Source organism: Nocardioides sp. LML1-1-1.1, assembly GCF_040676175.1.
Taxonomy (GTDB): Bacteria; Actinomycetota; Actinomycetes; order Propionibacteriales; family Nocardioidaceae; genus Nocardioides.
On record NZ_JBEGHK010000004.1, the window covers coordinates 55332 to 109864 of the forward strand.

General features: G+C 72.7%; 58 protein-coding genes and 2 tRNA genes (2 of these 60 cut by a window edge). 18 read left to right on the plus strand and 42 right to left on the minus strand.

Annotated elements, in window-relative coordinates; translation table 11 throughout:
* From rpmF to MRBLML1_RS15385, 6 genes are all read right to left on the minus strand, one after another.
* Positions 1 to 45: the start of a 50S ribosomal protein L32 gene (gene rpmF, locus MRBLML1_RS15360; RefSeq protein ID WP_038680298.1), read on the minus strand. Its footprint begins 141 nt before the window's first position; the window shows 45 of its 186 coding nt (coding positions 1–45); it begins with the start codon at positions 43 to 45; its stop codon lies off the left edge, out of view.
* A gap of 42 nt (positions 46 to 87) precedes the next feature.
* Complete coding sequence (locus tag MRBLML1_RS15365) at positions 88 to 642, minus strand: YceD family protein (RefSeq protein ID WP_364518174.1); 555 nt, start codon at positions 640 to 642, stop codon at positions 88 to 90.
* Between the two features lie 73 nt (positions 643 to 715).
* Positions 716 to 1195 (minus strand): pantetheine-phosphate adenylyltransferase, encoded by a 480-nt coding sequence (gene coaD / locus MRBLML1_RS15370; protein ID WP_364517442.1) that lies wholly within the window; start codon positions 1193 to 1195, stop codon positions 716 to 718.
* Positions 1192 to 1779, minus strand: a complete 588-nt coding sequence (gene rsmD / locus MRBLML1_RS15375; protein ID WP_364517444.1) for a 16S rRNA (guanine(966)-N(2))-methyltransferase RsmD — start codon at positions 1777 to 1779, stop codon at positions 1192 to 1194. Before rsmD ends, coaD begins: the two co-directional genes overlap by 4 nt.
* On the minus strand, positions 1776 to 4019 hold the full coding sequence (locus MRBLML1_RS15380; RefSeq protein WP_364517446.1) for an ATP-dependent DNA helicase RecG: 2244 nt from the start codon (positions 4017 to 4019) through the stop codon (positions 1776 to 1778). The genes rsmD and MRBLML1_RS15380 overlap by 4 nt, the downstream gene beginning before the upstream one ends.
* A 10-nt stretch (positions 4020 to 4029) precedes the next feature.
* Positions 4030 to 5718 (minus strand): DAK2 domain-containing protein, encoded by a 1689-nt coding sequence (locus MRBLML1_RS15385; protein WP_364517448.1) that lies wholly within the window; start codon positions 5716 to 5718, stop codon positions 4030 to 4032.
* Between the two features lie 133 nt (positions 5719 to 5851).
* Between MRBLML1_RS15385 and rpmB the strand changes: the two genes are divergently transcribed.
* On the plus strand, positions 5852 to 6037 hold the full coding sequence (rpmB, locus tag MRBLML1_RS15390; RefSeq protein ID WP_036546818.1) for a 50S ribosomal protein L28: 186 nt from the start codon (positions 5852 to 5854) through the stop codon (positions 6035 to 6037).
* A gap of 53 nt (positions 6038 to 6090) precedes the next feature.
* On the opposite strand, the gene MRBLML1_RS15395 is transcribed toward rpmB, so the two are convergent.
* The 4 genes from MRBLML1_RS15395 to MRBLML1_RS15410 are packed head-to-tail and all read right to left on the minus strand — an operon-like array spanning position 6091 to position 8282.
* Complete coding sequence (locus MRBLML1_RS15395; RefSeq protein WP_364517451.1) at positions 6091 to 6423, minus strand: DUF3140 domain-containing protein; 333 nt, start codon at positions 6421 to 6423, stop codon at positions 6091 to 6093.
* Positions 6423 to 6632 (minus strand): DUF2945 domain-containing protein, encoded by a 210-nt coding sequence (locus MRBLML1_RS15400; RefSeq protein ID WP_364517453.1) that lies wholly within the window; start codon positions 6630 to 6632, stop codon positions 6423 to 6425. Before MRBLML1_RS15400 ends, MRBLML1_RS15395 begins: the two co-directional genes overlap by 1 nt.
* The gene (locus MRBLML1_RS15405) at positions 6629 to 7273 is read right to left on the minus strand and encodes a methyltransferase (protein WP_364517455.1); all 645 of its coding nucleotides are present in this window, start codon (positions 7271 to 7273) and stop codon (positions 6629 to 6631) included. Before MRBLML1_RS15405 ends, MRBLML1_RS15400 begins: the two co-directional genes overlap by 4 nt.
* Positions 7274 to 7310: 37 nt before the next feature.
* Positions 7311 to 8282 carry a thiamine-phosphate kinase gene (locus MRBLML1_RS15410; protein ID WP_364517457.1) on the minus strand — a complete coding sequence of 324 codons (972 nt, stop codon included), beginning with the start codon at positions 8280 to 8282 and terminating at the stop codon, positions 7311 to 7313.
* Between the two features lie 118 nt (positions 8283 to 8400).
* Between MRBLML1_RS15410 and MRBLML1_RS15415 the strand changes: the two genes are divergently transcribed.
* Positions 8401 to 8637, plus strand: a complete 237-nt coding sequence (locus tag MRBLML1_RS15415; RefSeq protein ID WP_364517459.1) for an Lrp/AsnC family transcriptional regulator — start codon at positions 8401 to 8403, stop codon at positions 8635 to 8637.
* A gap of 2 nt (positions 8638 to 8639) precedes the next feature.
* Positions 8640 to 9116 carry a DUF3515 domain-containing protein gene (locus MRBLML1_RS15420; RefSeq protein WP_364517461.1) on the plus strand — a complete coding sequence of 159 codons (477 nt, stop codon included), beginning with the start codon at positions 8640 to 8642 and terminating at the stop codon, positions 9114 to 9116.
* 18 nt (positions 9117 to 9134) lie between these two features.
* Here MRBLML1_RS15420 and MRBLML1_RS15425 read toward each other — a convergent pair whose 3' ends face one another.
* Complete coding sequence (locus MRBLML1_RS15425) at positions 9135 to 10259, minus strand: D-alanine--D-alanine ligase family protein (protein ID WP_364517462.1); 1125 nt, start codon at positions 10257 to 10259, stop codon at positions 9135 to 9137.
* 24 nt (positions 10260 to 10283) lie between these two features.
* Here MRBLML1_RS15425 and MRBLML1_RS15430 point away from each other — a divergent pair, with 24 nt between their 5' ends.
* Positions 10284 to 11363 carry a trans-sulfuration enzyme family protein gene (locus MRBLML1_RS15430; RefSeq protein WP_364517464.1) on the plus strand — a complete coding sequence of 360 codons (1080 nt, stop codon included), beginning with the start codon at positions 10284 to 10286 and terminating at the stop codon, positions 11361 to 11363.
* 12 nt (positions 11364 to 11375) lie between these two features.
* On the opposite strand, the gene MRBLML1_RS15435 is transcribed toward MRBLML1_RS15430, so the two are convergent.
* The 7 genes from MRBLML1_RS15435 to MRBLML1_RS15465 all read right to left on the minus strand — a co-directional run bounded on the left by MRBLML1_RS15435 (position 11376) and on the right by MRBLML1_RS15465 (position 18183).
* Positions 11376 to 12038, minus strand: coding sequence for a response regulator transcription factor (locus MRBLML1_RS15435; protein WP_364517466.1), 663 nt, complete (start codon positions 12036 to 12038; stop codon positions 11376 to 11378).
* Positions 12035 to 13219, minus strand: coding sequence for a sensor histidine kinase (locus MRBLML1_RS15440; protein ID WP_364517468.1), 1185 nt, complete (start codon positions 13217 to 13219; stop codon positions 12035 to 12037). The genes MRBLML1_RS15435 and MRBLML1_RS15440 overlap by 4 nt, the downstream gene beginning before the upstream one ends.
* Positions 13220 to 13274: 55 nt before the next feature.
* Complete coding sequence (locus MRBLML1_RS15445; protein ID WP_364517470.1) at positions 13275 to 14213, minus strand: D-alanine--D-alanine ligase family protein; 939 nt, start codon at positions 14211 to 14213, stop codon at positions 13275 to 13277.
* Positions 14210 to 15358, minus strand: a complete 1149-nt coding sequence (gene alr / locus MRBLML1_RS15450) for an alanine racemase (protein ID WP_364517472.1) — start codon at positions 15356 to 15358, stop codon at positions 14210 to 14212. Before alr ends, MRBLML1_RS15445 begins: the two co-directional genes overlap by 4 nt.
* Positions 15355 to 15978 carry a M15 family metallopeptidase gene (locus MRBLML1_RS15455; RefSeq protein ID WP_364517474.1) on the minus strand — a complete coding sequence of 208 codons (624 nt, stop codon included), beginning with the start codon at positions 15976 to 15978 and terminating at the stop codon, positions 15355 to 15357. Before MRBLML1_RS15455 ends, alr begins: the two co-directional genes overlap by 4 nt.
* A 454-nt stretch (positions 15979 to 16432) precedes the next feature.
* Positions 16433 to 17437: an NAD(P)H-dependent glycerol-3-phosphate dehydrogenase gene (locus tag MRBLML1_RS15460; protein WP_364517476.1), complete on the minus strand. Its 1005-nt coding sequence runs from the start codon at positions 17435 to 17437 to the stop codon at positions 16433 to 16435.
* Positions 17437 to 18183 (minus strand): lysophospholipid acyltransferase family protein, encoded by a 747-nt coding sequence (locus tag MRBLML1_RS15465; protein ID WP_364517478.1) that lies wholly within the window; start codon positions 18181 to 18183, stop codon positions 17437 to 17439. Before MRBLML1_RS15465 ends, MRBLML1_RS15460 begins: the two co-directional genes overlap by 1 nt.
* A 73-nt stretch (positions 18184 to 18256) precedes the next feature.
* Here MRBLML1_RS15465 and cofC point away from each other — a divergent pair, with 73 nt between their 5' ends.
* Positions 18257 to 18880 (plus strand): 2-phospho-L-lactate guanylyltransferase, encoded by a 624-nt coding sequence (gene cofC, locus MRBLML1_RS15470; protein WP_364517480.1) that lies wholly within the window; start codon positions 18257 to 18259, stop codon positions 18878 to 18880.
* 66 nt (positions 18881 to 18946) lie between these two features.
* On the opposite strand, the gene MRBLML1_RS15475 is transcribed toward cofC, so the two are convergent.
* From MRBLML1_RS15475 to leuC, 4 genes are all read right to left on the minus strand, one after another.
* Positions 18947 to 19594: an HU family DNA-binding protein gene (locus MRBLML1_RS15475; protein ID WP_364517482.1), complete on the minus strand. Its 648-nt coding sequence runs from the start codon at positions 19592 to 19594 to the stop codon at positions 18947 to 18949.
* A 171-nt stretch (positions 19595 to 19765) separates the two neighbouring features.
* Positions 19766 to 21709 carry an LTA synthase family protein gene (locus MRBLML1_RS15480; RefSeq protein ID WP_364517484.1) on the minus strand — a complete coding sequence of 648 codons (1944 nt, stop codon included), beginning with the start codon at positions 21707 to 21709 and terminating at the stop codon, positions 19766 to 19768.
* A 54-nt stretch (positions 21710 to 21763) separates the two neighbouring features.
* Positions 21764 to 22369, minus strand: coding sequence for a 3-isopropylmalate dehydratase small subunit (gene leuD, locus MRBLML1_RS15485; RefSeq protein ID WP_364517486.1), 606 nt, complete (start codon positions 22367 to 22369; stop codon positions 21764 to 21766).
* 30 nt (positions 22370 to 22399) lie between these two features.
* Positions 22400 to 23812 (minus strand): 3-isopropylmalate dehydratase large subunit, encoded by a 1413-nt coding sequence (gene leuC / locus MRBLML1_RS15490; protein WP_364517488.1) that lies wholly within the window; start codon positions 23810 to 23812, stop codon positions 22400 to 22402.
* 87 nt (positions 23813 to 23899) lie between these two features.
* Here leuC and MRBLML1_RS15495 point away from each other — a divergent pair, with 87 nt between their 5' ends.
* Positions 23900 to 24622: an IclR family transcriptional regulator gene (locus MRBLML1_RS15495; protein ID WP_028655929.1), complete on the plus strand. Its 723-nt coding sequence runs from the start codon at positions 23900 to 23902 to the stop codon at positions 24620 to 24622.
* An 84-nt stretch (positions 24623 to 24706) separates the two neighbouring features.
* On the opposite strand, the gene MRBLML1_RS15500 is transcribed toward MRBLML1_RS15495, so the two are convergent.
* A complete protein-coding gene (locus MRBLML1_RS15500) occupies positions 24707 to 25186 on the minus strand; it encodes a methylated-DNA--[protein]-cysteine S-methyltransferase (RefSeq protein WP_364517491.1) in 480 nt (159 codons plus the stop codon).
* Positions 25187 to 25193: 7 nt separating this feature from the next.
* Positions 25194 to 26666 (minus strand): AlkA N-terminal domain-containing protein, encoded by a 1473-nt coding sequence (locus tag MRBLML1_RS15505; RefSeq protein ID WP_364517493.1) that lies wholly within the window; start codon positions 26664 to 26666, stop codon positions 25194 to 25196.
* A gap of 96 nt (positions 26667 to 26762) precedes the next feature.
* On the opposite strand from MRBLML1_RS15505, the gene MRBLML1_RS15510 reads away from it, so the two are divergent.
* Positions 26763 to 27224 carry a hypothetical protein gene (locus MRBLML1_RS15510; RefSeq protein WP_364517495.1) on the plus strand — a complete coding sequence of 154 codons (462 nt, stop codon included), beginning with the start codon at positions 26763 to 26765 and terminating at the stop codon, positions 27222 to 27224.
* 28 nt (positions 27225 to 27252) lie between these two features.
* Here MRBLML1_RS15510 and MRBLML1_RS15515 read toward each other — a convergent pair whose 3' ends face one another.
* From MRBLML1_RS15515 to MRBLML1_RS15560, 10 genes are all read right to left on the minus strand, one after another.
* Entirely contained in the window at positions 27253 to 29628 is a 2376-nt protein-coding gene (locus MRBLML1_RS15515) for a M4 family metallopeptidase (RefSeq protein WP_364517497.1), read from the minus strand.
* A gap of 215 nt (positions 29629 to 29843) precedes the next feature.
* On the minus strand, positions 29844 to 30278 hold the full coding sequence (locus MRBLML1_RS15520; RefSeq protein ID WP_364517499.1) for an SRPBCC family protein: 435 nt from the start codon (positions 30276 to 30278) through the stop codon (positions 29844 to 29846).
* Positions 30279 to 30288: 10 nt separating this feature from the next.
* Positions 30289 to 30762 (minus strand): DUF2231 domain-containing protein, encoded by a 474-nt coding sequence (locus MRBLML1_RS15525; RefSeq protein WP_364517501.1) that lies wholly within the window; start codon positions 30760 to 30762, stop codon positions 30289 to 30291.
* 98 nt (positions 30763 to 30860) lie between these two features.
* A tRNA-Glu gene (locus MRBLML1_RS15530) sits at positions 30861 to 30933 on the minus strand.
* 154 nt (positions 30934 to 31087) lie between these two features.
* Positions 31088 to 31162, minus strand: a tRNA-Gln gene (locus tag MRBLML1_RS15535).
* Positions 31163 to 31194: 32 nt separating this feature from the next.
* The gene (locus MRBLML1_RS15540; protein WP_364517503.1) at positions 31195 to 32163 is read right to left on the minus strand and encodes a CPBP family intramembrane glutamic endopeptidase; all 969 of its coding nucleotides are present in this window, start codon (positions 32161 to 32163) and stop codon (positions 31195 to 31197) included.
* The gene (gene gltX, locus MRBLML1_RS15545) at positions 32150 to 33619 is read right to left on the minus strand and encodes a glutamate--tRNA ligase (RefSeq protein WP_364517505.1); all 1470 of its coding nucleotides are present in this window, start codon (positions 33617 to 33619) and stop codon (positions 32150 to 32152) included. Before gltX ends, MRBLML1_RS15540 begins: the two co-directional genes overlap by 14 nt.
* Positions 33616 to 34428, minus strand: coding sequence for a fumarylacetoacetate hydrolase family protein (locus MRBLML1_RS15550; protein WP_364517507.1), 813 nt, complete (start codon positions 34426 to 34428; stop codon positions 33616 to 33618). Before MRBLML1_RS15550 ends, gltX begins: the two co-directional genes overlap by 4 nt.
* Before the next feature lie 45 nt (positions 34429 to 34473).
* Positions 34474 to 36129, minus strand: coding sequence for an RCC1 domain-containing protein (locus MRBLML1_RS15555; protein WP_364517509.1), 1656 nt, complete (start codon positions 36127 to 36129; stop codon positions 34474 to 34476).
* Positions 36075 to 36500 carry a hypothetical protein gene (locus tag MRBLML1_RS15560; protein WP_364517512.1) on the minus strand — a complete coding sequence of 142 codons (426 nt, stop codon included), beginning with the start codon at positions 36498 to 36500 and terminating at the stop codon, positions 36075 to 36077. The genes MRBLML1_RS15555 and MRBLML1_RS15560 overlap by 55 nt, the downstream gene beginning before the upstream one ends.
* Positions 36501 to 36588: 88 nt before the next feature.
* Here MRBLML1_RS15560 and MRBLML1_RS15565 point away from each other — a divergent pair, with 88 nt between their 5' ends.
* Positions 36589 to 37434 (plus strand): 3-methyladenine DNA glycosylase, encoded by an 846-nt coding sequence (locus MRBLML1_RS15565; RefSeq protein WP_364517514.1) that lies wholly within the window; start codon positions 36589 to 36591, stop codon positions 37432 to 37434.
* Between the two features lie 9 nt (positions 37435 to 37443).
* Here the strand turns inward: MRBLML1_RS15565 and MRBLML1_RS15570 are convergent, their stop codons facing one another.
* The 5 genes from MRBLML1_RS15570 to MRBLML1_RS15590 all read right to left on the minus strand — a co-directional run bounded on the left by MRBLML1_RS15570 (position 37444) and on the right by MRBLML1_RS15590 (position 41646).
* Positions 37444 to 38148 (minus strand): M15 family metallopeptidase, encoded by a 705-nt coding sequence (locus tag MRBLML1_RS15570; protein WP_364517516.1) that lies wholly within the window; start codon positions 38146 to 38148, stop codon positions 37444 to 37446.
* A 61-nt stretch (positions 38149 to 38209) separates the two neighbouring features.
* A complete protein-coding gene (locus MRBLML1_RS15575) occupies positions 38210 to 39142 on the minus strand; it encodes a MetQ/NlpA family ABC transporter substrate-binding protein (RefSeq protein WP_364517518.1) in 933 nt (310 codons plus the stop codon).
* 47 nt (positions 39143 to 39189) lie between these two features.
* Entirely contained in the window at positions 39190 to 39861 is a 672-nt protein-coding gene (locus tag MRBLML1_RS15580; RefSeq protein ID WP_364517520.1) for a methionine ABC transporter permease, read from the minus strand.
* A complete protein-coding gene (locus tag MRBLML1_RS15585; protein WP_364517522.1) occupies positions 39858 to 40877 on the minus strand; it encodes a methionine ABC transporter ATP-binding protein in 1020 nt (339 codons plus the stop codon). The genes MRBLML1_RS15580 and MRBLML1_RS15585 overlap by 4 nt, the downstream gene beginning before the upstream one ends.
* Before the next feature lie 139 nt (positions 40878 to 41016).
* Complete coding sequence (locus MRBLML1_RS15590; protein ID WP_364517524.1) at positions 41017 to 41646, minus strand: TetR/AcrR family transcriptional regulator; 630 nt, start codon at positions 41644 to 41646, stop codon at positions 41017 to 41019.
* A gap of 84 nt (positions 41647 to 41730) precedes the next feature.
* Here MRBLML1_RS15590 and MRBLML1_RS15595 point away from each other — a divergent pair, with 84 nt between their 5' ends.
* The 3 genes from MRBLML1_RS15595 to MRBLML1_RS15605 are packed head-to-tail and all read left to right on the plus strand — an operon-like array spanning position 41731 to position 44998.
* Complete coding sequence (locus MRBLML1_RS15595) at positions 41731 to 42669, plus strand: patatin-like phospholipase family protein (RefSeq protein ID WP_364517526.1); 939 nt, start codon at positions 41731 to 41733, stop codon at positions 42667 to 42669.
* Positions 42666 to 43511 carry an SDR family oxidoreductase gene (locus MRBLML1_RS15600; RefSeq protein ID WP_364517528.1) on the plus strand — a complete coding sequence of 282 codons (846 nt, stop codon included), beginning with the start codon at positions 42666 to 42668 and terminating at the stop codon, positions 43509 to 43511. The genes MRBLML1_RS15595 and MRBLML1_RS15600 overlap by 4 nt, the downstream gene beginning before the upstream one ends.
* Positions 43508 to 44998: a flavin-containing monooxygenase gene (locus tag MRBLML1_RS15605; RefSeq protein ID WP_364517530.1), complete on the plus strand. Its 1491-nt coding sequence runs from the start codon at positions 43508 to 43510 to the stop codon at positions 44996 to 44998. The genes MRBLML1_RS15600 and MRBLML1_RS15605 overlap by 4 nt, the downstream gene beginning before the upstream one ends.
* Here MRBLML1_RS15605 and MRBLML1_RS15610 read toward each other — a convergent pair.
* A complete protein-coding gene (locus MRBLML1_RS15610; RefSeq protein WP_364517532.1) occupies positions 44977 to 46299 on the minus strand; it encodes an MFS transporter in 1323 nt (440 codons plus the stop codon). The two genes, MRBLML1_RS15605 and MRBLML1_RS15610, sit on opposite strands and share 22 nt — an antisense overlap.
* A 136-nt stretch (positions 46300 to 46435) precedes the next feature.
* Between MRBLML1_RS15610 and MRBLML1_RS15615 the strand changes: the two genes are divergently transcribed.
* Positions 46436 to 47287 (plus strand): helix-turn-helix transcriptional regulator, encoded by an 852-nt coding sequence (locus MRBLML1_RS15615; protein WP_364517534.1) that lies wholly within the window; start codon positions 46436 to 46438, stop codon positions 47285 to 47287.
* A gap of 4 nt (positions 47288 to 47291) precedes the next feature.
* Here the strand turns inward: MRBLML1_RS15615 and zwf are convergent, their stop codons facing one another.
* Together zwf and MRBLML1_RS15625 are read right to left on the minus strand one after the other, a co-directional pair.
* Positions 47292 to 48740: a glucose-6-phosphate dehydrogenase gene (gene zwf, locus MRBLML1_RS15620; RefSeq protein WP_364517536.1), complete on the minus strand. Its 1449-nt coding sequence runs from the start codon at positions 48738 to 48740 to the stop codon at positions 47292 to 47294.
* 83 nt (positions 48741 to 48823) lie between these two features.
* Entirely contained in the window at positions 48824 to 49315 is a 492-nt protein-coding gene (locus tag MRBLML1_RS15625) for a TetR family transcriptional regulator (protein WP_364517538.1), read from the minus strand.
* A gap of 92 nt (positions 49316 to 49407) precedes the next feature.
* Between MRBLML1_RS15625 and MRBLML1_RS15630 the strand changes: the two genes are divergently transcribed.
* The 6 genes in view from MRBLML1_RS15630 to MRBLML1_RS15655 are tightly spaced (at most 46 nt apart) and all read left to right on the plus strand, a layout consistent with a single transcriptional unit that may run on beyond the window.
* Positions 49408 to 50010: a biotin transporter BioY gene (locus tag MRBLML1_RS15630; RefSeq protein ID WP_364517540.1), complete on the plus strand. Its 603-nt coding sequence runs from the start codon at positions 49408 to 49410 to the stop codon at positions 50008 to 50010.
* Positions 50007 to 50708: an energy-coupling factor ABC transporter ATP-binding protein gene (locus tag MRBLML1_RS15635; RefSeq protein ID WP_364517542.1), complete on the plus strand. Its 702-nt coding sequence runs from the start codon at positions 50007 to 50009 to the stop codon at positions 50706 to 50708. Before MRBLML1_RS15630 ends, MRBLML1_RS15635 begins: the two co-directional genes overlap by 4 nt.
* Positions 50709 to 50717: 9 nt before the next feature.
* Positions 50718 to 51323, plus strand: a complete 606-nt coding sequence (locus MRBLML1_RS15640; RefSeq protein ID WP_364517544.1) for an energy-coupling factor transporter transmembrane component T family protein — start codon at positions 50718 to 50720, stop codon at positions 51321 to 51323.
* 46 nt (positions 51324 to 51369) lie between these two features.
* Complete coding sequence (bioB, locus tag MRBLML1_RS15645) at positions 51370 to 52548, plus strand: biotin synthase BioB (protein WP_364517546.1); 1179 nt, start codon at positions 51370 to 51372, stop codon at positions 52546 to 52548.
* 10 nt (positions 52549 to 52558) lie between these two features.
* Positions 52559 to 53860 (plus strand): adenosylmethionine--8-amino-7-oxononanoate transaminase, encoded by a 1302-nt coding sequence (bioA, locus tag MRBLML1_RS15650; protein ID WP_364517548.1) that lies wholly within the window; start codon positions 52559 to 52561, stop codon positions 53858 to 53860.
* On the plus strand, positions 53857 to 54533 hold the 5' portion of the coding sequence (locus tag MRBLML1_RS15655; RefSeq protein WP_364517550.1) for an 8-amino-7-oxononanoate synthase. 451 nt of this gene lie beyond the right edge of the window; 677 of the gene's 1128 nt are visible here — the first part of the coding sequence; it begins with the start codon at positions 53857 to 53859; its stop codon lies beyond the right edge, outside the window. The genes bioA and MRBLML1_RS15655 overlap by 4 nt, the downstream gene beginning before the upstream one ends.

Sequence of the window (54533 nt, forward strand, 5' to 3'; positions counted from 1 at the left end):
GTGACGCGTGTTGCTGCGCGACATCTTCCGCTTCGGAACAGCCACTGTCTTCTCCTTGGTTCGGGTGCGCTCGGGGCGAGCGCCTCTTCAGTCCGTGGGGTCTTGCGTGAGCTCGGTCAGGGCGGCCCAGCGCGGGTCGATCGGCGCCTCGTGCGTGTGGTCCGGCTCGTCCGCCAGTCGTGCACCGCACTCGGTGCACAACCCGGGACAGTCGTCCTGGCACAAGGGCTGGAACGGCAGTGCGAGCACCACCGCGTCCCGCAGCAGGGGCTCCAGGTCGACCAGGTCGTCCTGCAGCATGCTGACCTCGTCGTCCTCCTCCGCTTCCGCGGAGTCCCGGATGTCGTCGTAGACGAACAGCTCCTGGAAGGTCACGGCGATGTCCTCGCTGATCTCCTCCAGGCACCGTGCGCACTCACCCTCCAGCACGGCCTTCGCCGTACCGGTGACGAGCACGCCTTCCATGACCGCCTCCAGGCGCAGGTCGAGCTCGACCGGCGCGCCCTCGGGGACGGAGAGGACTTCGATGCCCAGATCTGCTGGGGCCGGCACTGTCCGCGTCACCTCACGCTGGGACCCCGGGCGGCGGCCGAGCTCGCGAGTATCGAGCACGAGCGGCGCTCTCGGGTCCAGGCCGTTCAGATGATCACTTCCAGGTCCGGGCACAACACATCGGAGCAACTGTAGTGGGACGGGTGGGACGTGACCAAATCACTCATCGCTCCGCCAGGCGCGCGGTGAGCCTCGCCTGCACCGCGGGCGGGACCAGCGCGGAGACGTCGCCGCCGAGCGAGGCGACCTCCTTGACGAGGCTGGAGGAGACGTAGCCCAGGCTCGCCGTGGTCGGCACGAAGACCGTCTCCACGCCGGTGAGGTGGGCGTTCATCTGGGCCATCGGGAGCTCGTACTCGTAGTCGTTGCCGCCGCGCAGGCCCTTGACGATCGCCTGGGCGTCGATCTCGCGGCAGAAGTCCACGATCAGGCCGGTGAAGCCCATCACGGTGACGTTCGGCAGGTCGGCGGTCGCCTCGCGCAGCATGTCCAGGCGCTCCTCGGGGTCGAACAGGCGCGACTTGGAGATGTTCGTGCCGGTCGCGACCACGAGCTCGTCGAAGAGCGACGCCGCACGCCGGATGATGTCGACGTGGCCCAGGGTGGGCGGGTCGAAGGAGCCGGGACACACCGCTCGGGTCATGGGTCGAGGCTATCGGGCGCCTCGGCGAGCCACAGGTGGGTCTCGCCGTACTTCTTGAGGCGGCGCTTGCCCGGCAGCGGGTCCAGGCCCGCCGGCCAGGTGGGCTCCGGGCTGCGGCGCGAGCGCTCGACGACCACCAGCGCGCCGCCGGCCAGCCAGCCGTGCTCGACCAGGATCGCGAGGTCGGCGGCGAGGTCCTCCTCCGAGAGCGGGTACGGCGGGTCGCTGAACACCACGTCGAAGGGCGCCGTCGGCGGCCCGGCCAACGCGGTCGCCACCGAGCGGGCGAGCACCTCGGCGACGTCGCAGCCGACGCTGCGGGCGTTCGCACGGACCAGGTCGGCCGTGCGACGGTCGGACTCCACCAGGGTCACGGCGCCCGCACCGCGGGACCACGCCTCGAGCCCGATCGCCCCGGACCCGGCGTACAGGTCGAGGAAGCGGAGGTCGTGCAACGAGCCGGCCCACGCCTCCAGCGCGGAGAAGAGCGCCTCGCGGACCCGGTCGCTGGTGGGCCGGGTCCGGTCGCCGGCGGGTGTCTGCAGGCGCAGGCCGCCGGCCCGGCCGCCGATGATCCGGGTCACGACTTGTCCACGAAGTCGGCCTGGGTGGTGCGCTCCAGGTCCAGCACGGCGGCGGCGAGCCCGGGCGCCTGGGCGAGGTCCTCGTCCACGTCCAGCAGGCCCTCGGCCGCCCCGCGGGCGGCCACGATGGTGTCCTCGTCGCGCAGCACGCGGAGGTTCTCCAGGCTGGAGCGGCGCCCGGCCTGGGAGGCGCCGAGCACGTCGCCCTCGCGGCGCTGCTCCAGGTCGATCCGGCTGAGCAGGAAGCCGTCGGTGGTGGAGGCCACCGCGTCCAGCCGCTCACGCGCCGGGGTGAGCGCCGGGGCATGGCTGACGAGCAGGCAGAGCCCGGGCAGGCCGCCCCGGCCGACCCGGCCGCGCAGCTGGTGGAGCTGGGAGATGCCGAAGCGGTCGGCGTCGAGGATGACCATCGCGGTGGCGTTGTGGACGTCGACACCGACCTCGATCACGGTGGTGGAGACCAGCACGTCGATCTCGCCGGCGGCGAAGGCACGCATGGTGGCGTCCTTCTCGTCCGCGGGCAGGCGGCCGTGCAGGCGTTCGACGCGCAGCCCGGGCAGCTGCTCGCGAAGCACGGGCAGCAGCTCCTCGACGGCCGCGGCGGGCGGGCGGGGCGCCTCCTGCGGCGCGTCCTCGTCCGGGACGTCGACCACGTCGACCTGGCCCGCCTCGGGCTCGTCGCCGTCGATGCGGGGGCACACGACGTAGGCCTGGTGGCCCTGGGCGACCTCCTCGCGCACCCGCTCCCAGACCCGGCCGATCCAGGCGGGCTGCTCGGCGAGCGGGACGACGTTGCTCTGGATCGGCGCGCGGCCGGCGGGCAGCTCGGTGAGCGTGGAGGTCTCCAGGTCGCCGAAGACGGTCATCGCGACGGTGCGCGGGATCGGGGTCGCGGTCATCACGAGCAGGTGCGGCGGGCTGGCCGACTTGCCGGTGAGCGCGGCGCGCTGCTCCACGCCGAAGCGGTGCTGCTCGTCGACGACGACGAGGCCGAGGTCGGCGAAGAACACCTTGTCCTGCAGCAGCGCGTGGGTGCCGATCACGATGCCGGCCTCGCCGCTGGCGATCCGCGAGAGCGGCTCGGTGCGCTGGGTCTTGGTCATCGAGCCGGTGAGCAGCTCGACCCGGGTGCCGACGCCGGAGCCGAAGATGGTGCCGCCCTCGGCCAGCTCGCCGAGCATCGCCACGATCGAGCGGTAGTGCTGCTGGGCCAGCACCTCGGTCGGCGCGAGCAGCGCGGCCTGGCCACCGGAGTCGACGACGCGCAGCATCGCCCGCAGCGCGACGAGGGTCTTCCCGGAGCCGACCTCGCCCTGGAGCAGCCGGTTCATCGGGTGCGGCTGCGCGAGGTCGTGGTCGACCTCCTTGCCGACCGCGGCCTGGCCGGCGGTGAGCTCGAAGGGCAGCCGCTCGTCGAAGGCCGCGACCAGGGCGCCGTCACCGCCGTCGCGCGCGGTGGCACCGGTCGCCCGGACGACCCGCCGGCGACGGCCGAGCACGAGCTGGGTGACCAGCGCCTCCTCGAAGCGGAAGCGGCGGTGCGCCTTGTGGACCTGCTCCTGGTCCTCGGGCCGGTGCACGAACTCGTAGGCGTCCTCGATCCCCACCACGTCGTACGACGTGCGGACCTCCTCGGGCAGCACCTCCTCGATGCCCTCGACCACCGAGCGCGCGAACTTCACCGCGCGGGCGACGTCCCACGACTCCACGCCCTTGGTGAGCGGGTAGATCGGGTAGAGGTTGCCGATCTCGACGACGTCCTCGGCCAGCTCCTCGCCCTCGGCGCCGTCGCCCATCCCGAAGATCGTCAGCTGCGGGTTGGCCAGCTGCCACTGGTCACGGAAGCGGTCGGCCTTGCCGAGGAAGACCCCGCGGTTGCCGACCGCGACCCGGCGCGCGTGCCAGCCGGCGGTGCCCTGGTTCTTGGCGAAGAAGGTCAGCTTGAGCGCGGGCCCGCCGGTGCGCAGCATCGCCTCGACCCGGTACGCCGGCCGGCCGGTGCGCCGGTCGCGGTAGCTGTGGGTGTTGCAGGCCGAGATCTCCCCCACCACGCACAGCATCTGGCCCGGCTTCAGGTCGTCGACCCGGGTGAGCGAGCCGGTCTCCAGGTAGCGGCGCGGGAAGTGGTGCAGCAGGTCGCCGACCGTGCGCAGGCCCAGGCCGTCCTCGAACTTCTTGCGCTTCGCCGGCGTGGTCGCGCCGAGGACCGCGGTCAGCGGGGAGTCGAGGGTGATCGCCACGGGTGTTCTCTCATTCGACGGACATCAGGAGCGGGTAGCGCTCCTGACCACCGTCGTACACCACGACGTCGACATGGGGGTGGAACTCCTCGACCCACGCCGTGGCGCGGGCAGCCAGGTCACCGGCCTCCACGCCGCTGACGAGGGTCACCAGCTCGCCGCCGGCCGCAAGCAGCCGGTCGAGCACGACGAGGGCGACCGCGCCCAGCTCGTCGCCGACGACGGCGAAGTCGCCCGCGATGACGCCCAGCGCGTCGCCCGGCTCGCAGGGCCCGGCCATCGTCATGGCCTGCTTGGCGGCGATCGTGACGGCGCCGTGGCGCACGTGGCGCGCGGTCGCGGTCATCTCGGTGACGTCCTGGTCGAAGGCCCGCCCCGGCTCGTGCACGGCCAGCGCCGCGAGGCCCTGCACCTGCGCGTGGGTCGGGATGACCGCCACCCGCAGCCCGCGTCCGCCGTGGTCGGCCTCGGCGGTGCTCGCCGCGGCCAGCGAGGCGCGCACCGTCGGCTCGTCGTTCGGCAGCACCACGACCTCGCGCGCACCGCACCCGGTGATGGCCTCCAGCAGCTCGCCGGTCGAGGGGCGCCGGCCCGGTCCCCCACGTACGACGACCGCCCCGGCCTCCTCGAAGAGGTCGGCCAGGCCCGCGCCCGCCGCCACCGCCACCACCCGGCGCCCGTCCAGGGTCGGCAGCACGGGCGTCTCCGCCTGTGCGGCCTGGCGGGCGATCTGCTCGGCGAAGTGGGTCACCCGGATCCGGTGCGGGCGCCCGTCCTCCAGCCCCGCCTCGATCGCGGCGCCGACGTCGTCGGTGTGCACGTGCACGTTCCACAGGCCCTCGCCGCCGACGACCACGACGGAGTCGCCGATCTCCCCGAGCCGCTCGCGCAGCGCGGGGGCGACGTCGTCGGGGGCGTCGAGGAGGTACATCACCTCGTAGGCCGGCCCGTCCTCGTCGAGGTCCTCGCCCGCTCCCCCGGGGGCCAGCACCGGCACCGGGATCACGTGGCGGCCCAGCGGCGCGGTGACCGGGATCGGCCGCCGGCCGGTCAGCACGGTCTCGGCCGCGTCGAGGATCACCGAGACGCCGCGCCCCCCGGCGTCGACGACGCCGGCCTGGGCCAGCACCTCGAGCTGCTCGGGGGTGTGGCCCAGCGCCTCACGAGCGGCCGCGGCCGCCTCGGCGAGCACGTCGCTGCTGCGGGCCCGTTCCTTGCCGGCCCGCTCGGCGGCGGCGTCGGCCGCCGCCCGGAGCACGGTGAGCATGGTGCCCTCGACCGGCTCCCCCACGGCGGCGTACGCCGCCAGGGAGGCCTGCCGCAGCGCGTCGGCGACCACCGCGGCGTTGGTCTCCTCGCGCGACGCGGTGGCGAAGCGTCGTACCGTCGCGCCGAGCATCTCGCTGAGGATCACGCCGGAGTTGCCGCGCGCGCCGAGCAGGGCGCCGCGCGCCAGCGCGGTGAGGATCGCGGCCCGGTCGGCACCGTCGGCCTGTGCGGCACGGATCGCGTCGCGGGCGGCGACGACGGTGAGGTACATGTTCGTGCCGGTGTCGCCGTCGGGCACGGGGTAGACGTTGAGCGCGTCGATCTCCTCGCGCGCCTCGGCGAGCGCGTCGACGGCGATGTCGACGAAGCGGGCCACCGTGTCGAGCGCGATGCCGCCCGCGGCGCCGTCAGCCGTCGTCCCCTCGTCCATCGGGGTCACCCTAGTGGGCCGTCCTCGATTTCAGCCGCACGCCGTTCCTCGGCTATTCTCTTCCGGTTGCCCGAAGCGCCGTCCGCGCGCGGGCCGACCGACTTCAGTCTGACCGCAATCTCAGGAGTTACCCATGGCCGCCGTGTGCGACATCTGCGACAAGAAGCCGATCTTCGGCAACAACCGGCCGTGGTCGCGCAAGATCACCAAGCGCCGCTTCGACCCCAACATCCAGCGCGTGCGCGCCGTCGTCAACGGCACGCCGAAGCGCCTCAACGTCTGCACCGGCTGCATCAAGGCCGGCAAGGTCACCCGCTGACCTGACGTCTTCTCCACCGACCCGCCGCGTCCGCGCGGCGGGTCGGTGCGTTTTCAGCCCTTCGCGGGGTCGTGGCCCCAGTTCATGAGCGAGTAGCGCCAGGCGGTGTCGGTCACGTCGCCCCGGGGACGCTGGGCGAGGTGGCGGTGCACGTAGCCGACCACCTTGCGCATGTGCGCGGCGTCGTCGGCGTCCAGGTCGGCCTTCTTGGTGCGCAGGATCGTCACGATCCGGCGTCCCGAGCGGTGGCCCGTGGACTCCCCGCCGGACTCGTCGCCCACCGAGCGCGACTCCTCGGTCTCCAGGAAGTCCTCGATCTCGCCGGGAGCCATGTTGACCGCCTCGCGCCAGTCCTCCCAGACCTCGTCGACCTCCTCGGCCACCATCAGGACAGCCTCCGCAGCGCCGAGGGCCTGTGCACGGCCTCGCCACCGGACTTCTCGCTGCGGACCAGGTACTGCGGCTCCTCCTCGCTCGCGCGCACGTCGCGGCCCGCGAGGTGGGTGTCCTCGGTGATCTTGCGCAGCACCTCACCGTGCGCGGTGCTGCCGTGGCTGTGCCAGCTCACCCGGTCGCCCTTGCGGAAGTCGCTCACGACAGACCCTCCGGCCGCTGGAGCAGGAGCACCAGGCCGCACCCGGCCTCGGCGCGGATGTCGCTCATCCGCAACGAGTCCGGCAGCTCACCGCGCAGGCTCCGGGCCTGGTCGAGCGAGCCGAGCTGGAGCAGGGCCGCACCGCGCGGGTCCAGGTGCCGGTCGATCGTGGCCACGCACTCGCGGGCCAGGGCCAGGCCGTCGGCGCCGCCGTCGATCGCGCGGACCGGGTCGGCCGGGAAGCAGCCCACCTGGTCGCTGAGCACCCACGGCGGGTCCGCCACGACCACCGGGAACAGCTCGCCGGCGGCCAGCTCGCCCATGGCCACGTTGCGGACGTCGACCAGGCCGGCCCGGCCCGCAGCGCGGGCGTTCGCCTCGGCGTACCCGCAGGCGATCGGGTCCACGTCCACGCAGACCAGGGCGCGGTCGGTGTCGTGCACCGCCAGCAGCCCGATGTGGCCGGCGCCGCTGCACAGCTCGAGCACGGGCCCCGGCGGGGCGGTCTCGAGCAGCTCGCGCGCCCACTCCGACTGCAGCACGGTCCAGGGGCGTGGGGTGAGCACGCGGTCGTCGTAGGCGATGGAGAGGGGGCCGAAGGTCATGGACCGCGGGGCGAGGTCCAAGGAGGTGTGGTCCATGGCTCGGCGATACCCACCGTGGGGCCGCCGATGCGGGTCAGAAGTGCGACCACCCGGTCGGGCCGTCGTACGACGCCCCGTCGACGGTGACCGCCTCCCCGCCGCGCTCCCCCACGGTCCCGATCCGGGTCCAGCCCTCGGGCAGTGCGGTGCCCGACGGGAAGGTCGCCAGCAGGGCGTGGTCCTCGCCGCCGCTCAGGATGAACTCCAGCGGGTCGGCGCCGGTCGCCTGGCTCACGGCGAGCAGCGGCTCGGGCACCTCGAAGGCGTCGGTGGCGACGTCGATGCTCACCCCGGAGTCGTCCGCGAGGTGCCGGGCCTCGGCCAGCAGGCCGTCGGAGATGTCGATCATCGCCGTGGCGCCGGCCTCGGCGGCGACCTGCCCGGCGTCGTACGGCGGGGCGGGGCGGCGGTAGGCCTCGACCAGCACACGCGGGGACCGGAAGCCCCGGCCCAGCACGGCGAGCCCGCCCGCGGACCAGCCCTGGCGCCCGCACAGCGCGAGCACGTCCCCCGGGGCGGCCCCGGAGCGGAGGACCGGGGACACCGTGCAGGCGCCGATCGCGGTGACCGCGACGACCACCTGGTCGGCGCGGCTGACGTCGCCGCCGACGAGCCCGGCGCCGACCTTGGCGCACTCCTCGGCGAAGCCCCGGGTGAAGTCCAGCGCCCACTGCGCCGGCAGGTCCGCGGGCGCGGCCAGGCCCACCGTGAGCCACTGGGCACGCCCGCCCATGGCGTTGATGTCGGAGAGGTTCTGCGCGGCCGCCCGGGCGCCCACGTCGACCGCCTCGGCCCAGTCCCGGCGGAAGTGCCGGCCCTCGACGAGCAGGTCGGTGGAGACCACGACGTGGCCCTTGCGCACCCGCATCACCGCGGCGTCGTCCCCGGGACCGACGAGCACCTCCTCGCCCGGCGCGGTGCGCGCCACGAGCTCGCTGATCTGCCCGATCAGGCCGAACTCCCCCACGTCGGCGAGGGTCGCGTCACGGTCGGTCCCGGAAGTCATGGGGTCCATCCCACCAGACCGGCACCGGGACCGCTTCCGCCGGTTATCGGCTGCGCGCGGATCGCGGTAGGTTGAGGCCGTTCCACGACCGACCATCTCACCGAAGGGGGCGTGACCCATGACGGTTCAGGCCTACATCCTCATCCAGACCGACGTCGGCAAGGCCGCGGAGGTCGCTCGCGAGGTCGGCAACATCAAGGGCGTCACGCTGGCCGAGGACGTCACCGGCCCCTACGACGTGATCGTGCGTGCCGAGGCCCGCAACGTCGACGAGCTCGGCAAGCTGGTCGTCTCGAAGGTGCAGAACCTCGAGGGCATCACCCGCACCCTGACCTGCCCGGTCGTCCACATCTGAGCATGCGCTCCGCGGCAGCCGTCCTGCTGCTGCCCCTGCCCCTCCTGCTCGCCGCCTGCGGCGGGCCGGTCGAGGTCGACGTCCCGGACCTGTCCGGAGCCGATCGCGCCGCCTGCGAGGCCTTCGCCGACGACCTCCCCGACACGCTGGCGGAGCAGCAGCGGGTGGAGGTCGAGCCGTCCGACGCCCCCGCGGCGGCGTACGGCGACCCGGCGATCGTGGTGCGCTGCGGCGTCCCGAAGCCCGACGGGTTCTCCCTGGCCGCCTCCTGCGAGACGGCCAACGGGGTCGGCTTCTTCATCCCCGACGAGCAGACCCGTGACCAGGACGCCGACCTGACGATCACCGCGGCGGGCTACCGGCCGCGCGTCGAGGTGGTCGTGCCCGCGCGGTACCGGCCCAGCGGTGGCGCGGCGGCGATGTCCGTGCTGGCGCCCTTGGTGCAGAAGCACCTGACCCTGGTCGAGGCCTGCGACTAGCGCCTCAGCCCGGGGCTGTCAGCGCAGGCCGGTGTCGCGCTTGAGCGCCAGCGTCAGCAGCCGGTCGACCAGCGCGGGGTAGGGCACCCCCGTCGCCGCCCACATCTGCGGGAACATCGACAGCGGGGTGAAGCCCGGCATCGTGTTCAGCTCGTTGATGACCAGCGAGCCGTCGGGCATGAGGAAGAAGTCCACCCGGGCGAGGCCCTCGCAGCCCGCGGCCCGGAAGGCCGCCGCGGCCAGGTCCTGCATCCGCCGGGTGGTGTCGTCGTCCAGGTGGGCCGGTACGTCGAGCTGGGTCGCCTCCTCGGGAAGGTACTTCGCCTCGAAGTCGTAGAACTCGTGCTCGCCGGTGATCTTGATCTCGGCCGGCACGCTCACGTCCAGGCCGCCGTCGAGCGACTCCAGCACGCCGCACTCGATCTCGCGCGCGCCCTCGGCGGAGACCTCGATCAGCACCTTCGGGTCGTGCGCCAGCGCGCCCTCGATCGCGGCGGCGAGCTCGTCGCGGCCGTGCGCCTTGGCGATGCCGATGCTGGACCCGCCGCGGGCCGGCTTCACGAAGAGCGGGTAGCCCAGGGCCTCGCAGCGCTCGTGCACCGCGACCGGGGTCTCGGCCCACTCGTGCGCGGTGGTCGTCGTGCCGGGCATGACGGGCAGGCCGGCCGCCTGCAGCGCGATCTTCATGAACACCTTGTCCATGCACAGCGCGGAGGCCAGCACGCCGGAGCCGACGTAGCGCACGTCGGTCATCTCGAAGAGGCCCTGGATGGTGCCGTCCTCGCCCCAGGGACCGTGCAGGAGCGGGAAGACCACGTCGACGTCGCCGAGCGCGCGCGGTGGGGCGCCGGCCTCGCTGACCACCAGGCCGGTGCCCTCGGCGGTCTGCGCCAGCGCGACCGCCGCCCGCTCGCCGTCGACCGACGGGAGCTGGCCGGGGCCGGTGATCCGGTGCCGCTGCGGGTCGTCGGCCTCCAGCACCCAGCGGCCGTCCGTCGCGATCCCGATCGGTACGACGTCGTAGGTGTCGCGGTCGAGGGCCTGCAGCACGCTGCCCGCGGTCACGCACGAGATGGCGTGCTCACTGGAGCGGCCGCCGAAGACGACGGCGACGCGGACACGGCGGCCGGTGGGAGCGTTCATCGCCGATGACCCTACCTTTGGGGCATGTCCCCCTCCACGCTGCGCCCCGCAACCGTCGCCGTGACCGCCGGGCGTCCCCCGCACGAGCCGGACCAGCCGTTGAACGTGCCGATCACGATGACCTCGACGTACGTCGCGACGGGCGAGCTGGAGTACGGCCGCTTCGGCAACCCGACGTGGACCGCCTTCGAGGACGCCCTCGGCGCGCTGGAGGGTGGCCGGGCGCTGGCCTTCGCCTCCGGGATGGCCGCGGTCACCACGCTGCTCGACCTGGTCGGCCAGGGCAGCAGCGTGATCGCGCCGCGGCACGCCTACAACGGCACCGTCTCCGCGCTCGCCGACGCCGAGGCGCGCGGCCGGCTGCGGGCCAACCTGGTGGACATCACCGACACCGACGCCGTCGTCCGGGCGATGCACGACGACGAGGACTGCGCCTTCCTGTGGCTGGAGTCGCCGACGAACCCGGCCCTGGAGGTCGCCGACATCGAGACGCTGAGCGCCGCGGCCCGCGAGCTCGGCATCCAGGTCGTGGTCGACAACACCTTCGCCACTCCCCTGCTCCAGCAGCCGCTCAGCCTCGGGGCGGACATCGTGCTGCACTCGGCGACGAAGTACATCGCCGGCCACAGCGACGTGCTGATGGGCGCCCTGGTGCTGACGAACGACGAGGCCTACGACGCCCTCAAGGCCCGCCGCGCCCTCGCCGGCTCCACCCCCGGCCCGTTCGAGACCTGGCTCGCGCTGCGCGGCCTGCGCACCCTGCACGTGCGGCTGGAGCGCGCGTCCGCGAACGCCGTCGAGCTGGCTCGTCGGCTCGCCGAGCACCCCGCGGTCGAGGAGGTCCGCTACCCCGGCTTCGGCGCGATCGTGGCGCCCGTGCTCGCGGGCGGCGCGGACGCCGGCGACTTCCTGGTGCGGGCGACCTCGCTGTGGGTGCACGCGACCTCGCTCGGCGGCGTGGAGTCCACCTTCGAGCGGCGGCGGCGCTGGAAGCTGGAGCCGCAGACCATCCCCGAGGGCCTGGTCCGGCTCTCCGTCGGCATCGAGGACGTCGAGGACCTGTGGGAGGACCTGCGCCAGGCGCTGGACCGGATCGACGCCTGAGCGCAGGCGGGCTCAGGCCAGCCCGTGCTCGTGGGCGAAGACGACGATCTGCACCCGGTCGCGCAGGCCGAGCTTGCGCAGGATCGCCCCGACGTGGGTCTTCACCGTCGACTCGCTGAGGAAGACCCGCACCGCGATCTCGGCGTTCGACAGGCCCGTGGCGACGGCGGCGAAGACCTCGCGCTCCTTCTCCGTCAACGACCGGTACGACGCGGGCGGCGCCACCGGCGCCCGGAACTGGGTGTCGAGCAGGGTCGAGAGGTCGGCCGGGGCGAGCACGGCGTTGCCAGCGTGCACGGTGCGGATCGCGTCGCGCAGCATCACCGGGGTGGTGCCCTTGAGCAGGAACCCGCTCGCGCCGTACCGGATGGCGGTCGCGGCCCGGTCGTCGAGGTTGAAGGTCGTCAGCACCACCACCCGCACCGGGGTGGAGCGGCGCGCGGCCCGCTCGGGCAGGAAGATCTGCCGCGTCGCCTCGACGCCGTCCATCTCCGGCATCCGGATGTCCATCAGCACCACGTCCGGGGCGAGCTCGTCGACCAGGCGCACCGCCTCGACACCGTCGCCGGCCGTGCCGACGACGCTCATCCCCTCCTGGGCGTCCACGATCACCCGCACGCCCTCGCGGAACAGCTCCTGGTCATCGACCAGCAGCACCCGGATCGGCTCGCTCATCGGGCCCTCACCGGCACCCAGGCCGTCGCGGTGAACGTCGGCGGGTCGGTACGACGGCGCACGTCCAGCCGCCCGCCGACCGCCTCCAGCCGGCGGCGCATGCCGTCGAGCCCCTGACCGCCGGTGCCTCCGGGCCCGGCGTCGACCAGCGTGTTGCGGACCTCGATGCGCAAGTCGCCCTCCCAGTGGCGCTCGACGGAGACGGGCTGGTCGCGCCGCCCGTGCTTGAGGGCGTTGGTGAGCATCTCCTGGAGCACCCGGAAGGCGACCGCCGCGAGCTCGGGCGGCATCGGCTGCGGCGTACCGATCTCGGTGGTGAGGACCTCGTGCCCGCTGGCCCGCACTCCCTCGACGAGGCTGTCGAGGTCGGTCGGCGCGGCCGGCGCGGCGGTGCCGGAGGTCGAGGCGAGCACCTGGCGCACGTCGTCGAGCGAGGAGCGCGCGGAGGTGGCGATGTTCTCCATGGTGACCTTGAGGCCCTGGGTGTCGGCGTCCTCCAGGTACTGCGCCGACTCGGCCTGGGCCAGGATGACCGCCAACGAGTGACCGACGACGTCGTGCACGTCGCGGGCCAGGCGGGCCTGGTCCTCGCGCAGCCGGGCGATCTCCTCGGCCTGGTCGCGCTCGGCCTCGGCGGCGACCTGCGAGCGACGGGAGTCCTGCGAGCGGGCGGCGAAGCGCAGCGCGAGCCCGGCCAGCCAGGGCGTGGCGAGCACCGCGACGCCCAGCACCCCGACGGCGAGCCGCCAGTCGTAGCCACCGCTGCGGTAGGCCTCCTCGACGAAGGAGCCGATGCCGACGGCCAGCAGCGCGTCGTAGAACGCGTACGGCGAGAGGAAGAGCACCGCCAGGGCGGCGCCGGCCGGGATCGAGAGCCCACTGAGCCAGACCGTGGCCACGCGGCCCCACCGCGCGCACCCGAAGGCGACCACGGCGAGCAGGCCCTCGGTGAGCAGCGGGTCGACGTCGTTGACGACCTGCACCCCGCCGGTGAGCCAGGCGACCGCCAGTGCCGCGGCCGGCATCCGGCGGGACAGCGCGACAGCGACCGCGACGCCGAGCACCACGAGGACGGGTGCGGGCGGCAGGTCGTCGTACGCCCGGCGGACCTCCGCCAGCCCGATCGCCAGGGTCAGCCCGCCGGCCAGCACGTCCGGCAGCCAGCGCCGTGCGTCCTTCACGCGGTGGTCCTCCTGCGGATGGGGGCGGGTGTCGGGGCCAGTCTCCCGCACCCGCTCACCGGTGGGCGCCGCGGACCAGCTCGTCGAGCAGGTCGGGGTACGCCAGGCCGGCCGCCGCGAACATCCGCGGCGCCTGCGAGTGCGCGGTCATGCCGGGCATCGTGTTGACCTCGTTCAGCACCGGGCCCTCGTCGTCGAGGAAGAAGTCGACCCGCGCGACACCGGCGCAGCCGAGTGCCTCGAAGACCCGCACGGCCGCATCCTCCAGCGCCTTGGCCTCCTGCTCGTGCAGCTCGGCCGGCACCCGAAAGTCCGCGGAGCCGCCGTACTTGGTGTCGTAGTCGAACAGCCCGTCCGCCACGATCTCCAGCGCCGGCGGGACCAGCAGGCTGCCGTCGGCGCGGCGGAGCACCGCCACGTCGACCTCGCGGGCGTGCACGACGTCCTCCGCCAGCACGCGGTCGTCGAGGGCGAAGGCCGCCTCCAGCGCCGCCTCCCACGCCTGCGGCAGGTCGACCCGGCTCACCCCCTGGCTCGACCCCGCGGCCACCGGCTTGACCACCACCGGCCCGGTCCAGCGCCGGTGCGGCGCGGTGGCCCGGGTGAGCAGGACGCCCGGTGCGGTGCGGATCCCGACCGCCCCGGCGACCAGCTTGGTGGCCCACTTGTCCATCGCCAGCGCACCGGGACGGATCCCCGAGCCGACGTACGGCAGGCCGGCGAGCTCGCACAGCGCCGCCAGGGCGCCGTCCTCGCCGCGCGGGCCGTGCACCACCGGGAACACCACGTCGCAGCCGCGCAGCACCTGGGCCGCGCCGCTGAGACCGATCGGGCGCAGGCCGCGGTCGCGCCAGGTGCCGTCCCGGCCGATGGTCAGCGCGACGACGTCGTAGGCCGCCGGGTCGAGCCCCGCCGCGACGGAGGCCGCGGAGGCGACGGACACGTCGTGCTCGCAGTTCTGTCCGCCCCCGATGACGGCGACCCTGGTCCTCACGCCAGGCTCCTCAGGTGGCGCGGGGCGCGGGCCCGGCGCGGGACGCGGGCACCGATCCCGGTGACCACCTCGTGCGCGATGGTGCCGGCCCAGGTCGCCCACTCGGCGACGGTCGGCTCGCCGGCGGCGCCCGGCCCGAAGAGGGTCACGCACTCGCCGGCGTCCGCGCCTTCCTCGCCGAGGTCGACGACCAGCTGGTCCATCGAGATCCGCCCGACGACGGGCCGGCGGGCCCCCCGGACCAGCACCTCCGCGCCGCTCGAGGCGATGCGGGGCAGGCCGTCGGCGTAGCCCAGCGGGACCAGGCCGAGGTACGTCGCCCGGTCGGTCCGGTGCGCGTGGCCGTAGCCGACGGCGGTCCCGGGTCGGGCGCGTCGCACCTGCACCAGGGGGGCGGTCAAGGTCATCGCCCCCTCCAGCGCCGTGGTGCCGGACGGGTCGATCCCCACCAGGCCGGCACCCACGCGGCTCATGGTGTGGTGGCTGCGGGGGTCGGTGAGCGTGGCGGCGGTGGCGGCCAGGTGGCGGTCTCGTGGCCGCAGGCCGGTGGCGTGCGCGGCGTCGAGCGCCCAGGCGAACCGGGTCCGGCCCACCGCGTTGCAGCCGTCGGCCGGGTCGTCGGCACAGCCGAGGTGGCCCATCACCCCGACGACCTCGACCTCGCCGCGCGTCTCGGCCCGGCGGGCCGCCCGGCACAGCGCCGGCCAGTCCGCCGGGTCGGCACCGTCGCGGGCCATGCCCGCGTCGAGGTGGAGGTGGACCCGCTGCCGGCCGGGTGCGGCCGCGACCGCGGCCAGGTGGGCGAGGCTCGGCACGGCGACCTCGACGTCGTGCTCCGCCGCGGTCGCGAAGTCCGCGTCGACCGGGTTGAGCCAGCTCAGGACCGGTACGACGAGCCCGGCGTCGCGCAGCGCCACGGCCTCCGCGAGCGTGGTGACCCCCAGCCGGGTCGCGCCGTGCGCGAGGGCGGTGCGCGCGACGTCGGCCGCGCCGTGGCCGAAGCCGTCGGCCTTGACGACCGCCATCAGCTCCCCGGACGTGGCCTCGGCGAGCGTGCGGGTGTTGCGAGCGACCGCGGCCAGGTCGATCGTCAGCCGGGGAGCGCTCGCCCCCGTGGCGCTGGTCCGCACCGCGAGGCCGTTCACGCCGCCACCGCCGCGACCAGCGGGCCGTACAGGGCGTGCGGGGCGCCGGTCGTGAGCGCCCAGTAGCGGTCGCCGTGGCTCCAGTGCCACCACTCGGTCGGGTAGTTCACCAGCCCCTGCGCCCGCAGCGCCCGGGCGAGCACCGTGCGGTGCGCCCGCGCGTCCGCGCCGATCCCCGCCGCGGCGAACCAGCACCGGCCGTCGCTCTGCTCGGGCGTCGCGTCGATCGGCGTCCCCAGGTCGAGCTCGTCCCCGCACACGTCCACCAGGGTCAGGTCGACCGCCGCACCCGCCACGTGCGGCGCCACGTCGAGCGGTGCCACGAACCGGCTGGTCAGCCGCTCGAGCTCCGCGTGCCCGATGCCGGGGTGCAGCGTGGCGACCTCGGCGGCGTACGACGCGATGATGGCCCGCTGCTGCTCGGCGGGCCGGAAACCCTCGACCACCCGCAGCCGGATCCCCCGCGGGAGCAGGCGGTCCGCGGCGACCAGCCGGTCGGCCAGCCCCGCCCGGACCAGCGCACCTGACGGCGAGATCGCGTGCGGGAGGCGCACCAGCGGCTCGCCGCACTCGGCGACGGGGACCGCGCGGACAGCCGGGTCGGACAGCAGGATCGTCATGCCCGCCACGCTAGGAAGCCGACGACCTCCCCCGCGTCCGCCTCAGGTGCCGACCACCGGTCCCGAGGTACCGCGCTCGCGAGTCGGTCGGCCCGTCACCAGTCGGCAGCGCGGAGCACGGCCGGCCCGGAGCCGGAGGGAGCGAGGAACGAGCGACCGCAGGCGCAGGGAGGGCGTGCTCCGCGCGCCGGCCGTCGTGTCGCCAGGCGGAGGCAGGACCTACGCGAGCCAACCGCGGCGCGGCAGCGCGGCGCGAGGCACGCGCCCGTCACTAGTCGGCAGCGCGGAGCACGGCCGGCCCGGAGCCGGAGGGAGCGAGGAACGAGCGACCGCAGGCGCAGGGAGGGGGTGCTCCGCGCGCCGACCGTCGTGCCGCCAGGCGGAGGCAGGACCTACGCAAGCCAACCGCGGCGCGGCAGCGCGGCGCGAGGCACGAGCGACGCGCTCGCGCCATTCAGGACAGCTCGGCCTTCGTGTCACGGTTGATGAACGCCTCCATCAGCTGCGAGGTGGTCAGCCGGCCCTGCACGACCTCGTCGACGGCGTCCACGATCGGCGCCTCGACCCCGGTCTCCTTGGCGAGCACCCGCAGCGACGAGCACGACTTGGCGCCCTCGGCGACCTGGCGGGTGGAGGCGTAGATCTCCTCGACGCTCTGTCCCTGGCCGAGCCTCTCCCCGAACGTGCGGTTGCGCGAGAGCGGCGAGGAGCAGGTGGCGACCAGGTCGCCCAGGCCGGCGAGGCCCATCAGGGTGAGCGGGTTGGCGCCCTGGTGCATGGCCAGCCGCGCGGTCTCGGCCAGGCCGCGGGTGATCAGCGAGGCCGTGGTGTTGTCCCCGAAGCCCAGCCCGACGGCCATCCCGACGCAGAGCGCGACGACGTTCTTGTAGGCGCCGCCGAACTCGCAGCCGAGCACGTCGACGCTCGTGTAGGGCCGGAACGCCGGCGAGTGGACGCGCTGCTGCAGCCGGGTCGCGACGTCCTCGTCGGCGCAGGCGACGACGGAGGCGGCGGGCTCGCGGCGCGCGATCTCGCGGGCCAGGTTGGGACCGCTGACGACGGCGATCCGGTGCGGGGCGATGTCGCCGACCTCGGCGATCACCTCCGACATCCGCTTGAGCGAGCCGAGCTCGACGCCCTTCATGAGGGAGACGAGGGTGGCGTCGCTCTCGACGTACGGCAGGAAGGCGGGCAGGTTGTCGCGCAGCGACTGCGACGGCACCGCCAGGACCACGACGTCGGCGCCGGCAAGCGCCTGCTCGGGGTCGTGGGTGGAGGTGATCCGGTGCGGCAGCTCGATGCCGGAGAGGTAGTCGACGTTCTCGTGGCGCTCGTTGATCGAGGCGGCGACCTCCTCGCGCCGGGCCCAGATCGACACGTCGTTGCCCGCGTCGGCGAGCACGATGGAGAACGCCGTTCCCCAGGAGCCGGCGCCCAGCACCGCGACCTTGTTGCCCATCAGCTCGCCTTCTTCTTCTTGAACCGGTCGCCGTGCACGGCCATGTCGTAGCGCTCGGCCGGCGCCTTCTCCCCGCGCACCAGCTCCAGCTGGTGCGTGATGGCGGTCATGATCCGTTCGGTCGCCTCGTTGACGAGCGCGGTGGTGCGTGGCTGCGCGCGCAGGTCGTCGAGCGGGACGGGCGTGCCGACCCGCATGGTGATCTGGTTGCGCGGCACCAGGTGCGGCTTCTTCGTGTACGGCGCCAGCAGCTCCTGCGCGCCCCACTGGCCGACCGGGATGACCGGGCAGCCCGTCTCCAGGGCGATCCGGGCGGCTCCGGACTTGCCCTTCATCGGCCACAGCTCGGGATCGCGGGTGATCGTGGCCTCCGGGTAGATGACCACCACGCGGCCGGCGCGGATCGCGTCCACGGCGGCGGAGTAGGCACCCACGGCGTCCTTGGTCTCCCGCTTCACCGGGATCTGGCCGGCGCCGCGCAGGAAGTAGCCCAGTGCCTTGTTGTCGAAGAGCCCGGACTTCGCGAGATAGCTCGGCTTGTGCCCGTGGTCGTAGACCAGGTGCGCGGCCGTGAGCGGGTCGACGTGCGAGATGTGGTTGAGCGCGATGATGAACCCGCCCTCGACCGGGATGTTCTCCCCGCCGATCCACTCCCGCTTCGTGGTGGCCAGGAGCAGCGGCTTGATGATGGGCACCGCGATGTTCCAGGCCCAGCCCCGCTTCTCCTGCAGCTTGCGCACCGTCACGAGGATGCAGGCTACCCGTCGGTGACGGCGACCACTCCGCTGACGCGCCTCCGGGGGCTGCGAGGATGGCGCGGTGGTGGTCCCCGGTTCCTTCGCCGTGCTGCTGCCGGTGAAGTCACCCGGCACGGGCAAGTCGCGGCTCTCCGCGCTGCCGGACGACGACCGCCGCCGGCTCGCCGCCGCCTTCGCCGCCGACACGGTCGCCGCCTGCACGAGCACACCCGCCGTCGGGCTGGTCGTCGTGGTGAGCGACGACGCCGAGTTCGCGGCCTCGCTGCCGGGCGTCCTGACGTGCGAGGACCCCGGGACCGGCCTGAACGCCGCCCTGCGCCACGCTGCCGAGGTCGCGCGTGGGCTCCGTCCTGCCCTGCGGCCGGTGGCCCTGCTCGCCGACCTGCCCGCCCTGCGGGCCGAGGACCTGGCCACCGCGCTGGCGACGCTGGGCCCCGGGCCGGCGTACGTCGCCGACGCCGAGGGCACCGGCACCACGCTCTACACCGCGTCGTACGACGCCTTCGATCCCCGCTTCGGCGCGGGCTCCGCCGCCGCGCACCGCACCGCGGGCGCGGCCCCGGTGGCCGGTGCGCTGGCGAGCCTGCGCCGTGACGTCGACGGCCTCGGCGACCTCGCCGGCGCGGTCGCGCTCGGAGTCGGCCGCAAGACCGAGGCGGCGCTGGCCGTCACGGCCCTGCCCTAGCCGGAGACGCCGATCGGGCCGCCCTCCCGGAGGAGGACGGCCCGATCGACGGTGCGCAGGAAGGCGTCAGGCCTTCTTGGCGGGCGCCTTCTTCGCGGGCGCCTTCTTGGCCGGAGCCTTCTTGGCGGGCGCCTTCTTGGCAGCCGGCGCCTTCTTGGCCGGAGCGGCCTTCTTGGCGGCGGGGGCCTTCTTGGCGGGCGCCTTCTTGGCCGGAGCGGCCTTCTTGGCGGCGGGGGCCTTCTTGGCGGGCGCCTTCTTGGCCGGGGCCTTCTTCGCCGGAGCGGCCTTCTTCGCCGGGGCCGCCTTCTTCGCGGTGGTGGCGGCCTTCTTGGCGGCCGGAGCGGCAGCCTTCTTGGCGGTCGACGCGGCCTTCTTGGCCGGAGCAGCGGCAGCGGCGGCGGCCTTCTTCGCCGGCTTCGGCAGCGGGGCGAGCTTCTTCGCACCGGAGACGACGTTCTTCAGGTCGGCGCCGGCGCTGAACTTCGGAACCGCCTTCTTCTTCGTCTTCACGCGCTCACCGGTCTGCGGGTTGCGCACCCAACGCGCGTTGCGCACGGCCTTCTCGAACGAGCCGAAGCCGGTGATGGCGACCTTCTCGCCCTTCGCGACCTGGCGGGTGATGGTGTCCAGAACGGCGTCGAGCGCGTGGGCCGCGTCCTTGCGGCTGCCCTCGAACCGGTCGGACAGCGCGTCGATCAACTGAGACTTGTTCACTACATGTCCTTTCGAAACGCACCGTCTGGTCGTCTCTTGGGCTGTGCGGCCGAGCCCTCGCCCAGCCGTCCTTTCAGCGAACGCTAGGCACTAGTGGGCACGCTCACAATCACCACGCCGTGCTTTCCATCATTTTTTTCGCGGAATTGGCGCTATTTGGGCCAATTCCGGTCATTCGACGACCGCGCCGGGCCACATCCGCTTCACCGCGAAGCGCTGTCCGATGGAGAAGTCGAACTGCACCAACCGCATGTCGGCCAGTAGTCGCGCGCCCTCCGGGTCGAGTGCCGACTCCTTCACGGGATCGCCCGCGGCATCGAGCAGACGGCCCTGCTGCAGGGCGCTGACGTGCCGCCGCACCATGTCGAGCATCGCGAGGTACGGCGGCATCGGCGCGTCCGCGACGTCGTAGAGCAGCGGCAGGAAGAAGGCCGGGCTGGTGATCGGCACCGGGCGTGCGACGTTCTGGCCGGGCTGGTTGCTCCAGATGAGGAACGGCGTGCGGTGCAGGGCCATGTCGTCGTTGGCGTGCTTCACCGACGAGCCGTAGATGCCGGGCAGGTGGTCGCCGTAGAACAGCACGATCGTCTTCTCGGGGCTCTTCTGCAGTGCGCCGAGGAATTCGTCGAGTGCCTCGTCGGTGTGCTCGAGCCCCCGTGCGTACTGGCCGATCCGCTTTGCCTCGTCACCGTCGGCACCCTTCACGTGCAGCGGGTCGCGGTAATTCCCGTCGACGGGGATGTGGTTCTGCATCGTCACGAGGTTCACCATGAGCGGCTTGTCGTGCTCACCGATCTGCGCGAGCACCTCGTCGAAGGCCGAATGGTCCGAGATGTAGGGGTTGTCGTCGATCGTGCCGGACTCGCGGATCGTCGTGTCGTGCACGAAGTCCTCGAAGCCGAAGCGCTGGTAGACCTGCTCCCGCTTGTACATCCCCACCTTGTAGGGGTGCACCGCGACCACGTCGTGACCCTGCCCGCGGAACCAGCCGACGGCCGACGGGTAGTCGCGCTGGGCCGGCACGAGCATCTGGTACGGCGAGAGCATCTGCGGGCGGAACAGCCCCAGGGACTGGCCGGTCAGCGTCTCGAACTCCATGTTGGCGGTGCCGCCGCCGTACATCTGCGCGAGCATGTGGCCCGACGTGGTGCCCGCCATCCGCGCGCGGGTGCGTGGGATCGGGTCGTGGTCGAGCGAGAAGCCCTTCAGGTCCGTGGGGTCGGTGAAGGACTCGCTGAGCACGAGCACGACGTTGGTGTCGTCGAGGCTGCCCGTGCGCCCGGCGTTGATGCGGGCGGCCGCCCGCTCGTAGCGATCGGCGATCGCGGACATCTCGTCCGCGTCGTACCCCTGGGGCTTGGCCATCGCGTCGACCGGCATGTTGAAGAGGAAGCCGCCGACGAAGCCGTTGGAGCGGTAGTTGGTCTTCTGGTTCCAGTAGCGCCAGTCGTTGCCGCGCAGCTCGTAGAGCCCGCGCCACATGTTGCCGGGCTGGTTGAAGTGCGCGGCCTGCACGAGCAGGACCCCTGTCAGCACGCCGACCCCGAGCCGCAGCCCGAGCAGGAGCAGCACGTGGTCACGGCTCAGCGTGCGCAGCCGCGGGCGCGGGTAGCGGCGCTCGATGCGGCCGACCAGGCGCAGCACGCCGACCAGCACGGCCACGACCAGCAGCACCGCGGCGACGAGCGTCACCGGCGAGACCATCGAGCTGAGGAACTCCGGCTCGCGCAGGAAGTCGGTGTCACTGGGGTAGACCGGCTCCTCGCGGTACTGCATCTTCACCAGGTTGGCGATCGCGACGACGACCGTGGTGACCGCCACCAGCGCGAGCGACCAAGCCATCCGGCCCAGCACCGCCCAGAGGAAGCCGATCACCGTCCACAGCACGAGGGTGTCGAGGAAGAAGGCACCGCTGTCGAAGAACAGGTCCTTGGCCCAGCGCGGCGAGAACAGCCCGAGCGTGCCCGCCTCCAGCACGAGTGCGGCGATCGCGGCTGCGAGCAGGCTGCCCAGCAGCCCACGGCGCAGCACGGCCGCGAGAGGTGGGGACGCCGGTGCGGGAGCGTCGAGCGGCTCCTCCGTCGTCCCGTCGTCAGGGAGAACGAAAGAGGACACGAGGTGAACTGTACGTGTCCACCTCGCGCCCTCTCGTCAGGGTTTCCCCTGGTTTCACGCGCCTTGCGTGACCGGCTTCCAGCCCGGTCGCTGCGCCTCGTACGACGCGATGTCGGCCTCGTGGCCCAGCGTGATGCCGATGTCGTCGAGTCCCTCCAGCAGCCGCCAGCGGGTGTAGTCGTCGATGTCGAAGGAGTCCTCGATCGCGTCCGGGCCCTCGCCCGCGCGCACCGTCTTGGCCTCCAGGTCCACCGTCACGGTGGCACCGGGGTTCTCCTCGAGGTAGTCCCAGAGCTTCTGGACGACCTTCTCGTCGACCTGACCGGCGACCAGTCCGGCCTTGCCGGAGTTGCCGCGGAAGATGTCGGCGAAGCGGGCCGAGAGGACCGCCTTGAAGCCGTAGTTCTGCAGTGCCCACACCGCGTGCTCACGCGACGATCCGGTGCCGAAGTCCGGTCCGGCGATGAGGACCGAGCCGGCGGCGTACGGCTCCTTGTTGAGCACGAACTCCGGGTCGTTGCGCCAGGCGGCGAAGAGCCCGTCCTCGAAGCCGGTGCGGGTGACCCGCTTGAGGTAGACGGCCGGGATGATCTGGTCGGTGTCGACGTTGCTGCGGCGCAGCGGGACGCCGACGCCGGTGTGGCTGGTGAACTTCTCCATGAGTGTCTCCGGTGATCGAGCTTGTCGAGATCAGACCGTCGCGGGGACGAGGTCGGCGGGCGAGGACAGGGTGCCGCGGATCGCGGTGGCGGCGGCGACGGGCACCGACACCAGGTGGGTGCGTCCACCCTTGCCCTGGCGGCCCTCGAAGTTGCGGTTGGACGTGGACGCGCTGCGCTCGCCCGGCGTGAGCTGGTCGGGGTTCATGCCCAGGCACATCGAGCACCCGGCGCCGCGCCACTCCGCACCGGCCTCGGTGAAGACCTGGTCGAGGCCCTCCTCCATCGCCTGCAGGCGCACCCGCACCGAGCCCGGTACGACGAGCAGGCGGGTGCCCTCGGCGACGTGGTGGCCCTTGATGATCTCGGCCGCGAGACGCAGGTCCTCGATCCGGCCGTTGGTGCAGGAGCCGACGAAGACGGTGTCGACCTTGATCTCGCGCATGGGCGTGCCGGCCTCGAGACCCATGTACTCCAGGGCCTTCTCGGTGGCGATCTTGTCGTTGGCGTCCTCGAAGTCCGCCGGGTCCGGGACGTTCGCGCCCAGTGGCACGCCCTGGCCGGGGTTGGTGCCCCAGGTGACGAAAGGCGTCATCGTGCTCGCGTCGAGGACGATCTCCTCGTCGAACTCGGCGTCCTCGTCGGTGACGAGCGTCTTCCAGTGCGCGACGGCGGCGTCCCAGTCGGCGCCCTTCGGGGCCTCGGGCTTGTCCTTGATGTAGGCGAAGGTGGTCTCGTCGGGCGCGATCATGCCGGCCTTGGCACCCCACTCGATCGACATGTTGCAGACCGTCATCCGGCCCTCCATGGAGAGCTCGCGGATGGCCTGGCCGCGGTACTCGACGATGTAGCCCTGGCCGCCACCGGTGCCGGTGTGCGCGATCAGGGTGAGCACCAGGTCCTTCGCGGTGACGCCCTCGGGGAGGCTGCCGTCGATGGTGACCGCCATCGTCTTGGGCTTGGCCTGGGGCAGGGTCTGGGTGGCGAGCACGTGCTCGACCTCGGAGGTGCCGATGCCGAAGGCGATCGAGCCGAAGGCGCCGTGGGTGCTGGTGTGCGAGTCACCGCACACGATCGTCATGCCGGGCTGGGTGAGACCGAGCTGCGGGCCGACGACGTGCACGATGCCCTGCTCCACGTCACCGAGCGGGTGCAGGCGCACACCGAACTCGGCGGCGTTCTTGCGCAGCGTGTCGACCTGGGTCTTGCTCACCGGGTCGGCGATCGGCTGGTCCCAGTCGACGGTCGGGACGTTGTGGTCCTCGGTCGCGAGGGTGAGGTCGGGGCGTCGTACCTGGCGTCCGGCGAGGCGCAGGCCGTCGAAGGCCTGCGGGCTGGTCACCTCGTGGATGAGGTGGAGGTCGATGTAGAGGAGGTCCGGCTCCCCCGGGGTCGACCGGACGACGTGCTCGTCCCACACCTTCTCCGCCAGGGTCCTGCCCATGACTCGTTCCTCTCGTTCGTGCCTGTTTGACCTGAGTCACTCACTCTACCCCTTGCATCCCATGATCTGAGACGGCAGTATTGCCATATGGACAACTCGAGCGGCGTCGGCGTACTCGACAAGGCGGCCCTGGTGCTCACCGCACTGGAGTCCGGCCCGGCCACCCTTGCCGGACTGGTGGCGGGCACGGGCCTGGCGCGGCCCACGGCCCACCGGCTGGCGGTCGCCCTGGAGCACCACCGGCTCGTGGCCCGCGACATGCAGGGCCGCTTCGTGCTCGGCCCGCGCCTCGCGGAGCTGTCCGCGGCCGCCGGTGAGGACCGCCTCCTCGCCACCGCCGGGCCGGTGCTCGCGCGGCTGCGCGACATCACCGGCGAGTCCGCCCAGCTGTGGCGCCGCCAGGGCGACCACCGGGTCTGCGTCGCGGCCGCCGAGCGGCCCTCCGGGCTGCGCGACACCATCCCCGTGGGCTCGCAGCTGACCATGCGCGCGGGCTCCGCCGCCCAGGTGCTGCTCGCGTGGGACGACCCCGAGCGGATCCACCGCGGCCTGCAGAACGCCGCCTTCTCCGCCGCCGAGCTCTCCGCCATCCGCCGCCGCGGTTGGGCGCAGTCCGTCGGCGAGCGGGAGCAGGGCGTCGCCTCGGTCTCCGCCCCGGTCCGCTCCCCCGGCGGCAAGGTGATCGCCGCCGTGTCGGTCTCCGGCCCGCTCGAGCGGCTCTCCCGGCAGCCCGGTCGCATGCACGCCCCTGCGGTCCTCGCCGCGGCCGAGCGGCTGTCGGAGTCGCTGCGCCGCGCCGCCGCCGAGTAGTCGAGTGGGGGTTTCCGGACGGTCGAGTGGGGAGCTGCGGCGACGCAAGTCCCCACTCGACCGTCCGGAAACCCCCACTCAGCGCTAGAAAAGGGCGTCCTGCTCCAGCTCGAGCAGGGTCTGCTTGCGGTCCAGCCCGCCGGCGTACCCGGTGAGGGTGCCGTTGGCCCCGATCACCCGGTGGCACGGGATCACGATCGGGATCGGGTTCGCGCCGTTGGCGACGCCGACCGCTCGCGAGGCGGCGTTGGTCTTGCCGAGCCGCGCCGCGATCTGGCCGTACGACGCGGTCTCGCCGTACTCGATGCCGACCAGCTGCTCCCACACCTGACGCTGCCAAGGCGTGCCGACCGGTGCGAGCGGCAGGTCGAAGTCGGTACGACGCTTCGCGAAGTACTCCGCCAGCTGACGCGCGGCCTCCGCGAGCACCGGCGAGGCATCGGCGCGCTCGCCACGCGGGCGGCCGTCGTGGTCACGGAACGGCGAGAACTCGATCGCACTGATCGCACCGTCCTGCTCCACGAGGCGGAGCGGGCCGATGGGCGATTCGATGACGGTCCACATGGTTGGTTCATCCTTCCAGCGAGGTCCACAGGTGGAGCAGGGCGTAGGAGCGCCAGGGCGCCCACCCCTCGGCGACGGCGCCGGGGTGCGCGGCGAGCGCGTTGCGCACGCCGATGTCGGTCGGCAGCCACACGTCCGGGTGGCCGAGGGCGCGCAGCGCGATGTAGTCGGCGGTCCACGGGCCGATGCCGGGCAGCGCCAGCAGCCGGTGCCGTACGTCGGCGCGGTCCGGTCCGCGGTCCAGCATCAGCTCGCCCGTGGCCAGCGCGGCGGACAGGCCGACGAGCGCGCGGCCGCGGGCACGCGGCATCTTGAAGTCGGCCGGGTCCATCCCGGCCACGGTCGCCGCGTCCGGGAACAGGTGGGTGAGCCCGTCGGTGCTCGTGGCGTACGGCCGGCCGTGGCTCGCGACCAGCCGCGCGGCGGCGGTCCGAGCGGCCACCACGGTGACCTGCTGGCCGAGCACCGCGCGCACGGCCAGCTCGGCGCCGTCGACGTGGCCGGGCACGCGCAGCCCGGGCCGCCGCTCGACCAGCGGGGCGAGCACCAGGTCGGCCCCGAGGTGCGCGTCGATCGCGACCGGGTCGGCGTCGGCGTCCAGCAGGGCGCGCATCCGGGCCACGGCGGCCGCGGTGTCACGCAGGTCGTCGAGGACCAGCCGCAGGGCGACGTACGACGTCCCGGGGCCGGGCAGGTCGGCGAGCTCGACGCGCGCCGTGCCCGGCCCGTGCGGGAGGTCGAGGGTGCGGGCGTACCAGCCGGAGCCGTCGTCGCGGACCTCGGCGACCTCCACCCCGGGGATCGCGCGGGTGGCCAGGAAGCGGAGCAGCCCGCTGCCCAGGAAGGGCGTGCGCACGGCGATCCGCAGCTCGATGCCACCCGGCGCGGAACGGACCGCGCCGCGGCGCCCGCGCAGCTCGCTGGGCGTGGCGGCGTACACCTCCTGCATCGTCTCGTTGAACTGCCGGACGCTGGAGAAGCCGGCCGCGAAGGCGACGTCGGTCAGGCTCAGCGTGGTGCTCTCCACGAGCGCCCGGGCAGTCTGCGCCCGCTGGGTCCGGGCGAGGGCGAGGGGCCCGGCGCCGAGCTCGGCGGTGAGCAGCCGGGACAGGTGGCGCGAGGTGTAGCCCAGCCGCGCGGCCAGCCCCTCGACGCCCTCCCGGTCGACGACGCCGTCGCCGATCAGCCGCATGGCCCGGCCCGCCACGGTCGCCGCGACGTCCCACTCGGGGCTGCCGGGGGTGGCGTCGGGCAGGCAGCGCTTGCAGGCGCGGTAGCCGGCGGTCTGGGCCGCGGCGGCGGTGCGGTGGAAGGACACGTTGGCCGCGGCCGGGGTGCGGGCCGGGCAGGACGGGCGGCAGTAGATCCCGGTCGTGCGGACGGCGGTGTAGAACACCCCGTCGAAGCGCCGGTCCCGCGACTGGACGGCCGTGTAGCAGCGGCCGAACTCCAGCCCCGTCGGCTCGGTCCTCGTCTCCATGTCCCCCATCCTGCCCCGGCCCACCGACACCCACTGGCGGAAATCGGACACGGCGAGGTCCTCGCCGTGGCCCGTCGGTTCTGCCACGCTGTCGCCATGGCGGACTCGCTCAACCCACTCGACCTCCTGGTGAAGTCCCAGCAGGCCGCGCTCAGGCTCACCACGGACGTGCTGCGGACCGTGCGCGACACCGCCGTCACCGGCGTCACCCAGCCCGACCAGCTCGCCCAGCAGGTCGGGGAGCTCGCCGGCGCGGTCGCGGGGATGGCGACGGCCGTGACCGGCATCGCCGGGGCGACCGCCCAGCCGCTGCAGGACTTCATCGTGCGCCAGCGCGAGCTCGCCGACACCGTGCACACCCTGGCCGAGGCCCAGGCCGAGCTGGCCGGCGTCGTCGCCAAGCTCGCCGAGCGGCACGCGGAGGCGGTCGCCGCGCTGGAGAAGGTCACCGCACCGGTGTTCGCGATCGTCGGCACCGAGCCGACCGCGCCCAAGACGCGCGCCGCGAGGAAGACCGCCGCGGCGAAGGCCGACGGGCGGCCACCGGCTTCCCGGTGACCGCCCGCCGAAGGAGCGCCTGGAGGACCTAGCCGACGGTCAACGACGTGTCGTCGACCACGAAGCTCGTCTGGAGCGACGAGTCCTCGTTGAGCAGGAACCTCACGGTGACCGTCTTCCCCTTGTACGCCGAGAGGTCGAGGGTCTTCTGGACGTAGCCGCTCGTCTTGTTGACGTTGGAGTACGTCGCCAGGGTGGTCGTCGTCGTCCCGCTGACGACCTGGACCTTCGCCGTGTCGTACGCCGTCGAGGACGACGTCTCCGCGGTGTCGATCGCGACCCAGAAGCTCAGCGTGGCCGCGCCGGCGCTCGACGGGATGGCGACCGACTGGCTGATCGTCTCCGTCGAGGTGCTGCCGTTGCCACCGAGCCAGAGCTTCCACGTGCCGGTGCGCGCCGGGCGACCGGTGTTGGTCGTGATCGGGCCGCTGGTGCCGGTCCAGTCCACCGCGCCGGACTCGAAGCCGGGGTTCTTCAGCAGGTTGCCCGAGGGCGTGCCGCCGCCGCTGATCGTCCAGGTGAAGCTCGTCGAGCCGCTCGCGCCGGTGGTGTCCTTCGCGGTGACGGTGACGTTGGCCGTGGTGGCCGTGGTCGGCGTACCGGACACCAGACCGGTGCTCGCGTTGATCGACAGGCCGGCGGGCAAGCCGGTGGCCGACCAGGTCAGCGTCTGGCCGGCGCCCGAGGAGGAGCCGGTCAGCTGCAGCGAGGTCGCCGTGCCGACGGTGCCCGTGCGGTTGCCCGGGTTGGTGACGGTGACCGTGTTGCCGGCGGTGGTGCACGTCGGGTCGGCGCTCTGCGCGGGGACGGAGACGGCGTTCCACGCGGCCTTCACCGCGTTGAACTCCGCGCACGAGCCCGGGTAGAGGTTCTTCGCCGCGGTGAGCGTCCAGGTGCGGTACTTCAGGTAGCTCGACGACGAGGTCTTCATCAGCATCGCGTTGTAGAAGATCTTGCCGGCCTTCTGGATGCCGATGCCGGTCAGCGTGCCGCCGCTGTTGCAGGTGGTGCTGGTCGGGCCGCCGGCGGGGTTGGTGCCCTCGGCAAGCAGGTAGAACCAGTGGTTGCCGGGACCGGCCGCCGCGTGCACCTCCGTGTTCGGGATCGAGCTGGAGTAGCAGTTCGGGTCGCCCTTGGCCGACGGGTTGTACATGTTGCGGATCTCGCCGTCACCGACCAGGTTGACCTCCTCGCCGACGAGGTAGTCCGGCGGGTCGTACGCCGCGGCCTCGTTGGCGTAGGCCTCGGTCAGCGCACCGAAGACGTCGCCGACGAACTCCTGGGTGCCGTTGCCGGAGATGCCGCCGGGGGTGTTCTGGTCGATGCCGTGGCCGTACTCGTGGGCCACGACGTCGAGGTTGGTGACCCACTTGGTGTTGGCCTGGTTGTGGCCGATCCGGACCCACTCGGTGCCGGTGCAGTAGCCCGGCTCGACGAGGCCCGGCGAGCAGTAGAAGGCGTTGGTGTCGTCGAGACCGACGCGCACCTGCCAGCCGCCGCCGTTGCCCTTGAAGCCGTCGCGGCCCAGCCACTGGGCGAGCATCTTGTCCTGGGTCTGCAGGCCGAAGAGGGCGTCGACGCAGCCCGTCTCCTTGCTGGTGCCGGTGCCGTCGCCCCAGGCGTTGTCCGGGCCGGAGAGCGCCGGCACGGTCGCGGTGGAGTTGTTCTCGACCCCGCAGTTGAGGCCAGGGATGGTGGCGTCGGTGAGGTTGTACGACGACGAGGAGACCTGCGTGGTCTCGATCGGCAGCGGGTTCGGGCCGTTGTGGTGGCCGGTCCCGGTGCCGGTGGCATAGCTGAGCAGCTCCTGGGACTCGACGACCGCGCCGGTGCGGGCGTCGACCCACACGTCGCGGACCGAGCGCTCGCCCTGGTGCGCCTCACCGCTGACCCGCACCTTCCAGGTCAGGCGCGGGGTCTCGGTCGCGTGCACGACGAGCTCGGGCTTGCCGCGCACGACGGCCTTGGTCAGGTTGGCCTCCGCCTTCGCGGTCGCTGCCGCGGAGGTGAGCTGGGGGGCGACGGAGAGGTTGCCGATGGCGCGCTTCTGCGCGACCGAGGTGCCGAGGATCTGCCCGTCCTTGTTGGTGACCACGACGAAGTCACCGCCGCGGACGTCGAGACCCTTGTAGCTGCGCTCGTACGACGCGAACTGCAGGCCGCTGCCGCCACTGACGACCGGCTCGGCGGCGAAGGCGTCGCCGCTGCTCGCCTTGAGCTGGGGTGCCCGGCTGTTGACCAGGGCGTTGGCGGAGCGGTGCGCCTTGTCGCGCGGTCCGTCCTTGCCGGCACTGACCTTGACGACCGGGTCCGCGTGCGCGGGACTCGTCGCCAGTGAGAACGAGGCGAGCCCGGAGGCCGCCACGAGGGCGGCCGTCAGGCCACCCACCAGATTGCGTTTCACGTCTAACCCACACTCCTCATGAGAGTCGGGCCCGTCGCTCTCTCATGGTCGAGCGAGTCAGCGAGCCGGCCGATGACCGACCCGGACGAGATGGCCGCCGAGATGGTCAGGAGTAACCTCGTGGTCAGCCGAATCACCCCGCAAGAGCGGGGTCGATTCACAAACCGGCAATGCCGAAAGATGAACCGGAGATCGGGAACTCCGGCGTCAGGACGTCAGCCGACGCGGGCCGCGAGGTTCGACAGCAGCTCGCCGTGGATGCGGCCGAGCCCGATCGGGGCGAAGGTCTTCTCGAAGAACCCGCCGATGCCACCGGCGCCCTCCCAGGTGGTGCGCGCGGTGACCTTGCTGCCGGCGCCGTCCGGCGCCACGCTGAAGGTGGTGACCATGGTGGAGTTCCGGTCGCTCTCGACGACCGCGTCCGTGGTCACCGCGACGTCGGCGACCACGTGCCGGACCCGCTTCTTGGTGGCCTGCAGCTGCCAGGTGACGACGGTCCCGTCGCCGGTGCCGTTCTCCAGCACGTCGTAGGCGCTGTAGGCCTCCGGCAGGATCGCCGGGCGGACGTCGACGTAGTCGGCGAGGGCGGCCAGCACGTCGGCCGGCGGAGCGGCGATGGTCACGTCGACGGAAGCAGTCACCTGGGCCATGGGGACGACGCTACCGGGCAGCCGAGGAGGACACCTGGTCGCCCCAGGCCGCCCGCGCGCCGGAGTCGCCGACCCGCACCACCTGGACGCCGGCGGCCAGCGCAGCGACCAGGGCCAGCACCGACACCGCTCGCAGCACCAGCGGCGAGCCGGTCCGCGTGCCGGCCCGGCTGCGCTGGTCCAGCCACACGACGGCCGCCGCGGTGACCAGCAACGGGACGGCGAACCAGATCAGCTGGTCGCCCAGGGCGGCGTGCCGGCCGGGGTCGCCGACCCGGCGTTCGAGGGCCTCCCCGCTGGAGGTCGCCACCGGCACCAGGGCGGTCGCGACCGCCGCGCAGCCGACCACCAGCGGTCCGAAGCGGGCGCGCCAGGACGGCCGGACCACGATGGCCACCGTGCCGAGCACGGCGAGCGGGAGGAGGACCACGACGGCGTGGACCACGAGGGGATGGACGGGCAGACCGTTGATGACGTCGAACATGCTCCGAGCCTCGCGCGTCGTACCTGCCAGCAACCTGAACGCTTCCACGCCGAAAAGCCGCAGGGCCCGGTCCGATGGACCGGGCCCTGCTGGGTTTGTACCCCCGACCGGATTTGAACCGGCGTTACCGCCGTGAGAGGGCGACGTCCTAGGCCGCTAGACGACGGGGGCAACTTTGTCTCGACCGTGGTCTCGACAACGAAGAGAACTCTAGAGGATCCGTCTCGGCGAGACCAAATCGGGTCGACATCGCGGTGTCCGAAGGGCCAACAGGGCCGAGAAAACGACGGAAGCCGGGCCTCGGGCCCGGCTTCACGAACTGCTCTGGCTGGTCTACTAGGACTCGAACCTAGACTGAGGGAATCAGAATCCCTAGTGCTGCCAATTACACCATAGACCATCGCTGACGGCGCTGCGTCTGCGGCGTAGACATTACACGCGAGCGCCGTGCGCCTCCAAAATGCCCCCCTCGGTGCGCCGCGCGATCCGTCCCCTCCGGGCGGCCCAGGCGACCAGCGCGAGGAAGGACAGCGACTGGGTGAGGGTGACCGGGAGCGCCCACCACGTGCCGTCGCCGGGGGTCAGCGCCTCGGTCATGTCGCCGAACGCGAGCGCCAGGCCGAAGGCGACGAAGTTGTTGAGGACGTGCATCGCGATGCCTGCCTCCAGGCCACCGGTCAGCAGGACCAGCACGCCGGCGACGAGGCCGAACGCGAAGCGGTCGAGGAAGATCGGCAGGTTCTGGCCGAGGCCGTGGGCGAGCCCGAACAGCAGCGCCGGTACGACGACCGCGACCGTCCCACGCGCCGCCGCGCCCAGCCGGCCCGTCATCCCGCCGCACGCCTGGGTGAGGTAGCCCCGGAAGACGAACTCCTCCCCCGCCGCCTGCAAGGGCGTCAGCAGCACCACGACCAGCACGAAGTCACGCACGGCGCTGGTCCACGGGTTCAGCCCGCCACCGGTGTCGAGCGAGCCGGAGCCCTGGTCGGGCAGCACGGCGGAGACCAGCACGGTCAGGCCGAGCGCGACCGCGGCGAGGAGCGCGCACACCAGCAACCAGCGCCAGCGCAGCCGCCCGGCGACCGAGACCACCCAGCCGGGCGCCATCCGGTGCACCAGCCAGGCGACGAGCAGCACGGCGGGGATCGCGACGGCCCAGGAGAGGTTCACCACCGCGAGGTACGACGGCGTGGCCGCCTCGCCCGACAGCTTGTCGCTCACCTCCGCGGAGCCGTCGCCACCGATCGAGAGCGCCAGGGCGACCAGGTTGACGACCACCACCTGGCCGACGACGAAGAGCGCGACCAGCAGCGCGACACCGGCCAGCGGCCGCCAGGCCCCGGCCGGTCCGCGCTCCTGGAGCCGCTCGTAGCGCAGCCCCGTGGGCTCAGCCGAGGGCACGGCGCAGCCGCCCGAGGCTGCGCTCGCGGCCGAGCAGCTCGAGCGACTCGAAGAGCGGCGGGGAGATCCGGCGGCCGGTCACCGCGACCCGCACCGGGCCGAAGGCGTTGCGCGGCTTGAGCCCCAGGCCGTCGACCAGGGCGGTCTGCAAGGCGGTCTGGATCGCCTCGGTCGACCACGCCGGCAGGCCCTCCAGCGCGTCGTACGACGCCTGCAGGACGGGGATCCCGGCCTCGCCGATCTGCTTCTCCGCGTCCTCGGCGTCGACCTCGAAGGCGTCCTCGTCGACGAAGAGGAAGGCGAGCAGGTCACCCGCCTCGGCGAGCTTGTTGATCCGCTCGGAGATCAGCGGCATGGCGAGCTCGAGCAGCTGGGCGTCCGCGTCGGAGACCGGGTCGCTCACGACGCCCTGCTTCTTCAGGAAGGGCAGCACCCGGTGGGTGATGTCGTCGAGCGAGAGCAGCCGCATGTGCGCGGCGTTGATGGCGTCGCACTTCTTGAGGTCGAAGCGCGCCGGGTTGGCCACCACGTCGCCGATCTCGAAGGCCTCGACCATCTCCTCCAGGGAGAAGATGTCGCGGTCCGCGGCGATCGCCCAGCCCAGCAGGGCCAGGTAGTTGAGCAGGCCCTCGGGCAGGTAGCCCTGCTCGCGGTAGGCCAGCGCGTGCGCCTCCGGGTCGCGCTTGGAGAGCTTCTTGTTGCCCTGGCCCATCACGTACGGCAGGTGCCCGAACTCCGGGGTCACCTTCGCGATGCCGACCTCGATCAGCGCCTCGTAGAGCGCGATCTGGCGCGGCGTCGAGGACAGCAGGTCCTCCCCGCGCAGCACGTGGGTGATCTCCATCAGCGCGTCGTCGACCGGGTTGACCAGCGTGTAGAGCGAGTCGCCGTTGGCCCGGCACAGCGCGAAGTCCGGGACGAACTCGGTCTCGAACGAGACCTCGCCACGCACCAGGTCGTTCCAGGTGATGGAGCCGTCGGGCATCCGGAAGCGGACGACCGGCTTGCGGCCCTCGGCGACGAACGCCGCGACCTGCTCCTCGCTGAGCTCGCGGCAGAAGCCGTCGTAGCCCTGCACCTTGGAGCCGGCGGCCTTGCGGCGCGCGGCGGCCTCCTCGTTGGTGCAGTAGCAGTCGTAGGTGCGGCTGTTCTCCTTCAGCCGGGCCAGCGCGTCGGCGTACAGGTCGCTGCGCTCGCTCTGGAAGTACGGCGCGTGCGGGCCACCGACCTCCGGGCCCTCGTCCCAGTCCAGGCCGAGCCAGCGCATCAGGTCGATGATCGAGGCGAGCGACTCGTCGGTGCTGCGCTCCTTGTCGGTGTCCTCGATGCGGAAGACGAAGGTGCCGCCGTGGTGGCGCGCGAACGCCCAGTTGAACAGGGCGGTGCGGACCAGGCCGACGTGCGGGCTGCCCGTCGGCGAGGGGGCCATCCGGACGCGGACGTTGCTGGAGGTCATGCGCGTGCTTCCACCTTGTTCGTGAGGGTGCCGAGGCCGTCGATGGAGATCTCCACCTCGTCGCCGACCTGCATCGGGCCGACACCTTCGGGGGTGCCGGTGAGGATGACGTCGCCGGGCAGCAGCGTCATCACGCTGGAGACGTGGGCGACGAGCGCGGGGACGTCGAAGACCATGTCGGCCGTCGTGCCGTCCTGGACGACCTCGCCGTTGAGGAAGGTCTGCACCCGGCGGCCCTGGTTGAAGTCGTGCGGGTCGAGGTCGGTCTCGATCCACGGCCCGAGCGGGCAGAACGAGTCGAAGCCCTTGGCCCGGGTGAACTGCCCGTCGGAGCGTTGCAGGTCGCGCGCGGTCACGTCGTTGGCGAGCGTGTAGCCGTGGATGACGTCGGTCGCCTGCTCGGCCGGCACGTCGCGGCAGATCCGCCCGATGACGACGGCCAGCTCGCCCTCGTAGTGCAGCTCCTGGGTCTGGCGGGGGTACTGGATCGCGTCGCCCGGCCCGATCACGCTGGTGTTCGGCTTCAGGAACATCAACGGCTCGGACGGGACGTCGTTGCCGAGCTCGGCGGCATGGGCGGCGTAGTTGCGCCCGATCCCGACCACCTTGGAGCGCGGCAGGACCGGCGCCAGCAGGCGGATGTCCTCGAGCCGGTGCTCCTTCTCCAGCAGCTTGATGCCGACGTACAACGGGTCACCGGCGAGACCGACCACGACCGCGTCGTCGGCCGGCTGGCCGTACTCGTCGAGGTCGCCGGTCAGGACGCCGTACGCCGGCTCGTCGCCGGCCGTGAATCTGACGATGCGCACCCGCCGAGCCTATCGGGCGGGTGCGCTCATCCCCGCAGCGACGACTCAGGGCAGCAGGCCCACCGGCGTCTTGCCACCGATGTCGGCGAAGCCCTTGCCGAGCTGGCCGTAGCCGTTGGCGCCCCAGGCCCACTGGCTGCCGCCGGTCTTGGCGGCGTAGGTCATGGCGCCGCCGGTGGCGACCGAGGCCCAGTCGGAGTCGGTGCCGATCCGGGTCGGCACGAGCACGTCGGTGCCCGGGTCGGCGCCGGTCTCGCCGGAGAGGTTGTAGCCCCAGCACCACAGCTGGCCGCCGGTGTTGACGGCGCAGGCGTGGTTGCCCTGGCCTGAGGAGCCGGTCGCGGAGACCTGGGTCCAGTCGCTGGCGGTGCCGACCTGGGTCGGGGCGAGTCGGTCGGTGCCGGCGGCGCCGGTGCCGGTCTCGCCGTGGGCGTTGTAGCCCCAGCACCACAAGGTGGCGTCGGTGCGCAGCGCGCAGGAGGTGCCGGCGCCGACCGAGACCGAGGCCCACGAGGTGCCGAGGGTGGCCTCGCGGACCGGGGTGGGCGAGCTGTCGGTGCTCCCGTCGCCGAGCTGGCCGCGGGGGTTGAAGCCCCAGCACCACAGCTCGCCACCGGTGGTCGTGGCACAGGTGTGCGTGTAGCTCGCGGAGACCGACGTCCAGTCGCTGCGCACGCCGACCTGTGCGGGGGCCGATCCCCCGGGCCGCCCGAGCTGGCCGAAAGAGCCGCCGCCCCAGCACCACAGCTCGCCGTCGGTGGTGACGCCGCAGGTGTGGGAGAAGCCGGAGGAGACGGTGGCCCAGTTGCGGCCGGCGCCGGCGCGCACCGGCACGTCCTCGGTGCCGCCGTTGGCGTTGCCGAGCTCGCCGTCGCGGTTGGAGCCCCAGCACCACAGGCTGCGGTCCGCGCGGATGCCGCAGGTGTGCGCCCACTGCGAGTCACCGCCCGAGGAGACCTCGACCCAGTCAGAGGCCGCGCCGACCTGGGTGGGCGTGGCGTCGTACGGCGTCATCAGGACGAGCGGCTGGGCGATCTGCTCGGCGAAGTTGTAGCCCCAGCAGTCGAGGGTCTGGTCGGTGTTCACCCGGCAGCCGTGCTGGCCACCGGCGCTGAGCCGCACCTGAGCCGGGGCGGTCGCTGGGGCGTCGACGCGGAGGTCGAGCACCAGGCCGGCGCCCACGCCGTTGGCGGTCTGGGTGAAGAGGACGTTGAGGCTCGCGGTGCCGGCAGCGGTCGGCGTACCGGTGATGGCGCCGGTGCTCGCGCTGTAGGACAGCCCGGCCGGCAGCCCGGTGATCGTCCAGGTGCCCGGCGGGTCACCGACCATGTCGAGGTCGGCGGCGTAGGCCTTGCCCTCGATCCCGTCGGGCAGCGTGGTGGTCTCGAAGACCGGCGTGGCCGGCACACCGCTGACGGTGCGCGCCGGCGAGACGGTCGCCAGCCGGACGCCCGAGGCCGGTACGACGACGCGGTAGGTCGTCGTACCGCTGGCGGTGGCCGTGGCGGTGAAGGCGCCCGAGCTGTTGAGGATCGCGGTCGTCTGGGTCACCCAGGTCGCTCCGGACAGCCGCTGCACGACCACCCGGGTGCCGGCCGCGAACGGGCTCACCTTGCCGGTCAGCGTGACCGTGGTCGGGACGCCGGTCACCACCGTCGACGGGCTGATCGCCAGGGTCGCGGCGACCTTCGTCTGCGCCACGACGGCGACGGCGCGGGACGTGGCGGCCTTGAGGGCGCCGCGCCGCGCGGCAACGGCCCGGAAGTAGGAGACGCCCGCGGTCGCGGGCCGGCGATCCGGACGATCCACGTGCCGTTCTTGGTGGTCGTCCGGGTCACCTTGACCCCGACCCACCTCGCGCCGACCTTGCGCTGCACGGTCAGCGGCGTGCCCTTCGGGGAGCGCGTCAGCCGGCCGGTGAGCGCGACCGTCGTCCCGCGCAGCGCGGTGGCGGGGCTCGCGGCGATGGTGAGCGAACGGGCGGTGGCGGCGTCCGCGGCGCCGGGCGTGCCGGTCAGGACGGCGACGGCGAGCAGGGCGGCGAGCAGCGGCCGGACGAGACGAACGGGCACGAGGACCTCGGGGGGATGGGCCGGTGGGGGGTCCTCACCGTAGGTCGGCGACCACGGCACCCGCGGTCGAACCGTCTAACCTTTACCCGTGGGCACGTGGCAGGACCGGGCCTCGGCGCACGCCGAGCGGATCGACCGCTACCTCGCCCCGCACCTCGCCCGCCGCGAGGCCCGCGTGAAGCACCCGGTCTTCGACTTCCTCTTCACCTACTACGCCCACCGGCCCAGCCAGCTGCGCCGCTGGCACCCCGGCTACGGCGTCGTCCTGGACTCGGCCGAGCACGCCGGGCTGAAGGGCTACGAGGTGCTCGACGGCGGGGTGGGCGTCGGGTCGTCGTACCTGCGCTCGCAGCGGGTGCTCCTGGAGACCCTGCACCGCCTGCTCACCGCCACCGCCGCGCGCACGCCGCACTTCGGCTGCTTCGGGCTGCACGAGTGGGCGATGGTCTACCGGCTCGCCGAGGACGAGACCCGCCACGCCGACTGGCCGCTGCGCCTGGGCCCCGCCGGCACCGACGAGGTCGTCGAGGGGCACCGGATCGCCTGCTCCCACTTCGACGCCTACCGCTTCTTCACTCCCCCGGCCCGCGGCCTCAACACACTGAGCCCCGGCCGTGACGACCGTGCCCTGTTCGAGCAGCCCGCCTGCCTGCACGCCGGGATGGACCTCTACAAGCACGCCTTCCGGCTCTCCCCGCTGATCTGCTCCGACCTCGTCGCCGACTGCTTCGAGCTCGCCTGGGACATCCGCACGCTGGACATGCGGGCGGCGCCGTACGACCTGCGGGACCTGGGCTTCGAACCGATCGCGATCGAGACGGCCGAGGGCAAGGCGTCGTACGTCGAGGCGCAGCGGGGGTTCGCCGAGAGGGGTGCGCCGCTGCGGGCGCGGTTGGCCGAGGAGTGCGAGCGGCTGCTGGCCGCGATCGACTGACCGTGCCGCTCAGGACGGCGGGTACTCGAAGTGCTGGTAGTCCTTCAGCGAGACGTAGTCCCCGCCCCACCCGAAGCCTTCGGCGGTCCAGGCGCCGTAGGTGACGTCGCCCTTCACGATCATCCCGGGGCGTACGTCGGTCCGGTCCAGGAAGTCCCGGCCGGCGGGCGGCAGGACGGCGGTGCCCTTCACGTAGGGGTTCTCGACGGTGTTGATGTCGATGGCGCGGCCGTAGGAGTGGATGGAGAAGCGGTCGGTGGTGCCGGTGATCGGGCGGCAGTTGAAGGCCGAGGTGTTGTCGGCGGCCATCGAGGCGTCGTCGGACGCGTCGTAGGACTCGATCAGCTCCATCCGGCGGATCGGGAAGTCCGCGGCGTACATGGCCCGGAAGGAGCGGACGACGCTGCGTGCGACGTCGCGGTTGACCATGAGCCGGCCGAGGTGGACCCGGCCGTCGAAGCCGCGGTAGGTCATGGTGACGATGCGCAGGTCGTCGATCGCGACCGGGCAGCCGGGCTTCCAGGAGACGCCGATCATCTTCGGGCGGTAGGACCGTGGGACCGGGGTGACGACGGCGACGAACGGCAGCCGTACGGCGTGGGCGGACCCGGCGGCCGCAGCCACGGGGGCCGGAGCGGCCTGTGCGGTCGGGATGCCGGGCGTGGTCAGCGCGACGGCGGACAGGACGGCGGCAGCGAGACGGGTACGACGCATCGTTTCCTCCCGAGGTGGAGAACAGTGGTCCTGCCACTGTCCCCCACCGCGGGAGGAGATGTCACTCCGCGGAGACCGGAGCGAGCTGGCCCTTGAGGTTCGGGTCGGTGTTGTCGGCGAGGTAGGGCTGGACCCGCTTGTCGAAGAAGACCTTCTTCAGCTTCTCGACCTGCGGGTCGTCGAGGTACGACGTGCCGACGACGAGCTGTCCGGCGAACTCCTTGGGTGCGTCCGGCTCGAAGATGCGGTACTTCTCGGGCGTGCCGGCGTCGACGAAGGACATGTTGTAGTCGACGACCGCGTCGACGGAGTCGAGGGTGCGCGGGCCGGCGCCGTACTCCATGTAGGTGAACTTGTAGCCGCCGATGTTGTCGGCGATGTCCTGCTCCGTGGCGGCCCACGGGTCGACGCCGTCCTTGAAGGTCAGCTTGCCGGCACGCTGGAGGATCCACAGCGCCTGCGCGGTGTTCGCGGGGTCGTTGAGGAGCGCGATGGTGGCGCCCTTGGGCAGGTCGTCGAGGGTGGCGTACTTGGTCGAGTAGACCGAGTAGGACCACTGGAAGACCTCACCGAGCGCGGTGAGCTTCATCCCGGTGGAGTCGGTGACCTGCTTCAGCCAGTGCTTGTGCTGGTAGATGTTGGCGATGTACTGCCCGTCGGCGGTGGCCTGGTCGAGCTGGTTGCCGTCCTCGATGCCGACGCCCTCGATCGTGACGCCGTAGTCGGGCGCGACCTCCTTGTCGAGGTAGTCGAGGAAGGCCTTCTCCGAGGCGCTGCTGGCCTGGAAGGCGATCTTGAAGTCGTTGCCGAAGTGGCTGCCCGCCACGGCCTTCTCGTCGTCCCCGGTGAACCGGAGGACGAGGAACACCGCGAGGGCGAGGACGACGACGCCGGCGATCGCGGCCCACAGCCACCTCCGGCGGCCACCGCCGAGGTCGATGGCGTCGTTCGCGTCCTCGGCGGCGCGCTTGCCGGGCTGCTGGGTGGTGGACATGGTGGTTCCTTTCGACGGGCCGAGAGCAGGGTGAAGCGGGCGAGGGCTCAGTGGGTGAGCGCCCGGACGATCCGGTCGCCGGAGAACTGGATCAGCTGGACGAGCGCGATCAGCACGACGATGCAGGCGATCATGATGTTGTCGTCGAAGCGCCGGTAGCCGTAGTTGACCGCGAGGTAGCCGACGCCGCCAGAGCCGATGGCACCGGCGATCGCGGAGTACTCGATCATCGCGACGAGGTTGAGCGTCAGCCCGGCCACGAGACCGGGCAGCGCCTCGCGGAGCTGGATCGAGGCGATGATCTGGGCCTTGCTGCTGCCGCCGGCGAGACCGACGTCGAGCAGCTCGCGCGGCACCTCCCGCACGGCGTTCTCGGTGAGCCGGGCGAAGAAGGCGATGCCGGCGACGGACATCGGGATCAACGCCGCCTTGAAGCCGATGGTGGTCGAGAAGACCGCCATCGTCACCGGGACCAGCGCCGCCATCAGCACCAGGAAGGGCAGCGAGCGGCCCAGGTTGGCGATCCAGCTGATCGACACGTGCACCACGCGGTTCGGGAAGAGGCCGAGCGGCGAGGTGTTGAAGATGACCAGCCCGAGCGGGCCGCCCAGCGCGACCACGACGACCATGACCAGCCCGACGAGCCGGAACGTCTCGCCGAGCGCCGGCAGCAACAGGTCCGGTACGTCGGGCCAGGGCGTCGCGAGCAGCGCGCTCATGCCGCGCCCTCCGCCCCGGCGGCCGCGGGCAACGCGCGCAGCACCGCCCGGTCGGCGGGCTCGGCGACCACGCCGTGGCGGGCCAGCACGTCGACCACGCGACGGTCGTCCAGGCGTGGGTCGATGCCGAGGGTGAGCCGCCCGACGGGGCTCTCCCCCGACGCCTCGACGAGCGCGGCGAGCACCGCGACGTCGGTGTCCAGCTCGCGCCCGGCCTGGGCCAGCCAGACCGGCGAGACGGCGGCGTCCTCGTAGCGAACGGTCCACACCCGGAGGCCCGCGTCGGTGGGGACGGGCGGCATCGGCAGGAGCGCCCGGGAGAGCGCGGAGTCGGAGCGTCGTACGACGTCGGCGACGGTGCCCTGCTCGACGATCCGGCCGTGGTCGAGCTGGGCGACGAGGTCCGCGATCGAGCGCACGACGTCCATCTCGTGGGTGATCACCAAGATGGTGACGCCGAGGTCGTCGCGCAGCTCGGTGAGCAGGTCGAGGATCGCGCGGGTGGTCTCGGGGTCGAGCCCGGAGGTGGCCTCGTCGGAGAGCAGGACGGCGGGCTGGAGGGCCAGCCCGCGGGCGATCCCGATCCGCTGGCGCTGCCCGCCGGAGAGCTGGGAGGGGTAGTGGTTGGCGCGGTGCAGCATGCCGACCCGGTCGAGCAGGTCGGCGACCCGGCGCCGTACCTCCGCGTCGGGGAGGCCGGCGTGGCGCATGGGCAGGGCGACGTTCTGTGCGGCGGTGAGCCGGCGCAGCAGGTTGGCGGACTGGAAGACGGTGCCGATCTGGCGGCGGGCCTGGCGCAGGTCGCGGCGCGAGAGCCGGGTGAGGTCCTGGCCGTTGACGGCGATGGTGCCGCTGGTGGGCCGTTCGAGCAGGTTGATGCAGCGCGCCAGCGTGCTCTTGCCCGCGCCGCTCGGTCCGACGACCGCGGCGATCTGCCCCTCGCCCACGGTGAGGTCGATCCCGTCGAGGACGGTCGTGCTCCCGTAGGACTTCGTGAGCCCGGTGATCTCGATCATCGCGGCCCCCTTCGTTCAGCCAGTCAATGTTTCTCGACTGACTTTATTGACTTTCGGGGAGCGCGCCAGAGATCCAGGTCACCTGCGACCACGGCGTGACCGATCGCCCGATCAGCCGGGCCTTGCAGCGAGCGGCCGCTCAGCGGGCCGCGATGCCGTCGTACATGACCGCCCGGATGCCCGCGCTCAGCCGGGCCTGGCGCTCCGGCGAGGGATCGCGCAGGGCGGCCAGCAGCGAGCCGAGGATCATCCCGTTGATCGCGAAGGCGGTCGCCTCCACGTCGAGGTCGGCCCGCAGGTAGCCCAGGCGCACCCCGTGGGCCAGGTAGGCACCGGTGATCGGCGTCGTCGCCTCGAAGAGCTCCAGCATCCGGTCCCGCATCGCGTCGTCGATGCCGATCGCGGAGACCAGCAGCTGGGCCATCCGCGGGTCCTCGTCGAAGATCCGCGCCAGCACGGTGCCGATCCGCTCGGTCTGCGCGCGGTAGTCCTCCAGCGTGCTCACCGCGTCCGGCGCGTTGTCGGCGCCGAGCGCCTCCACGATCCGGCCGATCAGGTCGTCGACGACGTGCTCGACGATGTCCCGCTTGTTCTCGAAGTAGCGGTAGAAGGTGCCGTGCCCGATGCCCAGGCGCGCGGCGATGTCGGCGATGCCGGTGGCGTGGTAGCCCTGCTCGGCGAAGCAGGTGAAGGCGGCGTCGATGATCTCGGCGCGCGTCTCGGCCTTGCGCCGCTCCAGCCGTGAGAGTCCCGCCACTTCCGCCGTCATGGTGCCCCAGCCTATTGCAGCGGGCCGAGAATGACGATACGTTCCGAAACTGACATTCCATTCCGTTTCTTCGCTGGGGGTTCCGTGGGACGCGCATTGGTCATCGGGTGCGGGGGCACCCTGGGCTTCGCCTGGACGGCCGCCGTCCTCGCCGAGCTGGAGCGACAGGGCTGGGACCCGCGCACCGCCGAGGTCCTCGTCGGTACGTCGGCCGGCGCCGAGCTGGTCGCGCTGCTGGGGGCCGGCGTCAGCGGCGCCGCCATCGACGGGGCCACCGACCCGCGGGTCGCCGCGCACCTCTCCTCCCCCGCCGCGCCGGGCAGGCTGCCCGGGCTCCCGCGGCCGGGCCTGCCCGGCCTGGGCCTGACCCGCGCCGCGCTGCGCCGCCGGGTCGACGTGCTCGCCGGCCTCGCCGGGCTGCTGCCGCGCGGCAACGGCGACGCCCAGTGGCTGGTCGACCTCGGTGCGACCCTCGCGGGTGACGACGGTTGGGTCGAGCACCCCGACACCTGGCTGGTCGCCGCGGACGCCCGCACCGGCGAACGGCTCCCGCTCGGCCGGGCCGGCACCCCGCGCCCGCCGCTGGGCCGGGCGATCGCCGCGTCCTGGGCCATCCCCGGCTGGTTCCCGCCGGTCGAGGTCGACGGCCGGGCACTGCTCGACGGCGGCACCGTCTCCCCGACCTCCGCCGACCTGCTGCTGCCCGAGATCGCGAGCGGCCGGATCGACGAGGTCGTCATCGTTCCGCCGATGTCCAGTCACGGCGGCGCACCCGCCCGCGGCGCTGCCCGCGTCGAGCGCCTGCTGCGCCACCCGATGACCCGCCGGGTCGACCGCGAGGTCGCCCTGCTGCGCGCCGCCGGCGCCCGGGTCTCCCGGATCGAGCCCACCCGCGCCGACCTCGGCGCGATGGGCGCCAACTTCATGGACGCCGAGCGCCTGGCCGACGTCCGCACGACCGCGCGCCACCAGGCGCCGGCCCTCGTCACCCGCCGCCTGCGCACCCTGGAGATCGTCCGATGACCAAGCCCACCCCCATCGACCTCGACGGCGCCCACGTCGTCATCACCGGCGGCGCCCGCGGCATCGGCCGCGCCACCGCGGAGGCGTTCCTGGCCCGCGGCGCCCGGGTCTCCATCGGCGACCTCGACCTCGCCACCGCGAAGGCGACCGCCGCCGAGATCGGCGCCTCGGCCCACCGCGTCGACGTGGCTGACCGGGCGTCGTACGACGCCTTCGTGGACGCCGCCGAGGCCGAGCACGGCCCGGTCGACGTGCTGGTCAACAACGCCGGCGTGATGCCCAGCGGCGCCTTCCTCGACCAGGACCCGGCCGTCGACCGGCTGACCATGGAGGTCAACGTGCAGGGCGTCCTCAACGGCATGCGCCGCGTGCTGCCCGGCATGGTCGAGCGCCGCCGCGGGCACGTCGTCAACGTCGCCTCGCTCGCCGGCAAGTTCCCGGTGCCGGGGCTCGCGGTCTACAACGCGAGCAAGTTCGCCGTCGTCGGGCTGACCGCCGCGACCCGGCTGGAGATGGCCGAGCACGGCGTCACTCTCTCTGCCGTGCTGCCCTCGGCGGTCGACACCGACCTCGCCTCCGGCTTCGACATGAAGCCGATCCCCAAGGTCGCGCCCAGCGACATCGCCGGCGCCGTGGTCGGCTCGGTCGGCAACCGGGCCGCCGAGATCGCGGTCCCCCGCTACGTCGGCGCGCTGGCCGCGACCGTCCCGCTCGTCCCGGTCCCGCTGATGGATCGCGTCCGCAAGGTCGTCCGCGGCGACCGTGCCCTCCACCCCGACACCGCCGCCCGCGCGGCGTACACCGCCCGGCTCGACGCCGCCACCGATCGGAGCAACTCATGACCACGCACATCCACGACGCCGTCATCGTCGGCGCCGGCTTCGGCGGCATGGGTGCCGCCATCCAGCTGAAGAAGCTCGGCTACGACGACCTGGTGATCCTCGAGCGCGAGGACGACCTGGGCGGCACCTGGCACGTCAACCGCTACCCCGGCCTGGCCGTGGACATCCCGTCCTCGACGTACTCCTACTCCTTCGAGCCGAACCCGCACTGGTCGCGGCTCTTCGCGCCCGGCCCCGAGCTCAAGGCCTACGCCGTGCACGTGGCCGACAAGTACGACCTGCGCCGCCACATGCGCTTCGACACCGTCGTCCAGGGCGCGCGCTGGGACGAGGAGACCTCGACCTGGCACGTGACGCTGGAGGGCGGCGAGACCGTCGCCGGCCGCTTCCTGCTCACCGCGACCGGCTTCCTCTCCCAGCCCAAGCTGCCGGACATCCCCGGCGTGGAGGACTTCGCCGGCACCGTCGTGCACACGACCCGCTGGGACGACGACATCGAGCTGAAGGGCAAGCGGATCGGCATCATCGGCACCGGCGCGACCGCGGTGCAGCTGATCCCGGAGCTGGCGAAGGTGGCCGACCACCTGACGGTCTACCAGCGCACGCCGATCTACGTGAGCCCGAAGATGGACGGCAAGGTGCCCGGTGTCGTGCGCGGCGCGTTCGCCAAGGTCCCGCTCACGCAGAAGGCCACCCGCCTGGTCGGTACGTCGATCCTCGAGCTCCTCATGGTCGCCGGGGTCCTGCACTTCCGCGACCTGCCGGCCGCCAACCAGATCGGCAAGCGGGTCTGCGCCGCGCACCTCAAGCGCCAGGTCAAGGACCCCGAGCTGCGTGCGAAGCTGTGGCCCGACTACGACTTCGGCTGCAAGCGACCGACCTTCTCCAACACCTACTTCCGCACGTTCACCCAGGACCACGTGGACCTGGAGACGACGACGATCGACCACGTCGACGCGCAGGGGATCGTGACGAAGGACGGCAACCGCGCCGACCTCGACGTGCTGGTGCTGGCCACCGGCTTCAACCTGTGGGACACCAACTTCCCGGCGATCGAGATCATCGGCCGCGAGGGCCGCGACCTCGGCAAGTGGTGGCGCGAGACCCGGTTCAGCGCCTACGAGGGCATCGCGGTGCCGAAGTTCCCGAACTTCTTCTCCCTCAACAGCCCCTACTCCTACTCCGGGCTCTCCTACTTCACCACCATCGAGACCCAGATGGCCCACATGGAGCGGCTCCTGAAGGGGATGACGAAGCAGGGCGCGGACGTGTTCGAGGTGACCGAGGAGGCCAACACCGAATTCCTCGACCGGATGACCGGCCTCCTCGGCAACTCCGTCTTCAACGCCGGGCAGTGCTCGACCGCGCGCAGCTACTACTACAACCAGCACGGCGAGGCGGTCCTGCTGCGGCCGACGTCCACGCTGTCGGCGCACCGCGAGGCGACCAGCTTCCCGCTGGAGGACTACGCGTTCAGCAACGCCTGATCCTCGACGGGGCCCGGTGCCGCGCTCATCGCGCGGTGCCGGGTCTCGGCCATCAGCAGCACGCACACCACGCTGAGCGCGCCGAACGCCGCCAGCATCCAGCCCACGGCGCTGGTGTGCCCGGCCTCGACGAGGTCGGAGGCGAGGTACGGCGCCGTACCGCCCCCGATGACGCCGGCGAGGTTGTAGGCCATCCCGGCGCCGGTGTAGCGGTACTCGGTGCGGAACATCTCCGGCAGCATCGCCCCGGCCGGGCCGTAGGACACCGCGAAGATCGCGAGCGTGCCGAACAGGCCGATCGCGAACGACGTCGCGGTGCCGTGGTCGAGGATCGGGAAGAGCACGAAGCCCCACGGCACGGCCACCAGGCAGGACGCGAGGACGACCTTGCGGCGCCCGACCCGGTCGCTGTAGACGGCCGAGAGGGTGACCAGCGCACCGAAGACCACGGCGCCCACGACGCCCATGGTGAGCACGGTCGCGCGGGAGAGGCCGACCACGGTCGTGCCGTAGGACGTCAGGAACGCCGTACCGATGTAGAAGAAGGCGAACAGCATGGCCAGCGCACCGCCGCCGAGCACGATCTCGCGCCACTGGTGCTTGAGCGCGGCCGCGAGCGGGCCCCGGGTGCTGGCCCGGGTCCGCGTGCTCTCGCGGAACATCGGGGTCTCCTCCACCTTCAGCCGCACGTAGAGCCCGACCAGCACCAGCAGCGCGCTCATCACGAAGGGCACCCGCCAGCCCCACTCCACGAACGCCGGGCTGGTCTCGCCGACGAGCCGGTTGATCAGCAGGAAGGTGCCGCTGGAGAGGGCGAAGGCGATCGCCGGGCCGAGCTGCGGGAAGGCGGCGTACAGCCCCCGCTTGCCGGGCGGTGCGTACTCCGCCGCGAGCAGGGTCGCGCCCGCCCACTCCCCACCCACCGCGAGGCCCTGCAGGAAGCGCAGGGTGACGAGCAGGACCGGCGCGGCGACCCCGATCGACGCGGCGCTCGGCAGCAGGCCGATCGCCACGGTCGCTGCGCCCATCAGCAGCAGCGTGCTGATCAGCGTGCGCTTGCGGCCCAGCCGGTCACCGAAGTGGCCGAAGCCGATCGCGCCGAGCGGTCGCGCGACGAAGGCCACCGCGAAGGTCGCGAAGGACGCGACGCTGGCGGCGGAGTCGCCGAGCGCCGGGAAGAAGACGGTCGGGAACACCAGCGCCGCCGCGGTGCCGTAGATGAAGAAGTCGTAGAACTCGATGGTGGTCCCGGCGCAGCTCGCGAAGGCGACACGGCGCATCGGGGTCGGTCGGTCGGTCATGGATCACTCCTCGGGGTGGTACGTGGCGAGGAGTGTGAGCCGGGCCACATCGACCCGGACCCCCCGAAGGAGGGAGCACCTCCCAAAGAGGGTGGGCCCGTTGCCGGGTGTGACCACGCTCACCTACCGTGGAGCCATGGCCGAGCTCGCCCCCGAGGCGCCGTACGACGGTGGGCGACTGCTGCGCGCGCTCGCCGACTTCCGCACGGTCGGCCGCAGCGACGTCGCCTTCGGCGGTCCGGTGGTCGGCGGTGGCACCGCGCTCGACATCACCGGCCTGCACGGCACCAGCACCCGCTCCCTGCAGGGCCTGCGGGTGCGCGCCGGCTTCGGCCTCGGCGGCAAGGCGCTGACGATCGGGCGCCCGGTGTCGGTCAACAGCTATCACGACGCCCGCGGCATCACCCACCAGTACGACGGACCGGTGCGTGCCGAGCGGCTGGAGACCGTGACCGCGCTGCCGATCGTCGTGGACCGGGTGCCGCGGATGGTGGTCTACCTCGCGCACCGCACCCAGGTCGTGCTCGGCGACGTCTGGTACGACGCCTTCCTCCCCCTGGTGCGCCGCGTCGAGCGCGAGATCGCGGTCGACGACGAGGTCCGGCGCCGCCTGGCCGCCGCGAGCGCCCCGTCCCCGGCCGCGCTCAGCCGCGCCGACCTGAGCGACATCTCCGCCGAGCTCGCCGACCTCGCCGCGCTCGTCGAGGACGACGTGCTGCGCCGGCGCCTGGAGCGGGTGCGCACCAAGGTCGACCGCGGCCGGACCCCGGCGGTCGCCCCGGCGCAGGCGCCGACCGGGCTCGCGGCGCGCGAGGTCGACGTCCTGGCCCAGGTGGCGCTCGGCCAGAGCAACCGCGAGGTCGCCGAGGCGCTCGGGCTCGTGGAGAGCACGGTGAAGTCGTACCTGAAGAACGCGATGCGCAAGCTGCACGCCAGCAACCGCGTGCACGCCGTCCGGCTGGCCCGCGAGGCCGGCGTCATCGACTGAGGGCTCAGCCGCCCAGCGCGTTCGGGTTGCGCCACTGCCGCTCGAAGGGCAGCCGCCAGGCGTAGGGCGCGATCAGCTGGTGCACCTGGTTCGGGCCCCAGCTGCCCTGGCGGTAGGGCCGCACGACCGGTGGGGACTCCAGCAGCGGCGCGGAGACCTCCCACAGCCGCTCGATGCCCTCGGCGGAGGTGAACAGGGTCTGGTCGCCGCGGGCTGCGTCGTAGATCAGCCGCTCGTAGGCCTCCAGCACCGAGCCCGCCCAGGAGGTGTCGGTCATCGCGAACTGCATGGAGAGCTTGTCGAGCTTCATCCCCGGACCGGGCCGCTTGCCGTAGAAGGACAGCGACATCTTCGCCTTGTCGGCGAGGTCGAAGGTGAGGTGGTCGGGTCCGTGGTCGCCGACGCCGGAGTTCTTCGGGAACATCGAGCGCGGCGGCTCCTTGAACGCGATCGAGATGATCCGCGCCCCCTCGGCCATCCGCTTGCCGGTGCGCAGGAAGAACGGGACGCCGGCCCAGCGCCAGTTGTCGATGAAGCACTTGAGCGCGATGAAGGTCTCGGTCTCCGACTCGGGCGCGACCCCGGGGATGTCGCGGTAGCCCTGGTACTGCCCGCGCACGACGTTGGCCGGGTCGATGGGCAGCATCGAGCGGAAGACCTTGTCCTTCTCCTCCCGGATCGCGTCCGGGGCCAGCGAGGTCGGCGGCTCCATCGCGGTGAAGGCCAGCACCTGGAACAGGTGGGTGACGACCATGTCCTTGTAGGCGCCGGTCGACTCGTAGAAGTTGGCGCGCTGGTCGAGACCGAGCTCCTCGGGCACGTCGATCTGCACGTGGTCGATGTTGTTGCGGTGCCAGATCGGCTCGAAGAGGCCGTTGGCGAAGCGGAAGGCGAGGATGTTCTGCGCGGCCTCCTTCCCGAGGAAGTGGTCGATGCGGTAGATCTGCGACTCGGCGAAGGTCTTGTGCAGCTCGGCGTTCAGCGCCTTCGCGGTGGCGAGGTCCACGCCGAAGGGCTTCTCCATGATGATCCGGCTGCCCTCGGCGAGGTCCGCGTCGTCCAGCGTCTGCACGACGGACAGCGCCGCCTTGGGCGGGACGCTGAGGTAGTGCAGGCGCACCCGGTCGCCGTCCCACGCCGACTCGGCCTTCTCGACGGCCGCGCGCAGCCCGGCCGGGCCCTCGGAGCCGGGGGCCCAGTGCAGCAGCTTGGCGAACTCCGGCCAGGCGTCCATGTCGTTGTCGTCGCCGGAGAACTCCTTGACCGCCTCGTGCACGAAGCCCACGAAGGACTCGGTCGTGTGCTCGTCGAGCGAGGTGCCGATGATCTGCAGCTGCGGCAGCAGGCCGGTCTCGAACAGGTGCAGCAGGCCGGGCAGCAGCTTGCGGCGGGACAGGTCACCGGTCGCGCCGAACAGCACGACGGTCACCGGCTTCTGGGTCTTCGGTGCCATGTCGTCCACAGTGCCTCCTCGGTGTTACCTCCACGATAACGAGAGGTGGCGGGAGCACCCCGGCAGGCTCAGGGCAGCCGCGCTCAGGACAGCCGGGCCCGCAGCCCGTCGAGCACCAGCGAGATGCCGAGGCGGAAGTCGTCGGCGTCGTCGTCCTGCTGGGCGAGCACGAAGCGCACCAGCGTGCGGGCACCGACCCGGGACAGGTGCTCCTCAGCGCCGGCCCGGTCGAGGGCGGCGCGCAGCGGGGCCTCCAGGGCGCCGGCGTCGGCGCGGTGCACCTGGGCGATGAGCAGGGCGCCGTCACGGTGGCGGCGCATGGCGTCGCGCAGGCCGAGGCACAGCAGCAGCAGCTCGGCGTCCCAGGCGACGATCTCGGTGGGGCGGCGGCCGCGGCGCAGGATCTCCTCGGCGAGCGCGGCGAGCAGGGCGTCCTTGCCGTCGAAGTGGTGGTAGAGCGCGCCGGGCTGCACGCCGAGGTCAGCGGCGAGCCGGCGCATGGTGAGCGCGTCGAGCCCGCTCTCGTCGAGCACCCCGATCGCCCGCTCGACCACGTCCGTCCGTCGGTAGCGCACCTGACCCCCTCGTTGACCTCTTGGCGAACCCACTCTAACCTGAACACCGTTCAGTTGGCGCCACGCGGTGCCGCCGTCCCCCGGAGAGTGACATGACGCGTCGTACCCCCACCACCGATGTCGCGCTGATCGCGGGCTTCGCCGCCCTGATCGCCGTGTGTGCCCTGCTGCCCGAGATCAAGACCGGCGTCGGCGTGCCCTACTCGCTGCAGACGTTCGGCGTCCTGCTCACCGGCGCGGTGCTCGGCCCGGTCCGCGGCTTCCTCTCCGTCACGCTCTACCTGGTCGCCGGCCTGGTGCTGCCGATCTACTCCGGCGGCACGTCGGGCATGGCGCACTACAGCGGGCTGACCGCGGGCTACCTGGTCGCCTTCCCGATCGCCGCCGCACTGTGCGGCTTCCTCGTCTACCGCAACCGCCGCAACGCCACCCAGTTCGCCTTCGTCTTCACCTGCGGCCTGCTCAGCAGCTTCCTCGTCGTGCACACCCTCGGCCCGCTCGGCCTCGCCTGGCGCGGCGACATGAGCCTCAAGGCGGCCTTCTCGGCCGACACCGCCTACTTCCCCGGCGACATCGCCAAGAACGTCGTGATGGCGCTGGTCGCCTCCGCGGTGCACCGCGCCTTCCCCGACCTGATCAGCCGTCGTACGACGGCCGAGGCGCCCGCCGAGGAGCCCGCTCCCGAGCCCGCATGAGCCGGATCGAGCTCGACCGGGTGGTCGTCCGGGCGGCCACGCCCGGCGGCCCGGTCCCCGAGGTCACCGTACTGCGGGAGACCACGCTCGACCTCACCGAGCAGCGGATCGCGCTGGTCGGCCCGAACGGCTCCGGCAAGTCCACGCTGGCGCGGCTCGTCAACGGGCTGGTCGAGCCGACCACGGGCCGGGTCACCGTCGACGGCCTCGACGTGCGCAAGAAGGGTCGCGAGGTGCGCCGCCGGGTCGGCTTCGTGTTCACCGACCCCACCGCCCAGCTGGTGATGCCGACGGTCGCCGAGGACGTCGCGCTCTCGCTGCGGCACCGGGTCAAGGACCGCGAGGAGCGGGCCGTCGCGGCGCGCGAGGTGCTGGCGTCGTACGGCCTGGAGGAGCTGGCCGACCGCAGCGTGCACACGCTCTCCGGCGGCCAGCGCCAGCTGCTGGCGATCGCCGGGGTGCTCGCGACCGAGCCCTCCGTCCTGGTCGCCGACGAGCCGACGACGTTGCTGGACCTGCGCAACAGCCGGGCGATCGGCGACCTGCTCCTCGCGCTCCCCCAGCAGGTGGTGATCGCGACCCACGACCTGGACCTGGCCCTGCGTTGCGACCGGGCGCTGCTGGTCGAGGACGGCGCGATCGTCGCCGACGGCGCCCCCGCGGACGTGGTCGCGCACTACCGGGCGACGGCGGGCTGAGCCGTGGCGGTGAGCCCGCTCGGGGAGTACCGGCCCGGCACCTCGGTGCTGCACCGGCTGCCCGTCGGCGCCAAGCTGCTAGGGCTCGTCGTGCTGAGCATCGTGGCCGTGGTGTGGCGAGGGGTGCCGACGACGGCCGCGGTGATCGGGCTCGCGGTCCTCGGCTGCGTCGTGGGCGGCGTGCCGCTGCGACGGGCGGCGCGCAGCATCCGCACCGTGCTGCTGGCGATGGTGCTGCTGGCGGCGTACCAGGTCTGGCAGAACGGCGCCGAGCGCGCCTTCGTCGTCGTCGGCGCCCTGCTCGCGCTGGTGCTGCTCGCCACCGTGTTCACCACGACCACCGCGGTGGAGCAGATGATCGACGCGATCACCCGGTGGCTGGAGCCCTTCCGCCGCTTCGGCGTACGGCCGGAGCTGGTGGCGCTGGCCTTCTCGCTGATGATCCGCGGCATCCCGCTCACCCTGGAGATCGCCGCCGAGACCAGGGACGCGGCCCGGGCCCGCGGCCTGGAGCGCAACCCCCGGGCCTACCTCACCCCGCTCGTCATCCGGGTCGTCGCGCACGCCCGGGCGACCGGTGACGCCTTGCACGCCCGCGGGATCGGCGACGACTGATACCCTCCACCTGAACACTGTTCAGTTCGGCCTTCCGAGGAGCACCATGACCACGAACTTCGACGCGCTCGCGACCCGCATCCTCGACGGCGGCAGCGCCACCGAGGCGGACGCGCTGGCGGTGCTCCAGGCGCCCGACGCCGAGCTGATGTTCCTCGTCGCCGCGGCCGGCCGGCTGCGCCGGGAGCACTTCGGCACCACGGTGAAGGTCAACTACCTCGTCAACCTGAAGTCCGGGCTGTGCCCGGAGAACTGCAACTACTGCTCGCAGGCGGTGGGCTCGGCGGCGCCGATCCTCAAGTACTCCTACCTCTCCACCGAGGAGACCCTGCGCCAGGCGGGCGCGGGCCTCCAGGGCGGCGCGAGCCGGGTCTGCATGGTCTCCTCGGGCCGCGGGCCCTCCGACCGCGACATCGACAAGGTCGTGGAGATGACCGAGGCCCTCAAGGAGCAGTACGACGGCGTCGAGGTCTGCGCCTGCCTCGGGCTCCTCAAGGACGGCCAGGCCGAGCGCCTCCAGCAGGCCGGGGTGGACGCCTACAACCACAACATCAACACCGCCGAGTCCCACCACGACAACATCGTCCAGACCCACACCTACGACGACCGGGTCGACACCATCGGCAAGGCGAAGGCCGCCGGCCTGTCCCCGTGCAGCGGCCTGATCGCGGGGCTGGGCGAGTCGGACGAGCAGCTCGTCGAGGCCCTCTTCGCGCTCAAGGCGCTGGACGCCGACTCGATCCCGGTCAACTTCCTGATGCCCTTCGACGGGACGCCGTACGAGAACACCTGGGAGCTCTCCCCCACCCGCTGCGTGAAGATCCTGACCATGGCGCGCTTCGTGTGCCCGGACAAGGAGATCCGGATCGCCGGCGGCCGCGAGATGCACCTGCGCACCCTGCAGGCCACCGCCCTGCACGTCGCGAACTCGATCTTCCTCGGCGACTACCTCACCTCCGAGGGCCAGGACGCGCTCGCCGACCTGCGGATGCTGCGCGACAACGGCTTCTCGGTCCTCGGCATGGACGACTCGGCGTTCGACGAGCTGATCGCCGCGCACGAGGCCGGGGTCACCCACCGGGTGCACGCCACCACGCCGTGCGGCTCCTCGGCCGGCAGCGGCTGCGGCGACGGCTGCGGCGGCTGCTCGGTCGCGGCCCCGACCGACGGCAAGCCGGTGATCCGCTCCCGGGGTGCGGGGACCGAAGTCGCCGCCAACGCCTGAGGCGGCCCCGGTGGTCGAGCCTGTCCCGCCGGTCGAGCCTGTCGAGACCCTCGCGCCGGTCGAGCCTGTCGAGACCCTCGCGTTCGACCGCGAGCACCTGTGGCACCCCTACACCTCGATGACGGACCCCGCGCCGGTCCGCCTCGTCACCGGCGCGCGCGGGTGCACGCTGGAGGTGGACGGCCGCGAGGTCGTCGACGGGATGGCCTCGTGGTGGGCGGCGATCCACGGCTACCGGCACCCGGCGCTCGACCGGGCGCTCGCCGAGCAGGCAGCGCGGTTCAGCCACGTGATGTTCGGCGGGCTGACCCACGAGCCCGCCGTCGGGCTCGGCCGCCGGCTGGTGGAGATCACCCCGGAGCCGCTGCGGCGGGTGTTCCTCGCCGACTCGGGCTCGGTCGCGGTCGAGGTGGCGCTGAAGATGGTGCTCCAGCACCAGCGCGCCCTGGGCCGGCCCGAACGGACCCGGGTGCTGACCGTCCGCGGCGGCTACCACGGCGACACCTTCCACCCGATGAGCGTCACCGACCCCGACGGCGGGATGCACGCGCTGTGGCAGGGCGTGCTGCCGTCCCAGGTGTTCGCGCCGCAGCCGCCGGCCGTGGGGGCCGGCGAGGCGGAGATCGCGACCTGGGCGGCCGCGGTCCGCGAGCTGGCCGCGGGGCACGCGCACGAGCTGGCCGGCGTCGTCGTCGAGCCGCTGCTGCAGGGCGCGGGCGGCATGTGGCCCTACCCGGTGGAGTGCCTGCGGGTGCTGCGCGAGGTGGCCGACGAGCACGGGCTGCTGCTCGTCTTCGACGAGATCGCCACCGGCTTCGGCCGCACCGGCCACCTCTTCGTCAGCGAGCTGGTGACCCCGGACGTGCTGTGCGTCGGCAAGGCGCTGACCGGCGGCTACCTCACGCTCGCCGCGGTGCTCACCACCGACGCGGTCGCCCCGGGCGTGGTGATGCACGGCCCGACGTTCATGGGCAACCCGCTGGCCTGCGCGGTGGCGAGCGCGTCGATCGACCTGCTGCTCGCGGGCGACTGGCAGGCCGGCGTACGACGCATCGGCGACCACCTCGCGGCCGGCCTGGAGCCGCTGCGCGCGCTTCCCCAGGTGCGGGACGTGCGCACCGTCGGCGCCGTGGGCGTCGTCCAGCTCGACCACGACGTGGACGTGGCGGCCGCGACCGACGCGGCCCTGGCGGCGGGCGTGTGGCTGCGGCCGTTCCGCGACCTGGTCTACGCGATGCCGCCGTACGTCATCTCCGACGACGAGCTGGACCGGCTGGTCGCGGGTATCGGGGCGGCGGTGCGCGCCGGATGAGCACCTGGCAGGAGTGGCTGGCGGCCGAGGCCGCCGCCCGCGAGGAGGCCGGGTTGACCCGGCGGTTGCGCGAGCGGCCCGCCGAGGACCCGACGATCGACCTCGCCGGCAACGACTACCTCGGCCTGGCCCGCGACCCCGCGGTCCGCCGGGCCGCCGCGGACGCCGCGCTGCGCTGGGGCGCCGGGGCCAGTGCGTCGCGGCTGGTGACGGGCACCTTGGCCCTGCACGCCGACCTGGAGCGGGAGCTCGCCGACTACCTGTGCCAGCCCTCGGCGCTGGTCCTCTCGACCGGCTACCACGCCAACCTGGCCGTCGTCACCGCGCTGGCCGACCGCTCGGTCCGCGTGCTCTCCGACGCGCACGTGCACGCCTCCCTGGTCGACGGGGTGCGGCTGTCGCGGGCACGGCTGAGCGTCGTGCCGCACAGCGACGTTGCGGCGGTCGAGGCAGGCCTGGTCGCCGCGGTCGCCGCGGGCGAGCGGGCGCTGGTGCTGGTCGAGTCGGTCTACTCCGTCCTCGGCGACGCCGCTCCCCTGGTCGAGCTCGCCGCCCTCTGCGAGCGGTACGACGCCCTGCTGGTCGTCGACGAGGCGCACGGCCTCGGCGTCCACGGGCCCGGCCTGGTCGCCGCCCTCGGCCTGGCCGGCCTGCCGCACGTGGTGGTCACCGC

Bases quoted from the DNA above. Each gene is read 5' to 3' on its own strand.
- MRBLML1_RS15425 (WP_364517462.1), bottom strand. From the start codon at position 10,259: ATGAACGCTCCCACCGGCCGCCGTGTCCGCGTCGCCGTCGTCTTCGGC.
- MRBLML1_RS15410 (WP_364517457.1), bottom strand. From the start codon at position 8,282: ATGACTTCCGGGACCGACCGTGACGCGACCCTCGCCGACGTGGGGGAG.
- MRBLML1_RS15525 (WP_364517501.1), bottom strand. From the start codon at position 30,762: ATGTTCGACGTCATCAACGGTCTGCCCGTCCATCCCCTCGTGGTCCAC.
- gltX (WP_364517505.1), bottom strand. From the start codon at position 33,619: ATGACCTCCAGCAACGTCCGCGTCCGGATGGCCCCCTCGCCGACGGGC.
- MRBLML1_RS15405 (WP_364517455.1), bottom strand. From the start codon at position 7,273: ATGGACCACACCTCCTTGGACCTCGCCCCGCGGTCCATGACCTTCGGC.
- MRBLML1_RS15385 (WP_364517448.1), bottom strand. From the start codon at position 5,718: ATGGACGAGGGGACGACGGCTGACGGCGCCGCGGGCGGCATCGCGCTC.
- MRBLML1_RS15495 (WP_028655929.1), top strand. From the start codon at position 23,900: ATGGACAACTCGAGCGGCGTCGGCGTACTCGACAAGGCGGCCCTGGTG.
- MRBLML1_RS15585 (WP_364517522.1), bottom strand. From the start codon at position 40,877: ATGATCGAGATCACCGGGCTCACGAAGTCCTACGGGAGCACGACCGTC.
- leuD (WP_364517486.1), bottom strand. From the start codon at position 22,369: ATGGAGAAGTTCACCAGCCACACCGGCGTCGGCGTCCCGCTGCGCCGC.
- zwf (WP_364517536.1), bottom strand. From the start codon at position 48,740: ATGGCACCGAAGACCCAGAAGCCGGTGACCGTCGTGCTGTTCGGCGCG.
- MRBLML1_RS15460 (WP_364517476.1), bottom strand. From the start codon at position 17,437: ATGGGCAACAAGGTCGCGGTGCTGGGCGCCGGCTCCTGGGGAACGGCG.
- rpmB (WP_036546818.1), top strand. From the start codon at position 5,852: ATGGCCGCCGTGTGCGACATCTGCGACAAGAAGCCGATCTTCGGCAAC.
- MRBLML1_RS15570 (WP_364517516.1), bottom strand. From the start codon at position 38,148: ATGCGTCGTACCCGTCTCGCTGCCGCCGTCCTGTCCGCCGTCGCGCTG.
- MRBLML1_RS15590 (WP_364517524.1), bottom strand. From the start codon at position 41,646: ATGACGGCGGAAGTGGCGGGACTCTCACGGCTGGAGCGGCGCAAGGCC.
- coaD (WP_364517442.1), bottom strand. From the start codon at position 1,195: ATGACCCGAGCGGTGTGTCCCGGCTCCTTCGACCCGCCCACCCTGGGC.
- MRBLML1_RS15455 (WP_364517474.1), bottom strand. From the start codon at position 15,978: ATGACGATCCTGCTGTCCGACCCGGCTGTCCGCGCGGTCCCCGTCGCC.
- MRBLML1_RS15610 (WP_364517532.1), bottom strand. From the start codon at position 46,299: ATGACCGACCGACCGACCCCGATGCGCCGTGTCGCCTTCGCGAGCTGC.
- MRBLML1_RS15505 (WP_364517493.1), bottom strand. From the start codon at position 26,666: ATGGAGACGAGGACCGAGCCGACGGGGCTGGAGTTCGGCCGCTGCTAC.
- MRBLML1_RS15575 (WP_364517518.1), bottom strand. From the start codon at position 39,142: ATGTCCACCACCCAGCAGCCCGGCAAGCGCGCCGCCGAGGACGCGAAC.
- MRBLML1_RS15510 (WP_364517495.1), top strand. From the start codon at position 26,763: ATGGCGGACTCGCTCAACCCACTCGACCTCCTGGTGAAGTCCCAGCAG.
- MRBLML1_RS15415 (WP_364517459.1), top strand. From the start codon at position 8,401: ATGACGGTTCAGGCCTACATCCTCATCCAGACCGACGTCGGCAAGGCC.
- MRBLML1_RS15420 (WP_364517461.1), top strand. From the start codon at position 8,640: ATGCGCTCCGCGGCAGCCGTCCTGCTGCTGCCCCTGCCCCTCCTGCTC.
- MRBLML1_RS15615 (WP_364517534.1), top strand. From the start codon at position 46,436: ATGGCCGAGCTCGCCCCCGAGGCGCCGTACGACGGTGGGCGACTGCTG.
- MRBLML1_RS15635 (WP_364517542.1), top strand. From the start codon at position 50,007: ATGAGCCGGATCGAGCTCGACCGGGTGGTCGTCCGGGCGGCCACGCCC.
- MRBLML1_RS15520 (WP_364517499.1), bottom strand. From the start codon at position 30,278: ATGGCCCAGGTGACTGCTTCCGTCGACGTGACCATCGCCGCTCCGCCG.
- MRBLML1_RS15600 (WP_364517528.1), top strand. From the start codon at position 42,666: ATGACCAAGCCCACCCCCATCGACCTCGACGGCGCCCACGTCGTCATC.
- leuC (WP_364517488.1), bottom strand. From the start codon at position 23,812: ATGGGCAGGACCCTGGCGGAGAAGGTGTGGGACGAGCACGTCGTCCGG.
- bioB (WP_364517546.1), top strand. From the start codon at position 51,370: ATGACCACGAACTTCGACGCGCTCGCGACCCGCATCCTCGACGGCGGC.
- MRBLML1_RS15580 (WP_364517520.1), bottom strand. From the start codon at position 39,861: ATGAGCGCGCTGCTCGCGACGCCCTGGCCCGACGTACCGGACCTGTTG.
- MRBLML1_RS15430 (WP_364517464.1), top strand. From the start codon at position 10,284: ATGTCCCCCTCCACGCTGCGCCCCGCAACCGTCGCCGTGACCGCCGGG.
- MRBLML1_RS15435 (WP_364517466.1), bottom strand. From the start codon at position 12,038: ATGAGCGAGCCGATCCGGGTGCTGCTGGTCGATGACCAGGAGCTGTTC.
- MRBLML1_RS15630 (WP_364517540.1), top strand. From the start codon at position 49,408: ATGACGCGTCGTACCCCCACCACCGATGTCGCGCTGATCGCGGGCTTC.
- MRBLML1_RS15395 (WP_364517451.1), bottom strand. From the start codon at position 6,423: ATGGTGGCCGAGGAGGTCGACGAGGTCTGGGAGGACTGGCGCGAGGCG.
- MRBLML1_RS15500 (WP_364517491.1), bottom strand. From the start codon at position 25,186: ATGTGGACCGTCATCGAATCGCCCATCGGCCCGCTCCGCCTCGTGGAG.
- MRBLML1_RS15605 (WP_364517530.1), top strand. From the start codon at position 43,508: ATGACCACGCACATCCACGACGCCGTCATCGTCGGCGCCGGCTTCGGC.